58 protein-coding genes and 8 tRNA genes (2 of these 66 running past the window's edge) are annotated in these 55,857 nt (G+C 60.4%); 17 read left to right on the top strand and 49 right to left on the bottom strand.

Annotated features, from left to right (window positions below; genetic code table 11):
* The 6 genes from pheT to thrS form a co-directional block, all read right to left on the bottom strand.
* A protein-coding gene (gene pheT, locus TU79_RS10935) for a phenylalanine--tRNA ligase subunit beta (RefSeq protein WP_057007999.1) crosses the window boundary here: on the bottom strand, positions 1-1,412 show its 5' portion. 967 nt of this gene lie to the left of the window's left edge; only the first 1,412 of its 2,379 coding nucleotides appear in the window; it begins with the start codon at positions 1,410-1,412; the stop codon falls past the left edge of the window.
* A gap of 26 nt (positions 1,413-1,438) precedes the next feature.
* Positions 1,439-2,455, bottom strand: a complete 1,017-nt coding sequence (gene pheS / locus TU79_RS10940) for a phenylalanine--tRNA ligase subunit alpha (RefSeq protein WP_057008000.1) — start codon at positions 2,453-2,455, stop codon at positions 1,439-1,441.
* A gap of 109 nt (positions 2,456-2,564) precedes the next feature.
* Positions 2,565-2,921 (bottom strand): 50S ribosomal protein L20, encoded by a 357-nt coding sequence (gene rplT, locus TU79_RS10945; protein WP_003234252.1) that lies wholly within the window; start codon positions 2,919-2,921, stop codon positions 2,565-2,567.
* 29 nt (positions 2,922-2,950) lie between these two features.
* Complete coding sequence (gene rpmI / locus TU79_RS10950; RefSeq protein ID WP_002553160.1) at positions 2,951-3,145, bottom strand: 50S ribosomal protein L35; 195 nt, start codon at positions 3,143-3,145, stop codon at positions 2,951-2,953.
* Positions 3,146-3,205: 60 nt separating this feature from the next.
* The gene (gene infC / locus TU79_RS10955; RefSeq protein ID WP_015884933.1) at positions 3,206-3,757 is read right to left on the bottom strand and encodes a translation initiation factor IF-3; all 552 of its coding nucleotides are present in this window, start codon (positions 3,755-3,757) and stop codon (positions 3,206-3,208) included.
* Complete coding sequence (gene thrS, locus TU79_RS10960; protein WP_057008001.1) at positions 3,757-5,679, bottom strand: threonine--tRNA ligase; 1,923 nt, start codon at positions 5,677-5,679, stop codon at positions 3,757-3,759. The genes infC and thrS overlap by 1 nt, the downstream gene beginning before the upstream one ends.
* 365 nt (positions 5,680-6,044) lie before the next feature.
* Between thrS and TU79_RS10965 the strand changes: the two genes are divergently transcribed.
* The gene (locus tag TU79_RS10965; RefSeq protein ID WP_082638466.1) at positions 6,045-6,359 is read left to right on the top strand and encodes a hypothetical protein; all 315 of its coding nucleotides are present in this window, start codon (positions 6,045-6,047) and stop codon (positions 6,357-6,359) included.
* Between the two features lie 289 nt (positions 6,360-6,648).
* Positions 6,649-6,861, top strand: coding sequence for a cold-shock protein (locus TU79_RS10970; protein ID WP_003234260.1), 213 nt, complete (start codon positions 6,649-6,651; stop codon positions 6,859-6,861).
* A 73-nt stretch (positions 6,862-6,934) separates the two neighbouring features.
* On the opposite strand, the gene TU79_RS10975 is transcribed toward TU79_RS10970, so the two are convergent.
* A complete protein-coding gene (locus tag TU79_RS10975) occupies positions 6,935-7,255 on the bottom strand; it encodes an I78 family peptidase inhibitor (RefSeq protein ID WP_057008002.1) in 321 nt (106 codons plus the stop codon).
* A gap of 143 nt (positions 7,256-7,398) precedes the next feature.
* Positions 7,399-7,707: a hypothetical protein gene (locus TU79_RS10980; RefSeq protein WP_057008195.1), complete on the bottom strand. Its 309-nt coding sequence runs from the start codon at positions 7,705-7,707 to the stop codon at positions 7,399-7,401.
* Positions 7,708-7,878: 171 nt separating this feature from the next.
* Between TU79_RS10980 and TU79_RS10985 the strand changes: the two genes are divergently transcribed.
* On the top strand, positions 7,879-8,091 hold the full coding sequence (locus TU79_RS10985) for a hypothetical protein (protein ID WP_057008003.1): 213 nt from the start codon (positions 7,879-7,881) through the stop codon (positions 8,089-8,091).
* Positions 8,092-8,109: 18 nt separating this feature from the next.
* Here TU79_RS10985 and TU79_RS10990 read toward each other — a convergent pair whose 3' ends face one another.
* From TU79_RS10990 to TU79_RS11020, 7 genes are read right to left on the bottom strand one after another with little or no spacing between them, the layout of a single operon-like run.
* Positions 8,110-9,138 (bottom strand): nucleoside hydrolase, encoded by a 1,029-nt coding sequence (locus TU79_RS10990; RefSeq protein WP_057008004.1) that lies wholly within the window; start codon positions 9,136-9,138, stop codon positions 8,110-8,112.
* A 26-nt stretch (positions 9,139-9,164) separates the two neighbouring features.
* Positions 9,165-9,569: a D-ribose pyranase gene (rbsD, locus tag TU79_RS10995; protein WP_057008005.1), complete on the bottom strand. Its 405-nt coding sequence runs from the start codon at positions 9,567-9,569 to the stop codon at positions 9,165-9,167.
* The gene (gene rbsK, locus TU79_RS11000) at positions 9,566-10,483 is read right to left on the bottom strand and encodes a ribokinase (protein ID WP_057008006.1); all 918 of its coding nucleotides are present in this window, start codon (positions 10,481-10,483) and stop codon (positions 9,566-9,568) included. Before rbsK ends, rbsD begins: the two co-directional genes overlap by 4 nt.
* A 23-nt stretch (positions 10,484-10,506) precedes the next feature.
* Complete coding sequence (locus tag TU79_RS11005; protein WP_057008007.1) at positions 10,507-11,529, bottom strand: LacI family DNA-binding transcriptional regulator; 1,023 nt, start codon at positions 11,527-11,529, stop codon at positions 10,507-10,509.
* Between the two features lie 3 nt (positions 11,530-11,532).
* Positions 11,533-12,510 carry an ABC transporter permease gene (locus TU79_RS11010; protein ID WP_003234269.1) on the bottom strand — a complete coding sequence of 326 codons (978 nt, stop codon included), beginning with the start codon at positions 12,508-12,510 and terminating at the stop codon, positions 11,533-11,535.
* Positions 12,507-14,060: a sugar ABC transporter ATP-binding protein gene (locus tag TU79_RS11015; RefSeq protein ID WP_057008008.1), complete on the bottom strand. Its 1,554-nt coding sequence runs from the start codon at positions 14,058-14,060 to the stop codon at positions 12,507-12,509. The genes TU79_RS11010 and TU79_RS11015 overlap by 4 nt, the downstream gene beginning before the upstream one ends.
* Positions 14,061-14,116: 56 nt before the next feature.
* Complete coding sequence (locus TU79_RS11020; RefSeq protein ID WP_057008009.1) at positions 14,117-15,076, bottom strand: sugar ABC transporter substrate-binding protein; 960 nt, start codon at positions 15,074-15,076, stop codon at positions 14,117-14,119.
* 491 nt (positions 15,077-15,567) lie between these two features.
* Between TU79_RS11020 and TU79_RS11025 the strand changes: the two genes are divergently transcribed.
* The 3 genes from TU79_RS11025 to TU79_RS11035 all read left to right on the top strand — a co-directional run bounded on the left by TU79_RS11025 (position 15,568) and on the right by TU79_RS11035 (position 17,751).
* Positions 15,568-16,656 (top strand): asparaginase, encoded by a 1,089-nt coding sequence (locus tag TU79_RS11025; protein WP_057008010.1) that lies wholly within the window; start codon positions 15,568-15,570, stop codon positions 16,654-16,656.
* A gap of 149 nt (positions 16,657-16,805) precedes the next feature.
* Positions 16,806-17,057, top strand: a complete 252-nt coding sequence (locus TU79_RS11030; RefSeq protein ID WP_173670276.1) for a DUF1654 domain-containing protein — start codon at positions 16,806-16,808, stop codon at positions 17,055-17,057.
* Positions 17,058-17,061: 4 nt separating this feature from the next.
* Positions 17,062-17,751 (top strand): endonuclease, encoded by a 690-nt coding sequence (locus TU79_RS11035; protein WP_057008012.1) that lies wholly within the window; start codon positions 17,062-17,064, stop codon positions 17,749-17,751.
* A gap of 29 nt (positions 17,752-17,780) precedes the next feature.
* Here TU79_RS11035 and TU79_RS11040 read toward each other — a convergent pair whose 3' ends face one another.
* Entirely contained in the window at positions 17,781-18,161 is a 381-nt protein-coding gene (locus TU79_RS11040) for an SPOR domain-containing protein (protein ID WP_231986851.1), read from the bottom strand.
* A gap of 246 nt (positions 18,162-18,407) precedes the next feature.
* Between TU79_RS11040 and csrA the strand changes: the two genes are divergently transcribed.
* The 3 genes from csrA (at position 18,408) to TU79_RS11055 (ending at position 19,436) form a co-directional block, all read left to right on the top strand.
* Positions 18,408-18,602, top strand: a complete 195-nt coding sequence (gene csrA / locus TU79_RS11045; RefSeq protein WP_003192511.1) for a carbon storage regulator CsrA — start codon at positions 18,408-18,410, stop codon at positions 18,600-18,602.
* Positions 18,603-18,803: 201 nt separating this feature from the next.
* A complete protein-coding gene (locus TU79_RS11050; protein WP_057008014.1) occupies positions 18,804-19,058 on the top strand; it encodes a hypothetical protein in 255 nt (84 codons plus the stop codon).
* Between the two features lie 81 nt (positions 19,059-19,139).
* Positions 19,140-19,436, top strand: a complete 297-nt coding sequence (locus TU79_RS11055; protein ID WP_057008015.1) for a DUF1652 domain-containing protein — start codon at positions 19,140-19,142, stop codon at positions 19,434-19,436.
* 19 nt (positions 19,437-19,455) lie between these two features.
* Here TU79_RS11055 and TU79_RS11060 read toward each other — a convergent pair whose 3' ends face one another.
* On the bottom strand, positions 19,456-20,133 hold the full coding sequence (locus tag TU79_RS11060) for an HAD-IA family hydrolase (RefSeq protein WP_057008016.1): 678 nt from the start codon (positions 20,131-20,133) through the stop codon (positions 19,456-19,458).
* A 196-nt stretch (positions 20,134-20,329) separates the two neighbouring features.
* On the opposite strand from TU79_RS11060, the gene TU79_RS11065 reads away from it, so the two are divergent.
* From TU79_RS11065 to TU79_RS11080, 4 genes are all read left to right on the top strand, one after another.
* Positions 20,330-20,590: a DUF2790 domain-containing protein gene (locus TU79_RS11065; RefSeq protein ID WP_057008017.1), complete on the top strand. Its 261-nt coding sequence runs from the start codon at positions 20,330-20,332 to the stop codon at positions 20,588-20,590.
* A 42-nt stretch (positions 20,591-20,632) separates the two neighbouring features.
* Complete coding sequence (locus TU79_RS11070) at positions 20,633-21,304, top strand: heavy metal response regulator transcription factor (protein ID WP_057008018.1); 672 nt, start codon at positions 20,633-20,635, stop codon at positions 21,302-21,304.
* Positions 21,301-22,698, top strand: coding sequence for a heavy metal sensor histidine kinase (locus tag TU79_RS11075; protein ID WP_057008019.1), 1,398 nt, complete (start codon positions 21,301-21,303; stop codon positions 22,696-22,698). The genes TU79_RS11070 and TU79_RS11075 overlap by 4 nt, the downstream gene beginning before the upstream one ends.
* Before the next feature lie 120 nt (positions 22,699-22,818).
* Entirely contained in the window at positions 22,819-23,157 is a 339-nt protein-coding gene (locus TU79_RS11080; RefSeq protein WP_231986853.1) for a hypothetical protein, read from the top strand.
* Between the two features lie 62 nt (positions 23,158-23,219).
* Here TU79_RS11080 and TU79_RS11085 read toward each other — a convergent pair whose 3' ends face one another.
* Positions 23,220-23,645, bottom strand: a complete 426-nt coding sequence (locus tag TU79_RS11085; RefSeq protein WP_057008020.1) for a GNAT family N-acetyltransferase — start codon at positions 23,643-23,645, stop codon at positions 23,220-23,222.
* A 491-nt stretch (positions 23,646-24,136) separates the two neighbouring features.
* Here TU79_RS11085 and TU79_RS11090 point away from each other — a divergent pair, with 491 nt between their 5' ends.
* On the top strand, positions 24,137-24,559 hold the full coding sequence (locus tag TU79_RS11090) for a hypothetical protein (RefSeq protein ID WP_057008021.1): 423 nt from the start codon (positions 24,137-24,139) through the stop codon (positions 24,557-24,559).
* A gap of 161 nt (positions 24,560-24,720) precedes the next feature.
* Here the strand turns inward: TU79_RS11090 and TU79_RS11095 are convergent.
* Positions 24,721-24,797, bottom strand: a tRNA-Val gene (locus tag TU79_RS11095).
* A 184-nt stretch (positions 24,798-24,981) separates the two neighbouring features.
* On the opposite strand from TU79_RS11095, the gene TU79_RS11100 reads away from it, so the two are divergent.
* Positions 24,982-26,265 carry an NAD(P)/FAD-dependent oxidoreductase gene (locus TU79_RS11100; protein ID WP_057008022.1) on the top strand — a complete coding sequence of 428 codons (1,284 nt, stop codon included), beginning with the start codon at positions 24,982-24,984 and terminating at the stop codon, positions 26,263-26,265.
* A 188-nt stretch (positions 26,266-26,453) separates the two neighbouring features.
* Here TU79_RS11100 and TU79_RS11105 read toward each other — a convergent pair.
* From TU79_RS11105 to leuC, 19 genes are all read right to left on the bottom strand, one after another.
* Positions 26,454-26,530, bottom strand: a tRNA-Asp gene (locus tag TU79_RS11105).
* 106 nt (positions 26,531-26,636) lie between these two features.
* Positions 26,637-26,713, bottom strand: a tRNA-Asp gene (locus TU79_RS11110).
* Positions 26,714-26,768: 55 nt separating this feature from the next.
* Positions 26,769-26,844: transfer RNA gene (locus TU79_RS11115), tRNA-Val, on the bottom strand.
* A 106-nt stretch (positions 26,845-26,950) separates the two neighbouring features.
* Positions 26,951-27,730, bottom strand: coding sequence for an SDR family oxidoreductase (locus TU79_RS11120; protein ID WP_057008023.1), 780 nt, complete (start codon positions 27,728-27,730; stop codon positions 26,951-26,953).
* Entirely contained in the window at positions 27,727-28,938 is a 1,212-nt protein-coding gene (locus TU79_RS11125) for an O-succinylhomoserine sulfhydrylase (RefSeq protein ID WP_057008024.1), read from the bottom strand. The genes TU79_RS11120 and TU79_RS11125 overlap by 4 nt, the downstream gene beginning before the upstream one ends.
* Positions 28,939-29,007: 69 nt before the next feature.
* Entirely contained in the window at positions 29,008-30,513 is a 1,506-nt protein-coding gene (gene purF, locus TU79_RS11130; protein WP_003234313.1) for an amidophosphoribosyltransferase, read from the bottom strand.
* A 41-nt stretch (positions 30,514-30,554) separates the two neighbouring features.
* The gene (locus TU79_RS11135; protein ID WP_003234314.1) at positions 30,555-31,112 is read right to left on the bottom strand and encodes a CvpA family protein; all 558 of its coding nucleotides are present in this window, start codon (positions 31,110-31,112) and stop codon (positions 30,555-30,557) included.
* Between the two features lie 183 nt (positions 31,113-31,295).
* Positions 31,296-31,940 carry an SPOR domain-containing protein gene (locus TU79_RS11140; RefSeq protein ID WP_057008025.1) on the bottom strand — a complete coding sequence of 215 codons (645 nt, stop codon included), beginning with the start codon at positions 31,938-31,940 and terminating at the stop codon, positions 31,296-31,298.
* Entirely contained in the window at positions 31,924-33,231 is a 1,308-nt protein-coding gene (gene folC / locus TU79_RS11145) for a bifunctional tetrahydrofolate synthase/dihydrofolate synthase (RefSeq protein WP_057008026.1), read from the bottom strand. Before folC ends, TU79_RS11140 begins: the two co-directional genes overlap by 17 nt.
* Complete coding sequence (gene accD / locus TU79_RS11150) at positions 33,228-34,148, bottom strand: acetyl-CoA carboxylase, carboxyltransferase subunit beta (protein WP_003234319.1); 921 nt, start codon at positions 34,146-34,148, stop codon at positions 33,228-33,230. The genes folC and accD overlap by 4 nt, the downstream gene beginning before the upstream one ends.
* A gap of 245 nt (positions 34,149-34,393) precedes the next feature.
* Positions 34,394-35,014: a phosphoribosylanthranilate isomerase gene (locus tag TU79_RS11155; protein WP_057008027.1), complete on the bottom strand. Its 621-nt coding sequence runs from the start codon at positions 35,012-35,014 to the stop codon at positions 34,394-34,396.
* 64 nt (positions 35,015-35,078) lie between these two features.
* Positions 35,079-35,903, bottom strand: coding sequence for a tRNA pseudouridine(38-40) synthase TruA (truA, locus tag TU79_RS11160; RefSeq protein ID WP_057008028.1), 825 nt, complete (start codon positions 35,901-35,903; stop codon positions 35,079-35,081).
* A gap of 173 nt (positions 35,904-36,076) precedes the next feature.
* On the bottom strand, positions 36,077-38,644 hold the full coding sequence (locus TU79_RS11165; RefSeq protein ID WP_057008029.1) for a FimV/HubP family polar landmark protein: 2,568 nt from the start codon (positions 38,642-38,644) through the stop codon (positions 36,077-36,079).
* Between the two features lie 161 nt (positions 38,645-38,805).
* A complete protein-coding gene (locus TU79_RS11170) occupies positions 38,806-39,816 on the bottom strand; it encodes an aspartate-semialdehyde dehydrogenase (RefSeq protein ID WP_057008030.1) in 1,011 nt (336 codons plus the stop codon).
* Positions 39,817-40,055: 239 nt separating this feature from the next.
* Positions 40,056-41,168 carry an aspartate-semialdehyde dehydrogenase gene (gene asd, locus TU79_RS11175; RefSeq protein WP_003234328.1) on the bottom strand — a complete coding sequence of 371 codons (1,113 nt, stop codon included), beginning with the start codon at positions 41,166-41,168 and terminating at the stop codon, positions 40,056-40,058.
* Between the two features lie 64 nt (positions 41,169-41,232).
* Positions 41,233-42,315: a 3-isopropylmalate dehydrogenase gene (gene leuB, locus TU79_RS11180; RefSeq protein ID WP_057008031.1), complete on the bottom strand. Its 1,083-nt coding sequence runs from the start codon at positions 42,313-42,315 to the stop codon at positions 41,233-41,235.
* Positions 42,316-42,367: 52 nt separating this feature from the next.
* Positions 42,368-43,132: a class I SAM-dependent methyltransferase gene (locus TU79_RS11185; RefSeq protein WP_057008032.1), complete on the bottom strand. Its 765-nt coding sequence runs from the start codon at positions 43,130-43,132 to the stop codon at positions 42,368-42,370.
* A gap of 51 nt (positions 43,133-43,183) precedes the next feature.
* Positions 43,184-43,828 (bottom strand): 3-isopropylmalate dehydratase small subunit, encoded by a 645-nt coding sequence (gene leuD, locus TU79_RS11190; protein WP_057008033.1) that lies wholly within the window; start codon positions 43,826-43,828, stop codon positions 43,184-43,186.
* A 10-nt stretch (positions 43,829-43,838) separates the two neighbouring features.
* Positions 43,839-45,257 carry a 3-isopropylmalate dehydratase large subunit gene (gene leuC / locus TU79_RS11195; protein WP_057008034.1) on the bottom strand — a complete coding sequence of 473 codons (1,419 nt, stop codon included), beginning with the start codon at positions 45,255-45,257 and terminating at the stop codon, positions 43,839-43,841.
* Positions 45,258-45,398: 141 nt separating this feature from the next.
* Between leuC and TU79_RS11200 the strand changes: the two genes are divergently transcribed.
* Both TU79_RS11200 and TU79_RS11205 read left to right on the top strand, forming a co-directional pair.
* Entirely contained in the window at positions 45,399-46,289 is an 891-nt protein-coding gene (locus TU79_RS11200; RefSeq protein ID WP_057008035.1) for a LysR family transcriptional regulator, read from the top strand.
* A 66-nt stretch (positions 46,290-46,355) separates the two neighbouring features.
* Positions 46,356-48,473: a putative bifunctional diguanylate cyclase/phosphodiesterase gene (locus tag TU79_RS11205; protein WP_057008036.1), complete on the top strand. Its 2,118-nt coding sequence runs from the start codon at positions 46,356-46,358 to the stop codon at positions 48,471-48,473.
* Between the two features lie 10 nt (positions 48,474-48,483).
* On the opposite strand, the gene TU79_RS11210 is transcribed toward TU79_RS11205, so the two are convergent.
* From TU79_RS11210 to uvrB, 11 genes are all read right to left on the bottom strand, one after another.
* Complete coding sequence (locus tag TU79_RS11210; protein ID WP_231986855.1) at positions 48,484-49,332, bottom strand: hypothetical protein; 849 nt, start codon at positions 49,330-49,332, stop codon at positions 48,484-48,486.
* Between the two features lie 113 nt (positions 49,333-49,445).
* Positions 49,446-50,495 (bottom strand): hypothetical protein, encoded by a 1,050-nt coding sequence (locus TU79_RS11215; protein ID WP_169793794.1) that lies wholly within the window; start codon positions 50,493-50,495, stop codon positions 49,446-49,448.
* 436 nt (positions 50,496-50,931) lie between these two features.
* Positions 50,932-51,891: a tRNA dihydrouridine synthase gene (locus TU79_RS11220; RefSeq protein ID WP_057008037.1), complete on the bottom strand. Its 960-nt coding sequence runs from the start codon at positions 51,889-51,891 to the stop codon at positions 50,932-50,934.
* Between the two features lie 55 nt (positions 51,892-51,946).
* The gene (locus TU79_RS11225; protein ID WP_057008038.1) at positions 51,947-52,381 is read right to left on the bottom strand and encodes an acyl-CoA thioesterase; all 435 of its coding nucleotides are present in this window, start codon (positions 52,379-52,381) and stop codon (positions 51,947-51,949) included.
* A gap of 38 nt (positions 52,382-52,419) precedes the next feature.
* Positions 52,420-52,959: a TetR/AcrR family transcriptional regulator gene (locus TU79_RS11230; RefSeq protein WP_057008039.1), complete on the bottom strand. Its 540-nt coding sequence runs from the start codon at positions 52,957-52,959 to the stop codon at positions 52,420-52,422.
* Positions 52,960-53,141: 182 nt separating this feature from the next.
* Positions 53,142-53,217 (bottom strand) — tRNA-Glu (locus TU79_RS11235).
* A 79-nt stretch (positions 53,218-53,296) separates the two neighbouring features.
* Positions 53,297-53,372, bottom strand: a tRNA-Ala gene (locus TU79_RS11240).
* 49 nt (positions 53,373-53,421) lie between these two features.
* Positions 53,422-53,497 (bottom strand) — tRNA-Glu (locus TU79_RS11245).
* A gap of 78 nt (positions 53,498-53,575) precedes the next feature.
* A tRNA-Ala gene (locus tag TU79_RS11250) sits at positions 53,576-53,651 on the bottom strand.
* Positions 53,652-53,798: 147 nt separating this feature from the next.
* Positions 53,799-55,280, bottom strand: a complete 1,482-nt coding sequence (gltX, locus tag TU79_RS11255) for a glutamate--tRNA ligase (protein WP_057008040.1) — start codon at positions 55,278-55,280, stop codon at positions 53,799-53,801.
* A gap of 184 nt (positions 55,281-55,464) precedes the next feature.
* On the bottom strand, positions 55,465-55,857 hold the final stretch of the coding sequence (gene uvrB / locus TU79_RS11260) for an excinuclease ABC subunit UvrB (RefSeq protein ID WP_057008041.1). It continues 1,623 nt past the right edge of the window; the window shows 393 of its 2,016 coding nt (coding positions 1,624-2,016); its start codon lies beyond the right edge, outside the window; it ends in the stop codon at positions 55,465-55,467.

Raw genomic sequence — 55,857 nt, forward strand, 5'->3', positions numbered from 1 at the left:
TAACCGTACAGGCGAGCCAGCTCTTCGATCAAGTCGACTTCGAGACTGATATCGAAGCGATGGCTTGGCACATCAACGTGCCACTGCCCTTCCCCGCTGGTCGAAATGCCCAGCCCCAGGGCCGACAGCAATTGCTCGATTTCAGCAGGCGCGATGACCAGGCCAAGCATTTGCTCGACACTTTTGGCACGCAGGGTAACAGGCGCAATGGACGGCAGGTGCTGCTCGCTGACCACTTCGGTGATCGGGCCGGCTTCGCCGCCAGTGATTTCCAGCAGCAGGCCAGTGGCGCGCTCCATGGCTTCACGGGCCAGTTGCCAGTCCACGCCGCGCTCGTAACGGTGCGAAGCGTCGGTGTGCAGGCCGTAGGAACGGGCCTTGCCGGCGATGGCGATCTGATCGAAAAACGCGCTTTCGAGGAACACATCGCGAGTGGTTGCGGATACACCGCTGTGCTCACCACCCATCACACCGGCAATGGCCAGTGCTCGGGAATGGTCGGCGATCACCAGGGTATCGGCACGCAGGCTGACTTGCTGACCATCGAGCAACACCAGCTTCTCGCCTTCTTCGGCCATACGCACGCGGATGCCGCCGTTGATTTCGGCAAGATCGAAAGCGTGCAGCGGCTGGCCCAGTTCCAACATCACGTAGTTGGTGATGTCGACGGCGGCATCAATGCTGCGCACGTCGGCGCGACGCAGGCGTTCGACCATCCACAGCGGGGTAGGCCTGGACAGGTCGACGTTACGGATAACCCGGCCCAGGTAACGCGGGCAGGCAGTGGGGGCCAGCACTTCGACCGGGCGCACTTCGTCGTGCACTGCTGGCACGGCGGTGACTACCGGGCGGGTAACCGGTGCGTTGTACAGCGCGCCCACTTCACGGGCCAGGCCCGCCAGGGACAGGCAATCGCCACGGTTCGGGGTCAGGTCGACCTCGATGCTGGCGTCTTCCAATTCGAGATAAACGCGAACGTCCTGCCCCACGGGCGCATCCGCCGGCAGCTCCATCAGGCCGTCATTGCCCTCACCGATTTGCAGCTCGGCCTGGGAGCACAGCATGCCGTTGGATTCGACACCGCGCAGCTTGGCCTTCTTGATCTTGAAGTCGCCCGGCAGCTCGGCACCGATCATGGCAAACGGGATCTTCAGGCCCGGACGCACGTTGGGCGCTCCGCACACGACCTGAAAGGTCTCGGCGCCATTGCTGACCTGGCACACACGCAATTTGTCGGCATCCGGGTGCTGCTCGGTGCTCAGCACCTCGCCCACCACCACGCTGCTGAAAACACCGGCGGCCGGCGTTACGCTATCGACCTCAAGACCGGCCATCGACAGGCGAGCAACCAGCTCGTCGCGATCTACCTGCGGGCTTACCCAGCCACGCAGCCATTGTTCACTGAATTTCATCCTGCTCTCCTAAAGATTCGTTACGACTAGCGAAATTGCGCGAGGAACCGCAAGTCGTTGTCGAAGAACAGACGCAAGTCGTTCACGCCGTAACGCAGCATGGCCAGACGCTCAACGCCCATGCCGAAGGCAAAGCCCGAGAACTCTTCCGGGTCGATCCCGGACATGCGCAGCACATTGGGATGCACCATGCCGCAGCCCATCACTTCCAGCCAGCCGGTCTGCTTGCAGACACGGCAGCCTTTGCCGCTGCACATCACACATTCCATGTCGACTTCAGCGGAAGGTTCGGTGAACGGGAAGAACGATGGACGGAAACGCACGGCCAGTTCCTTCTCGAAGAACACCCGCAGGAATTCCTCGATCGTGCCCTTGAGGTCGGCGAAGTTGATATCGCGGTCAACCAGCAGGCCTTCGACCTGGTGGAACATCGGCGAGTGGGTGATATCGGAGTCGCTGCGGTACACGCGGCCGGGGCAGACGATGCGGATCGGCGGCTTGTTCGCTTCCATGGTGCGCACTTGTACCGGCGAGGTATGGGTGCGCAACAGCATGTTGGCATTGAAATAGAAGGTGTCGTGCATCGACCGGGCCGGGTGATGGCCTGGGATGTTGAGCGCCTCGAAGTTGTGATAGTCGTCTTCGACCTCAGGGCCTTCGGCGATGCCGTAGCCGATGTGGGTGAAGAACTGTTCGATACGTTCCAGAGTCCGGGTGATCGGGTGCAGACCGCCCGACGCCTGGCCACGGCCAGGCAAGGTCACGTCAATGGACTCGGCCGCGAGCCTGGCCGCTAGATCGGCCTCCTCGAGCGACGCCTTGCGCGCATTGAGAACCTCAGTGACGCGCTCCTTGGCAACGTTGATCAGCGCACCGACGTGCGGGCGCTCCTCTGCCGGCAAATTCCCCAGGGTCTTCATCACCTGAGTCAATTCACCCTTTTTGCCAAGGTAGTGAACCCGGATTTGCTCCAGGGCATTGATATCTTCAGCGCTATGCACAGCCTCAAGAGCTTGGGCAACGAGCGCGTCCAGGTTTTCCATGTACAGACTCCAGATACAAAATAGGGGAAGAGCTTGAAGGCTCTTCCCCTATTTATGACGTTTACCACCCTGGATTGCAGGAGCAACCCAGAGTGACTGTCGGGGGTACTTAAGCCAAGGTGGCTTTAGCTTTCTCGACAATCGCAGCAAACACCGCTTTTTCGTTCACGGCCAGTTCAGCCAGAACCTTACGGTCGATTTCGATGGACGCTTTTTTCAGGCCAGCGATGAAACGGCTGTAGGACAGACCGTTAACACGAGCACCAGCATTGATACGAGCGATCCACAGAGCGCGGAACTGACGTTTTTTCTGACGACGGTCGCGGTAGGCGTATTGGCCTGCCTTGATTACCGCTTGCTTGGCAACACGGAATACGCGTGAACGCGCGCCGTAGTAGCCTTTAGCAAGTTTCAGAATTTTTTTGTGACGCTTACGGGCCATGACGCCACGCTTAACACGAGCCATGAGTTACTTCCTCTATTCTTGATCCAAAATTAACGAAGGCGCAGCATGCGCTCGACTTTTGCCACGTCAGACGGATGCAGCAAGCTGCTACCGCGCAGTTGACGCTTACGCTTGGTCGACATTTTGGTCAGAATGTGGCTCTTGAAAGCGTGCTTGTGCTTGATACCGTTAGCAGTTTTCAGAAACCGCTTAGCAGCACCACTTTTAGTCTTCATCTTTGGCATGTTCGGATACTCCGCATTCAGTTGATAAACATAATCAGAAGGCCTGCCGTGCCCTGTTGATTACTTCTTCTTTTTCGGGGCGATGACCATGATCAGCTGGCGTCCTTCCATCTTAGGATGCTGTTCGACCGAACCGTACTCGAGCAGGTCAGCTTCAACCCGCTTGAGGAGTTCCATCCCCAGCTCCTGGTGGGCCATCTCACGGCCGCGGAATCGCAAGGATACCTTGGCCCTGTCCCCATCACTCAGGAAACGTACCAGGTTGCGCAGTTTTACCTGGTAATCCCCTTCCTCCGTCCCTGGACGAAACTTGATTTCTTTTACTTGAATCTGCTTCTGGTTCTTCTTCGCCGCGGCAACCTGCTTCTTCTTCTCGAAGATCGACTTGCCGTAGTCCATCACCCGGCATACGGGTGGGATTGCATCGGCGGAGATTTCCACCAGGTCCAATTTGGACTCTTCTGCAATACGAAGCGCTTCATCAATCGAGACGATGCCAATCTGCTCGCCGTCAGCGCCAATTAACCGAACCTCGCGTGCCGAGATATTCTCGTTGATCGGGGCTTTCGGTGCAGCTCGTTTATCTTGTCTCATTTCACGCTTAATAATAATTACTCCGAATCTGGGCGACCACGCCGGGAAACCGCTTGCGCGAGGAACTCAGCGAACTGGGCGACGGGCATCGAGCCCAGGTCAGCACCTTCGCGAGTACGCACAGCGACAGTCTGCATCTCGACTTCCCTATCTCCAATAACCAAAAGATAGGGAACCTTGAGCAAGGTATGCTCGCGGATTTTAAAGCCGATCTTTTCATTTCTCAAGTCGGACTTGGCACGAAATCCGCTTTCGTTGAGAGTTTTTTCAACCTCAGCGGCAAAATCTGCCTGTTTATCAGTGATATTCATGATCACTGCCTGAGTCGGAGCCAGCCACGCCGGGAATGCACCCTCGTAGTGCTCGATCAGGATACCGACGAACCGCTCGAACGAGCCGAGGATCGCCCGGTGCAGCATAACCGGGTGTTTACGGCTGTTGTCTTCGGAGACATATTCGGCTCCCAGACGGATCGGCAGGTTAAAATCGAGCTGCAGGGTACCACACTGCCAGACGCGACCAAGGCAATCTTTCAGCGAGAACTCGATCTTCGGACCGTAGAACGCGCCCTCCCCTGGCTGCAGGTCGTACGCAAGGCCCGCACTGTCGAGCGCTGCGGCGAGTGCAGATTCAGCGCGATCCCACAGCTCATCGGAGCCAACGCGCTTTTCCGGACGAGTGGACAGCTTCATTTCGACTTCGGTAAAGCCGAAATCGCGATACACGTCCATGGTCAGCTTGATAAAGGCGGCGGATTCGGCCTGCATCTGCTCTTCGGTGCAGAAAATATGCGCGTCGTCCTGGGTAAAGCCCCGAACACGCATGATGCCGTGCAGCGCACCCGATGGCTCGTTACGGTGACAGGCACCGAACTCGGCCAGGCGCAGCGGCAACTCGCGGTAGCTCTTCAGGCCCTGATTGAACACCTGCACGTGGCAAGGGCAGTTCATCGGCTTGATGGCGTAGTCGCGGTTTTCCGACTGCGTGGTGAACATGTTGTCGCCGTAATTGGCCCAGTGCCCGGACTTTTCCCACAGGCTGCGATCAACGACCTGCGGTGTCTTGATTTCCAGATAGCCGTTGTCGCGCTGAACCTTGCGCATGTACTGCTCGAGCACCTGGTACAGGGTCCAGCCGTTCGGATGCCAGAACACCATCCCCGGCGCTTCTTCCTGCAGGTGGAACAGGTTCAGGCGCTTGCCGATCTTGCGGTGATCGCGCTTCTCGGCCTCCTCGATGCGCTGGATGTAGGCGGCCAACTGCTTCTTGTCAGCCCAGGCCGTGCCGTAGATCCGTTGCAGTTGCTCGTTCTTCGCGTCGCCGCGCCAGTAGGCACCTGACAGCTTGGTCAACTTGAACGACTTGAGAAAGCGTGTGTTCGGCACATGCGGACCACGGCACATGTCGACGTATTCTTCGTGGTAATACAGGCCCATGGCCTGCTCGTCCGGCATGTCTTCCACCAGACGCAACTTGTAGTCTTCGCCGCGGGCGGTGAACACATCGATCACTTCAGCGCGCGGCGTGACCTTCTTGATCACGTCGTAGTCCTTCTCGATCAGCGCGTGCATGCGCTGCTCGATGGCCGCCAGGTCATCCGGCGTAAAAGGACGCTCGCAAGCGATATCGTAATAGAAGCCTTCGTCGATGACCGGTCCGATCACCATCTTCGCGGTTGGATACAGCTGCTTGACCGCATGGCCAATCAAATGCGCGCAGGAGTGCCGAATGATCTCCAGCCCCTCCTGGTCCTTGGGCGTGATGATCTGCAGGCTCGCGTCGCCAGTGATCAGGTCACTGGCGTCCACAAGTTTGCCGTCGACCTTGCCGGCCACGGTGGCCTTGGCCAGGCCCGCGCCGATGGATGCGGCGACCTCGGCCACGGAAACCGAATGATCGAATGAACGTTGACTGCCGTCGGGTAGAGTAATAGTTGGCATGGCGCCTCCTCTCCTAGTGGTGACCCCTACCAAAGGTCACGTGGGTTGGGATGAGCCAGTACAAGATCCAATACCAGGCCGTTCAGTGATGAACGCCTGCCTTACAGCGGCAGGAGCCTTTCGGCCAACCGATAATCGAACCAGAGTGACTGGATTGAGCTGAAAAGAAACATGGCAAGGCGGCCAGTGGCGCGCCGAAAATAGCCAGGCGGCCGATGCTAGCACAGATGAACGGTCATCGCGCCGGCGGCGTGTCTGTTAAGGCGATTTCCAGCGTTTATAGTCGTCAAAGTGAACTTGGGCTGTACGACGGGCCTCAAACCCACCGAGAATCGCCGTTCGTCCTCGACCCAAAGGAGCATCCCATGATGCGTTTTACTTCGACCCTCGCTATCGCCGCCACCCTGAGCCTGCTGTCCCTCGGCGCTCAAGCTGCCGCCCCTTCAAACTGGCCAGCCGGTGCTCGCGAAGCCTTCGTTCAAGACTGCAGCGCTGCCGCCAGCCAGAACGTGGACGCCAAGACCGCCAAAGCTCACTGCGATTGCGGCGCCGACAAGATCAACGCCGAGTTGAGCACTGCCGAAATCAAAGAGCTCATGACCAACCAGAACGCCAGCCCGGAGCTTAAAAACAAAGCCGTGGCCGCTATTTCGTCCTGCAAAGTCGTGAAGAAAAAGTAACAACGAGACGCCTTCAGACGCCTGTTTTGCTGGAAAAACAGCCTGAAAACTGCCTTTTCTCACAAATTATGCAGCTTTTACGGCTTTTTTTACCAGTTGATATTTCTGGCGCAAGCCCCGTAGATCGGGGCTTTCAGCCGATCATTGCGCTAAACGCAACGCTATTGATTAGCAAACAATGCCCTGGGGGGGCTCCCAAGCCGAACATTTCGACTATGATACCCCGGTGTGCCCAGTTGGCCTGAGCAGCACAGCACTACTGAAAATATAAGTTTCTTGGAGATACACCATGTCTAATCGCCAAACCGGCACCGTTAAATGGTTCAACGATGAAAAAGGCTTCGGCTTCATCACTCCTCAAGGTGGCGGTGACGACCTGTTCGTACACTTCAAAGCTATCGAAAGCGACGGTTTCAAGAGCCTGAAAGAAGGCCAAACCGTTTCCTTCGTGGCTGAGAAAGGCCAAAAGGGTATGCAAGCTGCACAGGTTCGCGGCGAGTAATTCTCCGCTGAACTAAAAAAACCCCGTCCATGTGACGGGGTTTTTTATGGATGCTGCAAAAGCCTGGTGAACCTCAGCCGCAATTGACGCGCGTGATGACAAGATTGTCGTCGGTATTCAGGTTCAGGCGGTCGGAGCGGTATTCCAGCGTGATCATATCGCTGGGCTTGAGGATTCGAGCGTTCTGCGCACCGGCGCGGGTGCGGGCCTGATCCAGCAACTGCGGCGAGGCTTTCTGGCCAATTGCAAATTCAGCAGCCTTCGACTCACAGCGGGTATGGCCTGAATCGGCTACGGCGGCGTCTTTGCCTGGCTCAAAGGCACCCGGGGTGCTGCAACCCGCCAACGCGAGTGCCGCCAACAAAGAACCGAATGATGCGAGCTTCCAAGGCATGAAGCCTCCTATGAAAAAAGTGGACAGAGATTGTGCGACAGCCGTCAGACCGATTGGTTTCAAGACGTAAAACGTGCGCAGACAAGTCTGCCTGACTCAGCACCGGCATTCGCCCCGTCAATCGTCACCAGATATGAATGCGCTCAGTAGATGTCGATGTAGTCAAACGCCGGCACCGGCCAGTTCTGTTTCAACGCGTTGAAAATCTGCATGACCCAGACCTCATCACTGGCGGCCACGTTGCCGACATAACCAGAGCCTTTGGCCCAGGTTTCCAGGCGAAACAGCAGGCCGTCGATCTCGACACCGCCCACGGCCTTGCCGGACGAAATGTACGCCATCCCTTCTTTGGTTACGCGCAATTGCGTGTGTTCGTCATCGCTGGCACTGGCGAGCAGTTGGCGCACCGCCGCCGGCGTCAGGTTATCGGGACTGTTCAAGTCGATCTGCACGCAGTGTTCCCCGCTCATTCAAAGGGAGAACAGTGTCGCACAGCCTTACCTTTTGCCAAGCGCTTCATGCCTAAGTCGCAGTGCCAAATGCTGCGCAAAATGGTTAACTGAGTCCGCAAGAGCCGCGTTCCAGCGCACTGCCCCCGTTTTTCCGACCCGTGAGCCCCGACCATGAGCACCGTTATTCTCCAAGCCGACATCAAAGCCAAATGGCCTCAGGGACAAAGCTCCTACAGCCCCGGAAGCCCGGAAGAGTTGGCGATCATTGGTATCGACCTGCTGGTCAAGGAGCTGGGCACACAAGCCGCGCAAGCCTTTATCAGCCAGGTATTCGAAAAATACCCGGCTGATCACACAGGGGCGTACGACCCCGAGCGCGAATAAGACCCGACCGGCAAACCCTTATTTCAGACGGGACAGACGTTCAGTCAGTAAGTCGAAAAAGCCCTGGGCGTCGCCGTTTTCAACCCAGAATGCATTTTTCGGTTGTTTCAGGCCGTCATACCAATCGACGACTGTCTGGCCGAAGGTCGGACCCTCGCGGCTGTCCACGACCACATTCACCTCACGGCCACTGAACAACGAAGGCTTGAGCAGGTAGGCAACGACAGTGGCGTCGTGCACCGGACCACCCGGAATACCGTAGTGCTCCATATCGCCCTTGACGTATTCATTGAGAATGTCGCTCACGATTTTGCTGGCATTGTTGTTGATGTCGGCAATCTTTTTCAGGCGAGCCTCACTGGTCAGCACCTTGTGGGTCACGTCCAGGGGCAGATAGGTCAGCTTGACACCACTTTTGAGCACGATTTCTGCCGCCATAGGGTCGGCAAACAGGTTGAATTCGGCCACCGGCGTGATGTTGCCACCATTGAAGTGCGCACCGCCCATTACCACCACTTCCTTGATGCCCTGGGTGATTTCCGGGTCCTGGGTCAATGCCAGCGCCAGGTTGGTTTGCGGGCCGAGCATGGCGATCGTGATGCTGTGTGGCTTGGCGGCACGCAGGGTCTTGATCAGGTAGTCAACGGCGTCGCCTTCTCCGAGGCCCTTTTTCGGCTCATGCACGGTGACGCCGGAAATACCTTCCTTGCCATGGATGTTCTCGGCATAGATCGGCGTGCGCAGCAGTGGCTTTGGTGCACCGGCATACACCGGGATATCCTCACGCCCTGCCCACTCACGCGCCAGGCGCGCGTTGCGGGAAGTCTTGTCCAGACGCACGTTGCCGGCCACGGTAGTCAGCGCACGAATACTCAACTCATCCGGCGACGCCATGGCGAACAGCAAGGCCACGACGTCGTCGGCACCCGGGTCGGTGTCGATGATCAGGTCGATTTTTTCCGCCGCCTGGGCGCTTGCAGCAGTGAGCGCGGACAAAAGCAGAACACTCCGGAACAGGTTTTTCAGGGTCGGGAGACTACGTTGCATAAAACACTCCTTGTCGTTGGGAAACTCTAGAAGGTGACGCCGGACACCAGCGCGATATTGCAATAAGGCTGGCATTCACCCGTGCGCACCACCGCGCGTGCCGAGCGGCTCAGTTGCTTGAACTGATCGTGGCTGAGCAGGCGTCGCTCACCCAGCGCGGCCTGCCCGGTCAGGCTGTCGAGGTCAGCCAGCGCAGCCGGCTGCTTGAGCAGGATTTCTTCGGCCAGCACATGGCTCTCCACCTGCATCTCGCTCAGCACGATGCGCAAGGTACTGATGAAATCGGGGATGCCCTGGGTCAGCGCGAGGTCGATCAGCTCGACGCCCGGTGGCACCGGCAAACCCGCGTCACCGATGACCAGAATGTCACCGTGGCCAAGGGAAGCAATCACACGGGACAGCGCAATATTGAGCAAAGGGGTCTTTTTCATGAGGGCACAAAACCTTGAACGTCGTTTAGCGTGGGAATGGAAGGTTGCGCACCGTCACGCGTGACCGACAACGCCGCAGCCACCTGGCCAAAGCGAATGGCTTCGGCTTCGCTTCTGCCATTGACCAGAGCCGCCGCAAAACCACCGACAAAGGTGTCGCCGGCCGCAGTGGTGTCGACCGCCTTGACCTTCGGCGCCGCCAAGTGCTCGAAGCGCTCGCCATCGGCGAACAATGCGCCCTCGGCGCCCAAGGTAATGATGACCTTGCCTGCACCGGCCTTGATCAGTTGCGTCGCCGCCAGTCTGGCGCTGTCGAGGGAATCGACTGTCACGCCACTCAGTGCGCTGGCTTCGCTTTCATTGGGGATGAGGTAATCGATCGAGGCGTACCACTCGGTCGGCAGCGGGCCGCTGGCCGGCGCCGGGTTGAGAATCACTGTCTTGCCCAGCTCGCGGCCACGTTTGAGCGTGTAGCCCACCGTGTCCATCGGCACTTCAAGCTGGCAGACAATCACTTCGCCAGCCTGTAACACGGCATCCACCGCCAGCATCGCTGCAGGCGTCAACTCACCGTTGCTCCCGGCGACAATGACGATCGCGTTCTGGCTGCTGTCGTCCACCACGATCAACGCCACCCCGCTGGAGCCGTCCACCGTACTGACGGCCTGGCAGTCGATACCCTCGACCAGCAGCGCATCGCGCAATTGATCACCATAGGCGTCAGTGCCCACGCAGCCGATCATGGCCACCTCCGCCCCAAGGCGCGCGGACGCGACGGCCTGGTTGGCGCCCTTGCCGCCCGGCACGGTCGAGAACGATTGACCGATCAGGGTTTCGCCGGCACGCGGCAAGCGACTGGCACGGGTGACCAGGTCCATGTTCAAACTGCCTACTACCACTACTTTTGCTGGCATACATCAGTACTCATCAATTCGGTTCAGCGGTATTGCGCGAACGCACCAGCGACCGGCGCCGTCGACTCACGCAGCACAATGCTCGGCGTCACGATACGTTGATCGATCGGCAGTTGGGGGGTAGCAATTCGTCGCAATAACAGTTCGGCCGCCGTTTCGCCCAGTTGCACGATCGATTGCCCGACCGTGGTCAATGCCGGGTAGACGTAGCGGCCCATTTGTATGTCATCAAAACCGATCACCGAGAGCTCGGCCGGCACCCGAATATTGCGTTCCGCAGCTGCACGCAACACGCCGAAACCAATCATGTCGTTGCTGGCGAAAATCGCGCTGGGCGGGTTCCCGGACAACAACTTCACGGCGGCGGCGTAACCGCCCGTGCTGGTGAAATCGCTTTCCTCCGTGCGACCGGGTGCAACGTCCACTCCTGCCTCGTCGAGCGCACGGTGATAGCCCGCCAGGCGCATTTGCGCGACGCGGGTGTGGCTCGGCCCGCCGATGCAGGCGATGTCGCGATGGCCCAATTCAAGCAGGTGCCGGGTCGCGAGGTAAGCGCCCTCTTCGTGGTCAATGCGCACCAGGTCGACATCGATGCCGTCCAGCGCGCGGTCGACGATGACCATGGGGGTGCGCACCGCGCTCAGGCCGGCCGCCAAACCGCTGTCGTCGCCGCCTACCGAGGTGACGATCAAGCCGTCGATGCGTTTTTCCAGCAGTACCCGCAGGTAACTGCGTTGTTTGGCGGCGTCGTCATCGGAGTTGCACAGGATCACGCAATAACCGTTACGTTCGCAGTAATCCTCTATACCGCGGGCCAGCTCGGCAAAATACGGATTGAGGCTATTGGGTACCAGCAAACCGATGGTGGCGGTGGTCTTGGCCTTGAGCGAGCGCGCGACGGCGCTGGGAACGTAGTCGAGCTGCTTGATCGCGGCTTCGACCTTGATGCGCACAGGCTCGCTGACCGGGCGTGTCTTGTTCACCACATGAGACACCGTGGTGTAGGAAATACCCGCAAGCGCTGCCACATCCTTGATCGTTGCCATGGTTCAGCCTCGCCGACTGGCGCGCTGGCTGCGGTAAGTATCGAGGACCACCGCAATCACGATCACGGCGCCGGTGATGATGCGTTTGGTGGGTTCCGTGGCACCGATCTGCGCCAGGCCTGCGGCCAGCACCGAAATAATCAACACGCCAAAGAACGTACTGATCACCGAACCGCGCCCGCCCATCAGGCTGGTGCCGCCGATCACCACCGCCGCGATCACTTGCAACTCCAGCCCGGAACCGGCGTTCGGGTCGGCCGCTTCCAGGCGCGATATCTGAAACAACGCCGCCACACCGGCGAGCAGGCCCATCAGGCTGAACACCAGGATTTTATAAGGCTTGGGATTGATACCGGCCAGCCGCACGGCTTCTTCGTTGGTGCCAATGCCGATCAGGTAGCGACCGAAGACCGTGCGGGTCAGCACCAGTTGGGCGACGATGATCACCAGCAAGGCAATGATGAACGACGGCGAAATACCGAAGGCAATCGGGTTCGACAGCCAGGCGAACGAGTCGCCAATATAGGCCGTACGCGAACCGGTCATCTGGTACGCCACGCCGCGTGCCATTTCCAGCACACCGAGCGACACAATGAAGGACGGAATGCGCCAGGCCACGGTGATCGAACCGGTGATGGTGCCGGCCAGTGCGGCGCAGCCCATGCCCAGCACAGCAGCCGGCAACACGCTCCAGCCCCAGCTCAGGATGGCCACGCTGACCGCCGACGCGGCCAATGCCAGCACCGAGCCGACCGACAGGTCGATGCCGCCGATGATCAGGATGAAGGTCATGCCCACCGCCAGCACCATCAGGTCCGGGATCTGGTTGGCCAGGGTGCTGAAGGTGTCGTAGGACAGGAAGTGATCGCTGAGTACCGAGAACAGCGCGATCATCGCCAGCAAGGCGCCTGCCAGCCCGAGGTAAGTGCCCAGGCCGTAGAAGTTGCCGCCAGTCTTGCCAGGGGAAGTTGTGGTTTTCATGGGGTATCCCTAAGCACTGCATCGTTGAGCAGCGCATCACGTTTCTGATAGCCGGCAAACGCGGCGGCGAGCAATTCGTCCTGGGTCCAGCTGTCGCGCTCGAAGGTCTCGATCAGGCGACCGGCGGACAGTACGCCGATCCGATCGCAGATCAGCATCAGCTCGCGCAGGTCACTGGACACCACCACCAGCGCTTTGCCCTGGCGGGTCAATTCGCCGAGCAAGGCATAAATGTCGAACTTGGCACCGACGTCGATACCGCGCGTGGGCTCATCGAACAGCATCACCTGGCAGTCGCGCTCCAGCCAGCGGCCGATCACAACCTTCTGCTGGTTGCCGCCGGACAGTTCCGAAACCAGTTGCGCCGGGCTGGAACTGCGGATCCGCATGGCGTCGATCTGGCGTTTGGCCAGGGCCGTTTCATCGCGGCTGTTGACCACCCCGCCGCCGGAAATCTCCGGCATGTTGCCCAAGGCGATATTCGCGCTGATCGACTGGGTCAGCAGCAGGCCCTCGCCTTTGCGGTCTTCGGTGATCAGGGCAATGCCGTGCCCCACGGCGTCGACCGGCGAGCGAATGCTCACCACTTTTGCCGGCGAACCCAGGGCGACGGTACCGCTGTCGGCCAGGTCTGCACCGAAGATAAGGCGCAGCAGTTCGGTGCGGCCGGCGCCGATCAGGCCGGAAATGCCATAGATCTCGCCGGCGCGTACCTCGAAGGACACATTGCGAACCTTGTCCGAACGTGTCAGGCCTTTGACCGTCAAGGCCGGGCCGCCGATGGTGCGCGGGCCCAGGTCAATCTGTTCGCCCAGTTCACGGCCGACCATCAAGGTGACCAGTTGCTCGCTGTTGTAATTGGCCATCGGTTCGGCACAGACCAGCTTGCCATCACGCAGTACCGCAATGCGCTGGGCGACGCGGGCCAGTTCTTCGAGCCGGTGTGAAATATAAATGATCGCCACGCCCCGGGCCTGCAGGCGGGTGATCTGTTCAAACAGCATCTCGACTTCACGGGCCGTGAGCATGGCCGTCGGCTCGTCGAGAATCAGTACGTGGCAGTCGCCGATCAGGTTGCGGGCAATCTCGACCATCTGCTGATGGCCAATGCCCAGACTGCCGACCAGCGTGTCCGGGTCGATCGCGTCCAGGCCGACCTGCGCCATGGCCTCGATTGCGGCTTTACGCAGTTGCTTGCGGTTGATCCAGCCACCGTGGCTGGGCAGGTTATGCAGGAACAGGTTCTCGGCCACGGTCAGGGTCGGCAGCAGGTTGAGCTCCTGCATGACCATCCGCACACCCAGCGCTTCGGCCTGGGTACGGCTGCCTGGTTGGTAATCCTGGCCGTTGAACTGCATGTGCCCGGTGGTGGGCGTGACCAGCCCGCCAATGATCTTGGACAAGGTGCTTTTGCCTGCGCCGTTCTCGCCGGTAAGCGCCAGCACTTCCCCGCGATTGAGCGTCAGCGTGATGTCGGACAGCACCGGTTGGGCATAGGTCTTGCCGATACCGCTGACCGAAAGGACAGCCGCCTGGGCGGAAGGTGACATAGGAAAATCTCCAGGCGCCCGCTCAGGACGAGCGGGCGCTGTTGGTGCTGCCAGGATTACTTCTTGAGGACGAGTTCGACCGGGGTTTCGATCACGCCGTCTTTGGCATCGACTGTTTCACCCTTGACCAGCTTGAGCGCGTTCTGCAGACCGAAAACGGCTTGCTGGGCGGCAGCCTGGTCGGCCGTTGCGAGGACGCGGCCATCCTGCAGCATCGGCTTGATGGCTTCGATATTGTCATAGCCCACCACCAGCACCTTGCCGGCCTTGCCTGCCGCACGAACTGCGGACACAGCACCGAGGGCCATGTTGTCGTTACCGGCGAGCAGTGCCTTGAGGTCCGGGTATTCGCTCAACATGGCCGATGCCACTTTCTGGCCCTGGTCGATTTCCCAGTTGCCCGATTGTGTGGAAACGATCTTCATGCCGGCGGCGTCCATCGCATCCTTGAAGCCTGCGGTGCGCTGCTGGGCGTTGGTGGTGGTCGGCACACCTTCGATAATGCCGACCTTGTCACCCGAGGCCAGTTGCTTGGCCAGGTAATCACCCACCAGCTTGGCGCCTTTGCGGTTGTCCGGGCCCACGAACGGGATGGTCAGGTTTTTGCTTTTCAGCACATCAGGATCAAGACGGTTGTCGATGTTGACGACCTTGATGCCCGCATCCGAAGCTTTCTTCAGCACGGTGACCAGCGCCTTGGAATCGGCGGGGGCGATAACGATGGCGTTGACCTTGGCCAGGATCATCTGGTTGACGATATCGATCTGGGCGCTGGTGTCGGTTTCGTTCTTGATACCGTTGGTGATCATGTCGAAGTCGGCGGCATGGTCTTTTTGGTAGGCCTTGGCGCCATCCTGCATGGTCACAAAAAATTCGTTGGCAAGGGACTTCATCACCAGGCCGACCTTGGGTTTGGCGGCGGCGTCAGCGGCGAAAGCAGAGGAGAGAGGCAGAGCAGCGGATGCGGCAGCAAGCACAGCGACAGCGAGAAGACGTCCAGCGAATGGCAGCTTCATGGGTTCACTCCGATCTTATGATTATTGTGAGCAACGCCTGCATCGAAATATCTCGCAAACGTTTGCGTTAATCGAACTATGAGAACCTTGTCGAGATTTGTCAACGCCGGAAAAGTGCCTTTCATTCAACCCTCCAGCACGCGACGTTACGCTTCGTATGCACTGCCCTTTAAACCTCGCCTGCGCCAGCTCGTTCTTTAAAACGACAGGCTGCGCTTGCCCGTACCTCATCACCTGGCAGCAGGTCGCGGTTATTGTCGGACAACCGAACGCAGTACCGCCCAATTGTTCGGAAAGCCGGACACGGGCTCTGCTTCACAACCTAAAAAATCATGAATAATTGTTTTAAATCAAAAAGTTAATTTATATCACCTGACAAAATCAGGCTGGTACAAATCCTGCTCCTCACCTGCACCTCGGTGCGTTCAGATACGTCCGAGGGTTCTAGATGAACCTGCAACAGCACTCATCAAAAACCAGAGAGAAAAATAATGAAATCTGCATTGAAAACTTTTGTACCGGGCGCTTTGGCCCTCCTGCTGCTGTTCCCCGTTGCCGCCCAGGCAAAGGAAGTCGAGACCAACACCAAACTCTCCAACGTAGTGATTCTCGCCACTGGCGGCACCATCGCTGGCGCCGGCGCCAGTGCGGCCAACAGTGCCACCTACCAGGCGGCTAAAGTCGGCATCGAACAACTGATCGCCGGCGTTCCTGAGCTTAGTCAAATTGCCAATGTTCGCGGCGAACAAGTGATGCAAATTGCGTCCGAGAGCATCAACAACGACAACCTGTTGCAACTGGGCCGACGCGTCGCGGAGCTGGCCGACAGCAAAGACGTCGACGGCATTGTTATCACCCATGGCACCGACACGCTGGAAGAGACCGCCTATTTCCTCAACCTGGTGGAAAAGACCGACAAGCCTATAGTGGTGGTCGGCTCAATGCGTCCAGGCACCGCCATGTCGGCTGATGGCATGCTCAATCTGTACAACGCCGTTGCCGTTGCAAGCAGCAAAGAGGCGCGCGGCAAAGGCGTGCTGGTGACGATGAACGACGAAATCCAGTCGGGTCGCGATGTCAGCAAGATGATCAACATCAAGACTGAAGCGTTCAAGAGCCCATGGGGCCCGCTGGGCATGGTGGTTGAAGGCAAATCCTACTGGTTCCGCCTGCCTGCCAAGCGCCACACCATGGATTCGGAGTTCGATATCAAGACCATCAAGAGCCTGCCGGACGTGGAAATTGCCTACGGCTACGGCAACGTGAGCGATACCGCCTACAAGGCCCTGGCGCAGGCTGGCGCCAAAGCCATCATCCACGCCGGCACCGGCAATGGCTCGGTATCGTCCAAAGTGGTTCCCGCCCTGGTGGAACTGCGCAAGCAGGGTGTGCAGATCATCCGCTCCTCCCATGTCAACGCAGGCGGCATGGTGCTGCGCAACGCCGAACAACCTGACGACAAATACGACTGGGTTGCCGCCCTGGACCTGAACCCACAGAAAGCGCGGATTCTGGCGATGGTTGCGCTGACCCGGACCCAGGACAGCAAGGAACTGCAACGGATATTCTGGGAATACTGATTCCTGACACAGCCCTGTAGGAGCGAGCTTGCTCGCTCCTACATCAACCACCTCAATTACCGTCAGACGGACCTCTCGGATTTTAAGCAGTTGCGAAATTGCCTACAGTTAAATACTGTATGTGCGTACAGCTTATCAAGGAATATTCCGTGGCAAAGTCCTCCCCCGCCGTTGCAACCGCGCCTGATGCTTATCAGCAACTGGCTATTCGCGTGCAAAAAATCATCAACTCTACCCATGCGCAAAAAGCCAAGGCAGCCCTGATCTTCCGCTTGCCGGAAGAACCTGAGGACGAGTGGGCACGTTTGCTGGAGGAGATCGCGGAAAACGACAACGTCACTCTCGCCTATCGGGACGATGGCGGCGTGCAGATTTTCTGGGTTGTGCCGAAGGAAGATTGATTCAATGAGTGTCCGTTTTATTGCTGTGTTTTGCCTGCTTTTTGCCATCACCGCCCACGCTCAGGCGCCCCGAACGTTCAGTGAAGCCAAGAAGGTCGCCTGGAAACTGTACGCCCCGCAATCCACCGAGTTCTATTGCGGCTGCAAATACACTGGCAACCGTGTCGACCTGAAAGCCTGCGGTTACATCCCGCGAAAAAATGCCAGTCGTGCAGCCCGTATCGAGTGGGAACACATTGTTCCTGCGTGGCAGATTGGCCATCAGCGTCAGTGCTGGCAAAACGGCGGGCGCAAGAATTGCACGCGCCATGACCCTGTGTTCAAGCGCGCCGAGGCGGACCTGCACAACCTGGTGCCGAGTATCGGTGAGGTCAATGGTGATCGTAATAACTTCAGTTTTGGCTGGCTGCCGGTGCAAAACGGGCAATACGGCTCATGCCTGACCCAGGTCGACTTCAAGGCGAAGAAGGTCATGCCACGACCGTCGATTCGCGGCATGATTGCGCGAACGTATTTTTACATGAGTAAGCAATACGGGCTGCGCCTGTCGAAGCAGGACCGTCAGCTGTATGAAGCCTGGAACAAGACATATCCCGTACAAACCTGGGAGCGCCAACGTAACCAGACCGTTGCCTGCGTCATGGGGCGCGGCAATGACTTTGTCGGCCCGGTGAACCTGAAAGCGTGCGGCTGAAAGTGGACGGGATCCCGCGCCAATGGTCGCTACTGCGCCGCCTTGTGCTCGATGACTTCTGACACGGTATCGGTCTTCTTGGCGCGGGCCATTTTTTCCGCGAGCAATGCTTGTTTGGCTTCGGCTTCAGCCTTGCTGGAGAAAGGCCCCAGTAGCACTTCATCCTTGCCGTCCACTTTGACGATATAAAAATTGAAACCATGCTCCAGCAGCCAGGCCGTCAGGTCGGTGATCGCCTGTAACTTGTGATCTGGCGGGCCCACGCGCAGGTCCCACTCCTGGGCGGCAATCGCACCGCTCTGCGGGAGGCTCTGGCTCGCAACAGCCCTGGCCTTGGGCGCCTCGACAGGTTTGCCTTCACCGCAACCGGCCAATGCCACCACCGCCATTACCATCGCTACTTTACGCACTGCCCTGCTCCTTAAAGGAAAAGAAGCAACTTTATCATCCACTGTCTATTCTGGCCTTCATAAACCTTGGCTTAAACAATGCGAATGATGTATCGCAGACCTGTATGATGCCGCCATGGGAATTAATGTCGCCTCTATGCGTCCTAAAAGAGGCAGTCACAGGGACGCGCTTCGCAGTAAGCTACACACATCCGACACCTGCCCTGTCTGAAACATGTGTCCTTAAAAGTAATCAAGGAGAAGTCCATGCTGATACTCACCCGCAAAGTTGGTGAAAGCATAAACATCGGTGATGACATTACGATCACCATTCTGGGCGTCAGCGGCCAGCAAGTAAGAATCGGCATCAATGCTCCAAAAGACGTTGCCGTGCATCGTGAAGAGATCTACCAGCGCATCCAGGCCGGCCTTACCGCTCCGGATAAAAACCAGACACCTTGACGTGCCCTCAGTAGCCAGCCTTTTCGTTCACTGTCACGGCTGGCGAAGACCCTGTTGATTCAACCGCGCCTTTTTCATGCCCCGGCATCTCCCCGTCGCCGAAGATGAAACTGTTCCGCTACCCGGAACTTGTTGCGCAATCCCCGGCCCAATTTCCTGACCCCACTCCACTACCGCCCAAGCAAACTCGGGAGCCTGTCGATGAGGTACTCCTCAACGAAACGCTTTGCCCTCCACTCCTGGATGATTGTCCTGCTGATCGGGCTGGTCTTCGTGGGTGTAGAGTTTGGCTTGAGGTTCGAAGTGGCTGGCGCCGAGGCCCCTTCGTGGCTGGATCTGGCGCTGCTGCTTGGAGCCTATCTGTTCGTGTTTTGCCTCAAGCCGCTTCAGAGGACGGTGCAACGAAAGTTGTGCCAGCACGCCATTGATCGCGCGCGGCAAAAATCCGCACGTTGACGGCTATCTGATCGCCGGTATTTACAGGCATGCAGTAGCGCCTATGCTTGGCTTGCACGGTCAGTAAAGGGTGCTGAAAAGATGGAAACGCTCAACAAATCCCAAATCGAAGCCGCACTGGCAGCTCGCCTGCCCAGCTACGTCGTCACCTGCACGCTGCATGCCGATGGCACACTTTCAGCCATGCTCAGCGGTCCGGAGACCGACCACTTCGCAATTACGGGCATCGTCCGTTCCCACTACAATGGCGCAGAAGCCATTGCCCGCCTTGCCAATGAAATACTCAGAGAAATGGTGCTTTCGCGTCAGGGCATGAAAAACAGCCGGCTGCACGCGCCACTCGATCATTCCCACAAGGTGAAAGGCCGAGACCGGTAACGGGCTCGGCCTTTTCGTATCAGCTCGCCAGACGCTGCAGGTACAGCAAACCATCACTGTCACGTTGCACGTGAATATGCTCGTAGCCATCGATGCAAGCGTGCGCCGTCACCATCGGCGTGAGGTGCGTCGACGTCACGACCATGACATCTGCCCCCGCCGCCTCCCCGGCTCGAATCCCCACCGTTGCGTCTTCGAAAATCAGGCAATCCTGAACCGGTACACCCAGGCGCAGGGCTCCCAATACATAGCAGGCGGGGTCAGGTTTGCCCCTGGCGACATCCTCGGCCGTCACCAGCACCGCCGGCGGCTTAATGCCAGCAGCCTGCAGGCGCCGCAAAGCCAATGCCTTGGGTGCGGACGTTACCAGTGCCCATTGATCACCCGGCAGGCCATTGAGGAACTCAACCGCGCCAGGTATCGCCACCACGCCGTCGACATCATCGAGTTCAGCCTCGGTTATCCATTGCGCCTCCTTCTCGGGATCCACACCGGGCAGCGCCTGGCGGGTAATCGTATCGATTGCGCGCGCGCCATGGATCGTCTTCAGGAACGCCGCCACATCCAGACCGTGGCGCTCGGCCCAGGTGCTCCACACCCGCTCCGCAGCGGCAATGGAATTGAGCAAGGTCCCGTCCATATCGAACAGAAAGGCGCGGTACGGTCGTGCAGGTAAAGCTGAACCTTGGATGGACACTGCGTGGCTTCCTCTTGAGCTGTAGGCGTAATCGGCCCGATGCAATCTACGGCGCGGCCTGACGCTTGTAAACGTCATCTGCACCACGGGCCTTTCATTACGAACTTGTCATTGTCCTGTTGGCCATCTGTTCGGATCGCCTGGTTACTGTGAACTCACTGCCAGGCCCGGCAGCCGACTTCTGAGAGGAACCAACATGAAACGATTTGCCGCATGTTTTGCCGCCTTGCTCGTCAGCGCTTCGGCGCTCGCTGCCGAGCCCGCCTCGGATCCAAACGTTATCCACGATAAAACAGGCCTCTTCGTGCATTTGGATATCGCCAGGCAACTGTCGAGCACCGATACTTACGGTCAATGCGGAATCGTCCCGGCGCAATTGCGCTACCTCGACCACCAGAATCGCGAACACGTGCTGGACTACAACGTGCAAGCCATCGGTTGCCCCAGTGAGAATTGATCACGCTAAACTGGCGCCACCCACGCAAACAGGGCACCTCTCATGAATATCCTTGTCGTCGAAGACGAACCCAAGGCAGGTAATTACCTGCTCAACGGCTTGCAGGAACTGGGTTATTGCGTGAGCCTCGCGCGCGACGGTGTGGACGGTTTGCACCAGGCGTTGGAAACGCCGTTCGACGTGATCGTGCTGGATGTGATGATGCCGAAAATGGACGGCTGGGAGGTGCTGCGGCGCCTGCGCAAGGAAGCGGACACGCCCGTGCTGTTCCTTACCGCCCGCGACGACATCGCAGATCGCATCAAGGGCCTGGAGCTGGGCGCCGATGATTACCTGATCAAGCCTTTCTCGTTCGCCGAGCTGGTCGCACGTCTGCGTACACTGACGCGGCGAGGCCCGATCCGCGAAGATGAACAGTTACAAATTGCCGACCTGCAAATCGACGTGCTCAAGCGACGTGTCACCCGCGCCACCACGCGAATCACCTTGACCAATAAGGAATTTGCCCTGCTGCACCTGTTTGCCACCCATCCTGGCCAGGTGCTGTCCCGCTCACTGATCGCCTCGCGGGTGTGGGACATGAATTTCGACAGCGACACCAATGTGGTCGACGTGGCCGTGCGGCGCCTGCGCCTGAAAATCGACGACCCGTTCCAGCTCAAACTGATTCACAGCGTGCGCGGCATTGGCTACCGCTTCGATACCCAGCCATGAGTTCGCGCCCCTACTCCCTGACGCTACGCCTGGCATTGATCTTTGCCCTGCTCGCCTTCGCGCTGCTGACCACCCTTGGCGTGGCCCTCTACCGCGAACTGGAGCACGAACTGGTGCGCCGCGACGATGCCGCGCTGATATCACGCGTTGATCAACTGCGCAATCTGCTCAACGACGGCAACACCCTGGACCTGATCCGCACCAAACCGGAGTTATTCCAGAATATGCTGGGCAATCGCGAATCGGTGCTGAGCATTGCCGCGCCAGGGCAAAAACCGCTGTTGCTGGTAAACCCGGCGAACATCGAGCTGCCAACCGTCAAGCCGGTGCCCAAAGACCATATCCTCGCGTTAAGCGACGTGCAGCACCTGCCTGGACTCAACGGCGTGCCTTTTGCAACCGTTGCCGCGTCCATCGATTCCGGGGACCTGGGCAGCCTGCAAGTGACCAGCGGACGCCTGATGACCGAACGCACCGCCGTGCTCGCCAGCTACCGGTTGAGCGTGTACATCCTGGCCAGTATCGCGGCGCTCATCCTCGCCGTGGTGGGCTACCTGCTCGTGTATCGTGGGCTGCTGCCCTTGCGGCATCTAGCCCGGCACGCTCAGGGGATCGGCGTCAGCAACCTGGCCGAACGCCTCGATGTTCGCGGCGCGCCCAAGGAACTGCTGCCGATGATCGAGTCGTTCAATACCATGCTGGAGCGCCTGGCCAAGGGTTTCGTGCAACTGGGCCAGGTGTCAACCGACATGGCCCATGAGCTGCGCACACCGATCAACAACCTGCTGGGCGAAACCCAGGTCGCCCTGCAACAGGACCGTAGCATCGAAGGCTACCAGCAACTGCTTGCGTCAAACGTGGAAGAGCTCGAGCGCCTGGCGCGAATGCTCGACAACATGCTGTTCCTGGCCCGCACCGACCCCACCGGCGCGCTGCACCAGCGGCAGGCACTGAGCGCAGCCGATGAAGTGCAGCGCATCGCCGATTACTTCGAGGGCTTGGCCGGCGATGTGGGCATGCGCATTCTGGCCGAGGGCGAAGGCGTGATCTGGGCAGAACCGATGCTGCTGCGGCGTGCGCTGGCCAACCTGTGCGCCAATGCCATCAAATATGGCGCGCCCGGCTCCGACCTGCTGATCCAGGCGGTGCCGGACGCCGAGGGCGTTCATCTGAACGTCAGCAACCAGGGCGAGACTATTCCAGCCGAGCACTTGCCACGCTTGTTCGAACGGTTTTACCGAGCGGACGAATCTCGAGAACGTTCGGCCCAGTCCAACGGGCTCGGGCTGTCGATTGTGGCGACCATCATGCGGTTGCATAACGGCCGATACAGCGTAAGCAGCGAAGCCGGAGTGACGTCTTTCGAGTTGGTGTTCCCTCGGCGGGAAGCCTGAGCGCCACACCGAAACCTCGGTGGTATTTTGCAAAACACTTGCGGTCACCGACCGATCAAACACCCACTATTCTGATCTCCCAAACGCTATCTCACATTGTTAAAACACAGGTGTCCGGCTTTGGAGAAGAAACAGTATCAATTCGCAGCAGTAAACACGTTGAACATCCCGGCTCAAGGCGGAGACGGCGGAGGTCATGACGGAGGCTCGGGCATGGAAAAGCGCTTGGGCCTGCTGGAAAAAGGGCTGACTGAGATGAAAGAGAAATTATTCGCTGTTTCGAGCAGGACTGACGCCATGGAGCAACACTCCACCGGCATCGAAAAGCACTTCGCGACCAAGGCGGACCTGGCAACCACAGAGCTGAATCTCATCAAATGGTACGTCGCGACGGCGTTCGCGATGACGTCACTGGCATGCGCCATCACCTTCGGCCTAGGCCGGCTTTTGATCAACTGACGCAATCGGGGGCCACTCAGCTGATTTCAAGCGCATGGCGCCGCACGAAGCGGCGCCGCATTTCAGCGCAGGCGCTTCTGGAAAAAGTGGCGCTGGTGACCGGGCGGGTAATCAATGATGTGGCCCACCTCAGTGAACCCCAACTTGCGATAAAACCCGGGCGCCTGAAAGCTGAACGTGTCCAGCCAGATCCCGGTACAGCCTTTCTGCCGGGCCAGGTCTTCGGCAGTACGCATCAAACGCGTGCCGGTGCCCTGGGTGCGCATCTGATCGGGGATGCTCAGCAGCTCGATGAACAGCCACCCGTAGGAAATTTTTCCGTAGAGTCCGCCCACCACCTCATCAGTAGCGGGATCGCGTAGCAGGATGCCCACGGTTTCAAATGGCATGCTGCCAGTATGGCTAAGATTATAAGCCCTCAGCGGCTTGAGAATCGCCTCACGCTCCTGCTCCGTTACGTCGAACGACACCTCCATCGCCAGCTCCATTGCTCTCTCCTGCATTCAGTGCAAACACCATTAGTATGACCTTGATTTCAAGGCCTATACTCAGCGCAGTAACGACGCGTTCCCACGCCGGGCTCACGGTGATTCAGCCAAAAAGGTAGCGATCATGTATGCCGGACAAATGAGCAGCATGGCAACAACAAATGGCGAAATACGTTGCCAATTGGTTGCGCAAATTATCTGCCTGTTAGCGGTGGCTTCGCTTTTCTGCTGATTGGGATTGCCACCTCTACACAGCAATCCAGGCGGCCTGGCGACGCATAGCCCGGTTCATGGGCCATACGCGAGCTTGCGCCTTCAGTTCGGTCCCTTGTCGACGCGGTAAAAGCATCAACCCCCCCTCCTCCGCCATCAGGCGCGACACCAAGACTGTCACTTTAATGCAGGACCATCTTGGGGCGGGACAGGAGTCGCGCTGAAGTAAGTCGCCCACGGGTCGACTTAATCGGACAACTCATAACCGGGTACCTTTCATGCTGATCAATCTTAATATTCCAGCCTCAGCCCCCACCCCTCAGGCGCCCAAAGACACGGCTGATGCCGCGAAAGCTGACAGCCCAGGCAGCCTGACAGTCAGCCTTGACCATGACGCAAAAAGCTCGGATGGCGTGGGCGGTAGCGAGGCACCACCGGCCAAGCAGGAGTCGGAGACGGTCAAGGAACTGAAAAAGCAAATCGAGCAGTTGCAAAAACAGCTCCTACAACAACAGCAGGCGCTGCAAAAGGCGCAGTCCAGTACCGAAAACGCAGACGCAAAGGCAGTGACGATCGCAGCGGCGCAAGTGCAGGTGGCAAGTACATCAGCGGCTTTGCAGACGGTGAGCGCAGCCTTGTTGCAGGCCGTGACCAGTGAGGGCAAGAGCAGTTCGGGCTCGTTGGTCAGCACCACCGCATGACTGGCCGGCAGCCAGGCCCTGTTCGAACAGAGCCTTGGTGTGAGGCTGATTGTTTATTTCCCTTCATCGAGTCGTGGTTCGGATAACTGAATAACAGAAAGCAAAAAGGGGTCACCGTTTCCGGTGACCCCTCTAGACCGCCCAGCAGAGCGGATTTTGTTTGGTAGGCGCGATTGGACTCGAACCAACGACCCCCACCATGTCAAGGTGGTGCTCTAACCAACTGAGCTACGTGCCTGCTGTGAGGCGGCATTCTACGGAATTCCGAAGGTGTGTCAACCTCTTTTTCGCAGCTAACCCCATGAATATGCGAATTTTTTATTTTCGTAACGCACGTCCGTGTTTTCCCGGTGGCTGGCGGGCAATTTTCAACTCAGGTAGGATCGCGGCACTCGTAAAAAATATAAAACAGAGGTTTCAGGATGGCGAACACCCCCTATCCCCAGTCATATTACGCCGCATCCGCCAGTGCGGTCCCACCTCGTCCGAAGCTGCAAGGTGAGGTCGAAACCGATGTCTGTGTGATCGGCGCCGGCTATACCGGTCTTTCCAGCGCGCTGTTTCTGCTGGAGAACGGTTTTCGCGTCACGGTGCTGGAGGCCGCCAGGGTGGGATTCGGTGCATCGGGCCGCAATGGTGGGCAGATCGTCAACAGCTACAGCCGCGATATCGACGTGATCGAGCGCAGCGTCGGGCCTAAACAGGCGCAGTTGCTGGGTGAGATGGCATTCGAGGGCGGCAGGATCATTCGTGAGCGCGTGGCCAGGTATCAGATCCCGTGCGACCTGAAGAACGGCGGCGTGTTCGCTGCACTCAACAGCAAGCACATGGGCCACCTCGAGTCGCAGAAACACCTGTGGGAGCGCTATGGTCACACGCAGCTGGAACTGTTGGACGAGCGCCGCATCCGCGAAGTGGTGGCCTGCGACAACTATATTGGTGGTCTGCTGGACATGAGCGGTGGGCATATTCATCCACTCAACCTGGCCCTCGGTGAAGCGGCCGCCGTCGAGTCGCTGGGCGGCACGATCCACGAACAATCTGCTGCCCTGCGTATCGAGCGCGGCGCCAATCCGGTGGTGCATACCGCCGAAGGCAAGGTCAGGGCCAAGTTCATTATCGTCGCGGGCAACGCCTATCTGGGCAACCTCGTGCCGGAGCTGGCCGCCAAATCCATGCCCTGCGGTACACAAGTGATTACCACTGCCCCCTTGGGCGATGAACTGGCCAAAACCCTGCTGCCACAGGACTACTGCGTCGAAGACTGCAACTACCTGCTCGACTACTACCGCCTCACCAGTGACAAGCGTCTGATCTTCGGCGGTGGCGTGGTCTATGGCGCGCGCGACCCGGCGAATATCGAAGCGATCATTCGTCCGAAGATGCTCAAGGCATTCCCGCAACTCAAGGACGTAAAGATCGACTACGCCTGGACCGGCAATTTTCTGCTGACGCTGTCACGCTTGCCTCAAGTGGGCCGCCTGGGCGACAACATCTATTACTCCCAGGGCTGCAGCGGCCACGGCGTGACTTACACGCACCTGGCAGGCAAGGTACTGGCCGAAGCCCTGCGCGGCCAGGCAGAACGTTTTGATGCGTTTGCGGACCTGCCGCACTACCCGTTTCCGGGCGGGCAACTGCTGCGTACACCCTTTGCGGCTCTGGGGGCGTGGTACTACGGGCTGCGGGACAAGCTGGGGTTCTGATGAGGGAGGGGGCCGGTTTTCCGGTTCCCTCGGCTGACCTGGCGTTACGCTGTGGGCCAAGGTCCCCCTCACAACCAAATCACAGACACAAAAAACCCCGGTCTTTCGACCAGGGTCTTTGCTATCGGATCAAATCAGCCAGTGGCTTCTTTGTGCTCCAAGGCGTTCAGCGGGCCTTGAAGCAGATATGGCGCAGCGGACGGGACTCGAACCCGCGACCCCCGGCGTGACAGGCCGGTATTCTAACCGACTGAACTACCGCTGCGTATCGCTTGACCGGTTGAGCGTGAAACCCTCAACCGTCTTTAAACATCTGACTGATCAGCCTTGGCTGTTCAATCTCAAGTCCGACAACTCGAACCCGGAAAATATGGCGCAGCGGACGGGACTCGAACCCGCGACCCCCGGCGTGACAGGCCGGTATTCTAACCGACTGAACTACCGCTGCGCGTCGGTGCAACCTTTAACGTTGCGTTTTGCCCGTAAGCAAAACTCTCAAGAAGTGGTGGGTGATGACGGGATCGAACCGCCGACCCTCTGCTTGTAAGGCAGATGCTCTCCCAGCTGAGCTAATCACCCTTTGCTTCGTTGAGGCCGCGAAATTTACGCAGGTAGCAGACCTAAGTCAATAGCCCGCTTGAAGTTTTCCCGAAAAAGACAAAATTGCTTCAAGCCCCTGCTCGCCTTACTCGCTGTAAATCATCTTCTTGCTCATGCCGCCGTCGACCACGAACTCCTGCCCGGTCACGAACCCGGCCTGACGTGACAGCAACCACGCCACCATTGCCGCCACATCCTCCACGGTACCCACCCTGCCCCCCGGATGCTGGGCATGATCAGCATCGCTCAGCGGCTCGGCACGCCGCGCCGAGGGATCCCGCGCATCGATCCAGCCGGGGCTCACCGCATTGACCCGCACCTCCGGCCCCAGGCTAATCGCCAGGGCGTGGGTCAGGGCCAGCAGGCCGCCCTTGCTCGCCGCATAGGCTTCGGTGTCCGGCTCCGATTGACGGGCGCGCGTAGACGCCAGATTGACGATGGCGCCCCCATGGGCGCGCAGGTAAGGCGCGCAGTGCTTGGCCAGCAGCATCGGCCCGCTGAGGTTCACCGCCAGCACGCGGTTCCAGTAGGCCAGGTCGAGGCTTTCCAGGGTGATATTGTGCGGATCGGCCACCGCCGCGTTGCACACCAGCGCATCCAGGCGCCCGAATTGCCCGAGCACTTCGGCGACACCCTGGGCGACCTGCTTCTCGTCAGCCACATCCATCGTGATAAACCAGGCATTGTCGCCGAGTACCCTGGACACCTTCGAGCCACGCTCGCGATCCAGGTCGGCCAACACCACCTGCCAGCCTTCGCTGATCAGCCATGCGGCGATGCCCAGGCCAATCCCGCGAGCAGCACCGGTTACCAGCGCGACACGCCCATTACTGGCCACTGCGGCCTCGGTGGACCACTCGATCACAAGGCCGCCAACCCGCGGGCCAGGTCTGCCTGCAGATCAGCCACGTCTTCCAGGCCCACCGCAATGCGGATCAGGCTGTCACGAATGCCCGCCGCTGCACGCTCCTGCGGCGCCAGGCGGCCGTGGGATGTGGTGCCCGGGTGGGTGATGGTGGTCTTGCTGTCACCCAGGTTGGCGGTGATGGAGATCAGACGCGTTGCATCGATAAAGCGCCAGGCGCCGTCTTTGCCGCCCCTCACTTCAAAACTCACCACCGCCCCGAAACCGCGCTGCTGGCGCTGGGCCAATGCGTGTTGCGGGTGACTCTTGAGGCCGGCGTAGTGAACCTTCTCGATCCCGTCCTGCTGCTCCAGCCATTCGGCCAGGGCCTGGGCATTGGCACAATGGGCCTTCATGCGCAGGCTGAGGGTTTCCAGGCCCTTGAGGAAGATCCACGCATTGAACGGGCTGAGGGTCGGCCCGGCAGTGCGCAGGAAGCCGACGACTTCCTTCATCTGCTCGCCACGACCGGCCACCACCCCGCCCATGCAACGGCCCTGGCCGTCGATGAATTTGGTCGCCGAGTGCACGACGATATCGGCACCCAGCTTCAGCGGCTGTTGCAGCGCCGGCGTGCAGAAGCAGTTGTCGACCACCAGCATCGTCCCCCTGGCGTGAGCGACTTCGGCCAACGCGGCGATATCCACCAGTTCGGCGAGGGGGTTGGACGGCGACTCGACAAACAGCAACCGGGTATTGGCCTTGATCGCCCCATCCCAGCCGGCCACGTCCGCCAGCGGCACGTAGTCCACTTCGATGCCGAAGCGCTTGAAATACTTCTCGAACAGGCTAATGGTCGAGCCGAATACACTGCGCGACACCAGCACATGGTCGCCAGCGCTGCACAGGCTCATTACCACCGCCATGATCGCCGCCATGCCAGTGGCAGTGGCCACGGCCTGCTCGGCGCCTTCCAAGGCGGCAATACGCTCTTCGAATGCGCGCACGGTCGGGTTGGTGTAGCGCGAGTAGACGTTACCCGGCACTTCGCCGGCAAAGCGCGCGGCAGCGTCGGCAGCCGTGCGGAACACGTAGCTGGAGGTGAAGAACATCGGATCACCGTGCTCACCTTCCGGGGTACGGTGCTGGCCGGCGCGCACAGCCAGGGTATCGAAAGCTACGCCGTCGAGGTCGCTGTCCAGCCGACCGGCATCCCATTCCTCACTCATGCTGCGACTCCTTACTCTCGAAATTCTTTATTTAAGATACAAAACCGGCCCCTCAGGGCCGGTGTTTACTCAGTTGTTATACAGATCGATGATCGCGCTGACCGCCTGGGTCTTGACCTTCGACGAGTCGTTACGCGCCTGCTCGATCTTGTTCAAGTAGGCATCGTCGACGTCGCCGGTCACGTACTTGCCGTCGAACACGGCACAGTCGAACTGATCGATCTTGATCTTGCCACCGCCGACGGCTTCGATCAGGTCCGGCAGGTCCTGGTAGATCAGCCAATCGGCGCCGATCAGGTCGGCCACGTCCTGGGTCGAGCGGTTGTGTGCGATCAGCTCATGGGCACTCGGCATGTCGATACCATACACGTTCGGGTAGCGCACGGCAGGCGCAGCGGAGCAGAAATACACGTTCTTCGCACCGGCTTCGCGGGCCATCTGGATGATCTGCTTGCACGTGGTGCCGCGCACGATGGAATCGTCCACCAGCATTACGTTCTTGCCGCGAAATTCCAGCTCGATGGCGTTGAGCTTCTGGCGCACCGATTTCTTGCGTGCAGCCTGGCCGGGCATGATGAACGTACGGCCGATGTAACGGTTCTTCACGAAACCTTCGCGAAACTTGACGCCCAGGTGGTTGGCCAGCTCAAGGGCGGCGGTACGGCTGGTGTCCGGAATCGGGATCACCACGTCGATATCGTGCTCGGGACGCTCGCGCAGGATCTTGTCGGCCAGCTTCTCGCCCATGCGCAGGCGCGCCTTGTAGACCGAGACGCCGTCGATGATCGAGTCCGGACGCGCCAGGTAGACGTGTTCGAAGATGCAGGGGGTCAGCTTCGGCGCCACTGCGCACTGGCGGGTGTGCAGCTTGCCATCTTCGGTGATGTACACCGCTTCGCCCGGCGCGAGGTCGCGGATCAGGGTGAAGCCCAGCACGTCCAGCGACACGCTTTCGGATGCGATCATGTACTCGACGCCTTCGTCGGTGTGACGCTGACCGAACACGATCGGACGGATGCCGTGCGGGTCGCGGAAACCGACGATGCCGTACCCGGTGATCATCGCCACCACGGCGTAACCGCCGACGCAACGGTTGTGCACGTCGATCACGGCGGCAAACACGTCTTCTTCGGTGGGCTGCAGCTTGCCGCGCTGGGCCAGCTCATGGGCGAACACGTTGAGCAGCACTTCCGAATCGGAGCTGGTATTGACGTGGCGCAGATCGGATTCGTAAATCTCCTTGGCCAACTGTTCAACGTTGGTCAGGTTGCCGTTGTGCGCCAGGGTGATGCCGTAAGGCGAGTTGACGTAGAACGGCTGAGCTTCGGCCGACGTCGAGCTGCCGGCAGTCGGGTAACGCACATGGCCAATGCCCATGTGCCCGACGAGGCGCTGCATGTGACGCTGATGGAAAACGTCACGCACCAGGCCATTGTCCTTGCGCAGGAATAACCGGCCGTCGTGGCTGGTCACAATACCGGCAGCGTCCTGGCCGCGGTGCTGGAGGACGGTTAGCGCGTCATACAGCGCCTGATTCACGTTCGACTTACCGACGATACCGACGATGCCACACATGCGACGCAACCCCTACTTAATGAATCTTGACTGAACCCTGCTTACTGAGGCGTTTTGGCCGGTAAGAGGTGTTCCTTGAACGGAAGATCAGCGGGTACGCTGATTCCGCTGGCCAGCCACTGACTGCTCCACCCCAATATGAGGTTCTTGGACCAGTCTGCAACCAAAAGAAATTTTGGCACGAGCACCGACTCCTGCCACCACGCATCCTGCTGTACCGGCCCCAGGCTCAATAGCCCGACCGCCACCACCACCAGCAAGGCGCCACGCGCCGCGCCAAAGGCCATGCCGAGAAATCGATCGGTCCCGGACAGGCCGGTGACGCGTATCAATTCGCCAATAAGGTAATTGACCATTGCCCCCACCAGCAGCGTGGCGATGAACATGATGGCGCAGCCCGCGATGACGCGGGCCGAAGGTGTCTCGATATAGCCGGCCAGGTAAACCGACAGTGAACCCCCGAACATCCAGGCTACGACGCCTGCGATGATCCAGGTCAGCAACGACAGTGCTTCTTTTACGAAGCCGCGGCTCAGACTGATCAACGCGGAGATGGCGACGATGGCAACGATCGCCCAATCAACCCAGGTAAATGGCACGTTAGAGCCTACGGACGGATAAGGCGGCGCATTTTAGCAGAGCGTCGGGCTGTCGGTAAGCTGTGTTTGCGGGTGCTTTGCAAATCAATGATGTGCAGCGGGCAAAGCTTCTTTCAAGGCCACCGCAAAAAAACAATGTGGGAGGGGGCTTGCTCCCACAGTTGATTGCACTCCAGGCTGAAATCAGCCGCGCTCAGGCTGGAAGCGGGTCACGAACCCCTTCAGGTTCTGCTGACGATCCAGCAAGTCCCGCAGGCGATCCGCTTCGGCGCGCTCGATCAGCGGCCCGATAAACACGCGGTTCTTGCCATCGGCACTGCGGATATAGGCGTTGTAACCCTGGCTGCGCAGTTTTTTCTGCAAAGCATCGGCACCCTCGCGATTGCCAAGGCTGGCCACCTGGATCGACCAACTGATCGGCAGGCCATTGGGGTCGATACGACTCTGCCCCACATCCGGCTTGCCCGGCGCTGCCGGTTGCGGTGCGACCGGCTTGGGCGCAGGTGTCGGTGTGGCCGGTTTGGCCGCCACCGCTGGCGCCGGCTTGACCACCGGAACGCTCTGCTGCACAGGCGCTGACGGCGCAGCAGCAGGCTCCTCGACGGGCACCGGCTCGTCTTCGGGCAATGCCTGCGGCTCGGGCACCACCACCGGTTCGACCTGCACCTGAGGCACGGCGGGTGCCTGGGGCGCTGCCGGAGCTTCGACGACTACCTGTCGCTGTTCGTCCTGGCGGGAAAACAGCATCGGCAGGAAAATCACCGCCAACGCCACCAGCACCAGCGCTCCGACCATTCGCTGCTTGTATGCGCTATCCAGTAATGCCATGTGCAGCTTCCTCCGTGGGGCGCCGGGCCAACCACTCAAGCGCCTCGGCAACACAATAAAATGATCCGAACAACAGAATCTCGTCGTCGGTCGTTGCCACCGCACAGTGCGCCTCGAGGGCAGCGGTCAGGCTTGCATACGACGCCACGCGCGCACCAAGGTTCTGCAAGGCCAGCTCCAACTCCGCCGCCGGTCGACTGCGCGGCGTCTCCAGCGGCGCCACCGCCCACGCCTGGACACTGTCGAGCAACGGCGCAACCACGCCATCCAGATCCTTGTCAGCCAACAGACCGAATACGGCGAGTCGTCGCCCCTGCGGCGGCGTGCGCGCCAGGCGCTGCGCCAGGTACTGCGCCGCATGGGGGTTGTGCCCTACATCCAGCAGCAGGTTCAGACGCTTGCCCTGCCACTCGACTGCACGACGATCCAGACGGCCCACGACCCTGGTCGCCAGCAACGTCGCGGCAATCTTCGCAGCATCCCATGGCAGGTCCAGCAACAGATAGGCCTGCAGCGCAAGCGCGGCATTTTCCATCGGCAGGTTCAACAGCGGTAAATCGTGCAATTCAACCGTTTGACCGCGCGCATCGCGACCACGCCACTGCCAGTACTGCTCGCCGATATCGAGGCTGAACTCGCGACCGCGCAGAAAAAACGGGCATTCCAGCTCACTCACCTTGTCGAGCAAGGGCTGCGGCGGATCCAGGTCGCCGCACAGCGCAGGCTTTCCCGCACGGAAGATACCGGCTTTTTCATAGGCCACCGATTCGCGGGAATCACCCAGGTATTCGACATGGTCGACGCCAATGCTGGTCACCAGCGCCAGGTCGGCATCCACCACGTTCACCGTGTCCAGGCGCCCGCCCAGGCCCACCTCCAGCACAACCACATCCAGTTGCGCACGCTCGAACAGCCAGAACGCCGCCAGGGTGCCCATCTCGAAGTAGGTCAGGGAGATTTCGCCACGTCCGGCATCAAGTGCGGCGAACGCTTCACAGAGTTGCTCATCGGTCGCTTCGACCCCGTTGAACTGCACCCGCTCGTTGTAACGCAGCAGGTGCGGCGAACTGTAGACACCGACGTTCAGGCCTTGAGCCTGCAGCAGCGCCGCGACAAAGGCGCAGGTCGAGCCTTTGCCGTTGGTGCCGGTCACCGTGATCACGCGCGGTGCCGGCCGGCCCAACCCGAGGCGGGTCGCTACCTGTTGCGAGCGCTCCAGACCCATGTCGATGGCGGACGGATGCAACTGCTCAAGGTAGGCGAGCCATTCGCCCAGGGTACGTTGGGTCATAGGTTTGCAGGCACCGGCGGCACGACGATCGGTTCGATTTTGGGCGCGACGTACACCGGTGTCGGCAGTCCCATCATTTGTGCCAGCAGGTTGCCCAGGCGTGGACGCAGCTCGCCGCGCGGGATGATCAGATCGATTGCGCCGTGCTCCAGCAGGAACTCGCTGCGCTGGAAGCCTTCCGGCAGTTTTTCGCGCACGGTCTGCTCGATCACGCGCGGGCCGGCAAAGCCGATCAGCGCCTTGGGCTCGCCGACAATCACGTCGCCCAGCATGGCCAGGCTGGCGGAAACGCCGCCGTAGACCGGGTCGGTCAGCACGGAGATAAACGGGATGCCTTCTTCACGCAGACGCGCCAGCACCGCCGAGGTCTTGGCCATTTGCATCAGGGAAATCAGGGCTTCCTGCATGCGCGCGCCCCCGGAGGCGGCGAAGCAGATCATCGGGCAACGGTTTTCCAGGGCGTAATTGGCGGCGCGCACAAAACGCTCACCGACGATGGCGCCCATGGAGCCGCCCATGAAGGAAAACTCAAAGGCCGAGACCACCACGGGCATGCCCAGCAGCTTGCCACTGACGGAAATCAGCGCGTCCTTCTCGCCAGTCTGTTTCTGAGCAGCGGTGAGGCGGTCCTTGTACTTCTTGCCGTCGCGGAACTTGAGACGGTCGACCGGCTCCAGATCAGCACCCAGTTCGTTACGACCATCGGCGTCAAGGAAGATGTCGATGCGTGCGCGCGCGCCGATGCGCATGTGGTGATTGCACTTGGGGCAAACGTCCAGGGTCTTTTCCAGCTCCGGGCGGTACAGCACCGCGTCGCAGGACGGGCACTTGTGCCACAGACCTTCAGGAACCGAGCTTTTCTTCACCTCGGAACGCATGATCGAAGGGATCAGTTTGTCTACTAACCAGTTGCTCATGCTTTCTTTCTCCAGTACCGGTGGCTTGAACACAGCCCCGCGTATGCCCTTGAGCTAAATTCATGTGTGGCGATGACGCGGGCGGGACGGGGTCAGACGTTCGACCTGCCATTTCCCAACCGCATCCTCAGCCTTCCAGACAACCCGCCAGTGCAGGGTTGCCACTTCGTTCCCGGCCCTCCCCGCGGGGGCGCCGATGCTGCATTACACAGTGGTAGTTACTGACGGCGGCAGACTGCCAGCCGTCACATCGCGCGCACGGCCTGCATGAATGCGCGAATCTTGTGGTGATCCTTGATGCCCTTGCTCTGTTCTACTCCGCCGCTCACATCCACGGCGTATGGCCGAACCTGTTCGATGGCCGCCGCGACATTGGCGCAGTTCAGGCCGCCGGCAAGAATAATCGGCTTGCTCAACCCTTCCGGGATCAGCGACCAGTCGAACGCTTCGCCCGTGCCGCCCGGGACGCCTTCGACGTAGGTGTCCAGCAGGATCCCGCGAGCGCCCGCATAAGCGGCACAGGCGGCGGCAATGTCATCACCGGCCTTGACCCGCAGCGCCTTGATATACGGGCGTTGATAGCTTTCGCATTCGTCGGGGCTTTCGTCGCCATGAAACTGCAGCATATCCAGAGGCACGGCATCGAGGGTCTCGTTAAGCTCGCAGCGGCTGGCATTCACGAACAGCCCGACGGTGGTGACGAACGGTGGCAGCGCGGCAATGATTGCCCGTGCCTGCAATACGCTCACCGAACGCGGACTTTTGGCATAGAACACCAGACCAATGGCATCCGCCCCCGCCTCGACTGCCGCCAGCGCGTCTTCCATGCGGGTAATCCCGCAAATCTTGCTGCGAACGGCTGACATGTCTTGGAAACCTCAGGGATTGCACCGAGAAAGTCCCGGATGGTAACAAAAGCTTTTCCGGGCGTCAGCCGCCAAGTTCGCTGAAACCTGTGAGGAAGTGTGGCCCGAGGAAACGCTCCGGCAGCTCGAACTCGTCGCGGTACTCCACGCCCACCAGATACAGGCCGAAGGGATGAGCCGTCACACCCCCCGTGCGGCGAACCCGGCTTTCCAGCACCTCCCTGGCCCACTCCACCGGACGCTCGCCGGTGCCAATGGTCATCAGAACGCCCGCAATGTTGCGCACCATATGGTGCAGGAACGCCCCGGCGCGAATGTCCAGCACGATCATCTTGCCGTGCCGGGTGACGCGCAGGTGGTGGACTTCCTTGATCGGTGACTTGGCCTGGCACTGGCCGGCGCGGAATGCGCTGAAATCATGCACGCCCACCAGGTGCTGCGCGGCTTCGGCCATGCGCTCGGCATCCAGAGGACGATGGTTCCAGGTGATTTCCTGATTGAAGTGCGCCGGGCGGATCTGGTCGTTATAGATCACATAGCGGTAACGCCGGGCGATGGCCTTGAAACGCGCATGAAAATGCGCCGGCATGACCTTGGCCCAGGTCACACTGACGTCGTGGGGCAGATTGATATTGGCGCCCATCACCCAAGCCTTCAGGGTGCGCTCGGCCTGGGTATCGAAGTGCACCACCTGACCACAGGCGTGCACACCGGCGTCGGTACGCCCGGCGCACATCAGCGACACCGGCGAGTCGGCGACCTTGGACAGCGCATTTTCCAGGGTTTCCTGCACTGTCAGCACACCCGACGCCTGGCGCTGCCAGCCGCGGTAGCGCGAGCCCTTGTATTCGACGCCCAGAGCGATGCGGTAAAAGCCTGCGGCCGCCATTTCGGCGGCCGCGTTATCTATGTTTGCCAAGAACTGAGAGCCCGATGAGTTGCGCAAAGGCGCGCATTATAAAGGCGACGGACGAAGCAGGGGCGCTTTTGTTCGCAATGGACGCTGATACAAATGTGGGACGGGGCAAGCCCCCCCCTCCCACACTTCCCCTGCATCGAGCTTCAGATTCTACCGAGCATTTCCTTGGCCTCGCTGCGCTGCTCTTCGCTGCCTTCGGTCAGCACTTCGGACAGGATGTCACGTGCGCCATCGGCATCGCCCATGTCGATGTAGGCCTGGGCTAGGTCCAACTTGGTGGAGACTTCATCAGTGCCCGAGAGGAAGTCGAACTCCGGCTCGTCATCGCCCAGCGCCGCGTCTTCAGCAGTGAAGGTGGGCTCGATCGGCGGATGCTCCAGGCTCTGGGACAGGCGATCAAGCTCAGCGTTGACATCGTCCAGCTCCGAGGCAAATGCATCAGGCTTGGCCGCCGTTGGCGCTTCAGGCTCATCGGCCAGGGACAGATCGAAGTCTTCCGGCAGCTCAAAGTCATCCACGGCAGTGGGTTTGAGGGCCGGCGGCTCAACGTTCATCTGGTCTTCAAGGCCAGAAAGAAAGTCGTCATCGGCCTGCGAGGACGGCGGATCCAGTTGCAGATCGAAGTCCGAGGCTTCATTCGACGCGGCCTGGTCGTTGGTCTGTTGCTTCAACAGCGATTCGAACGTCGGCTGATCGGCGGCAACTACCGCCGGTGAAGCGGCTTCCAGCTCATCCAGGCTAAGGTCGAAATCGTCGGCCAACGCCTCGGGCGCGGGCGCGGGCTTTTCTTCGAGCAGGTCCTTGACGTATTGGGCATCGAGCGCCGCAGCCGCCACCGCGGCACTGACGCCCGCCGCCAGAACGGCCATGGCCGGGAAGCGCAATTTGAGCTGCTCGACCTGGGCGTGGTTTTCACCCGTGGCCACCAGTTGACGTTCCTGCGTCACGAACCCGTCCTTGTCGTTCTGCAGGCCGTAGACTTCCATCAGTTTCAGGCGCAGGTCGCTGCGCTTGGGATCGCGTTTGATCGCCTGCTCCAGCACATCGGCCGCCTGGTTCAAGTGACCACGATCGACGTGGGATTGCGCTTGCGCCAACGCACCACTGGCGTTGGTCGGATTGACGGCGGCGGCCAACGGCGAAAGCACCGAAGCCACCGTTGGCACGGCTACCGGTTCGACAACGGGTGCAGGCGCGGGGGCCAGCTTGACGCTCGGCGGTGCGACTTCCAGGCCTTCGAAACTGTCCGAGGGCAGGTCACGGTCGATGCTCGACGTGAACTCCGCCTCCTCGGCCAGGGCGCGGGCCATGCGCAGGTGCTTTTCTTCTTCAAGCCGGGCATTGCGATGGCGCGCCCACAGCAGCAGTAACAACAGCACCAGCAAGCCGGCCGCACCGCCAATAACGCCGAGTACGATGGGATTGGTGAGCAGGTCGTTGAACTTGCCTTCGGTGCTGGCAGGTGTCGCATCCGGCGTGATCACTTCCGGCGCAGGTGTTGCAGCCGCGGGTGCCGCTGGCGTCGCAGTGGACTCGGGCGCAGCCGCTTCAGCCGATTCGGCCGCTGGATCCACAGCCGCCGGGTCGGGAGCAGCAGGATCAGCCGCCAACTGGGCCGGCATCGCGGCCGTCGCCGTGGCCGGCTGGCCTTTTTCAGCCTGCAGCCTGGCCAGTTGATCATTCTTCAGTTGAATCAGTTTTTGCAGCTTGTCGAGCTGGCTTTGCAGGTCGGCCGCACGGCTCTTGAGTTCTTCGTTGTCGCGACGGGTAGTGTCCAGCTGTTCCTGGGTCACGGCCAGTTTTTCGCCCAGGGCCTGGCTGTCGCCGGCGTTGCCCTTGGCGCCCTTGCGCGCGGCTTCGGCGGAGACCAGGCTCAAGGTGTCCTTGGCGTCGGTGGTCGCGGCGGCAGTGCCTGCCTGGGTGCGGCGGGTGGCGTCCAGTTGCTGCCGGCCGGCGGGCTGATTGGTCGCACTGCGGCGGCCCTGGCGCCAGGCTTCGTTCTGCGCGCGCACCTCGGCAATCGCCTTGGGTTGCGGCAGCGCGGTACTTTGGGTGGCATCGGGCAGGCGCAGGACCTGGCCGGTCTTCAGGCGGTTGATGTTGCCATCGATGAACGCGTCAGGATTCAACGCCTGAATGGCCAGCATGGTCTGCTGCACCGAGCCGCCGTTGCGGTTCTTCTGCGCGATTTCCCACAGGGTGTCGCGGGATGTGGTGGTGTGCTGGGCCGACGCGCGCGCGGCAGCCGGAGCGCTGCCGGCGGGCGCCGACAGACGCGGTGCGGGCGCAGCGCCCGGCGTTGCCTGATCGAACTTGGCCGGGTCGAGCAATACGCTGTAGTCACGCATCAAGCGGCCATTGGGCCACTGCACCTGCAACAGGAAACGTACGTAGGAATCGGGCAACGGCTTGCTGGAGGTGACCCGCACTACGCTGCGACCATTGGGGTTGATCACCGGGGTGAACGTCAGGTCATCGAGAAACGCCTGCCGATCCACGCCCGCATCGACGAAGGCCTGGGAGGACGCCAGGCTTGGCGTGATCTCGGAAGCGGTGAGGCCACCGACATCAAGCAATTCGATGTCCACCGACAGCGGCTGGTTCAGCTTGGACTTGAGGGTCATCTCCCCCAGCTGCAGCGCTTGCGCCATACCGGAAGACAGCGCCGAGGCGGCCGCTATTGCTAACACCAGTTTGCGAACTTGAACCATAGCCTCATCCTTTGTCTGAACACTCCCCGGCTTGCGAGAAGGTTGGTAACCGCTGCCATTAGGCATGGCGAGCCGATAGGTTACCGACGCGCTTCTGTGCCGCTTCCGACCAAGCATAGCGCCTGGTTAGAATCAATCTACAAATTGCCGCCAAGTATCTTTTACACAAGGCGTTTTATCAACAACTGCGCCAACTGCACCGCATTCAGGGCTGCGCCCTTGCGTACGTTATCTGACGTCAGCCACATATTTAGTTCCGCAGGGTCGTCCACGCCTGCGCGAATGCGCCCTGCATAGACCACGTCCTGCCCCACCGCATCGCCCACAGCGGTGGGGTAATCCCCCTCCTCCACAAGCTCGATACCCGGCGCGGCTTCGAGGGCACGGTTGACGGCGGCGAGGTCCACCGGCGCCGCCAGTTGCAACGAGACCGTGAGGCTGTCGCCAAAGAACACCGGAGCTTGAACGCAGGTGGCGGAAACTTTCAGCGCCGGAGTGTCCAGTACTGCGCGCAGTTCATGTATCAGACGTTTCTCAAGGTCTGTATGACCTTTCGCATCTGGCTTACCGACTTGTGCCAGCAGGTTAAAGGCCATTTGCCGGTCAAAGAAAGCCGGCTCCAGTGGACGCACATTCAACAATTCGGCGGTTTGCCGGGCGAGTTCGCTGACGGCTTCACGGCCCAGGGCAGACACCGCCAGGTTGGCAGTGACGCTGACGCGCTGGATATCCACCAGACCACGCAACGGCGCCAGCACCACGGCGAGGTTAGTCGCGGATGGGCTGGGACTGCTGACCTGAAAGGGCTTCTGCAAGCCTTCCAGCACGTGGGCATTGGCTTCCGGCACCACGGGCGGTGCCTGTTCGGCCGGCAACGCGCCGGACAAATCGATCACCGCACACCCGGCTGCGGTGGCGCGTGGGGCGAAACCCAGGGTTACCGCCGGACCGGCGGCGAAGAACGCCAGCTGCGCCTTGCTGAAATCGAACTCATCGACTTCCCGCACGCGCACGTTCTTGCCACGAAACGGTACCGACGCACCGGCAGAGTTGCTGCCCGCCAGCAGATACAAGGTGCCGACCGGGAATGCCAGCTCTTCGAGAATCTGCACCAGGGTCTCGCCAACGGTGCCGGTGGCGCCGATCACGGCGATTTCAAAGGTCTGGGTCATGGAAGCTGCCTCGGGCATTGCGGGGGGAGCGGCACTTTACCGGGTGGCTGGGGGTGAGGCAATTGGGCTGGGTCCTGTGGTGAAGCTGATGGCCCTATCGGGAGCAATCTCCCTCCCACATGTCGATGTGTGAACACTGTTAAATGTGGAAGGGGGCTTGCTCCCGATGAGGCCCGCAAAGCCAATAAAAAACCCCGCGCCTGTCACCAGGGCACGGGGTTTTCAACATCCGACAGCAATCAACGCTCCAGCAGAATCCGCAACATCCGACGCAGCGGCTCTGCCGCGCCCCACAGCAACTGGTCGCCCACGGTGAACGCGCCAAGGAACTGGCTGCCCATGTTCAGCTTGCGCAGACGGCCCACTGGTACATTCAGGGTGCCGGTGACCTTGGTCGGACTCAGCTCCTGCATGCTGATATCGCGGTTGTTCGGCACCAGCTTGACCCACGGGTTGTGCTGGCTGATCAGCCCTTCGATATCGGCAATCGGCACGTCCTTGTTCAGCTTGATGGTCAGCGCCTGGCTGTGGCAGCGCATGGCGCCGATCCGCACGCAGATGCCATCCACCGGGATCGGGCTTTTGAAGCGACCGAGGATCTTGTTGGTCTCGGCCTGGGCCTTCCACTCTTCGCGGCTCTGGCCGTTCGGCAGTTCCTTGTCGATCCACGGGATCAGGCTGCCGGCCAATGGCACACCGAAGTTCTCGGTCGGGTAAGCCTCGCTGCGCATGGCGTCGGCCACACGGCGGTCGATATCGAGGATCGCGCTGGCCGGGTCAGCCAGTTGATCGGCGACAGCAGCGTGGGTCGCGCCCATCTGCTTGATCAGCTCACGCATGTTCTGCGCGCCGGCGCCGGACGCCGCCTGATAGGTCATGGCACTCATCCACTCGACCAGACCGGCTTCGAACAGGCCACCCAGGCCCATCAGCATCAGGCTGACGGTGCAGTTGCCACCGACGTAGTTCTTGGTGCCGGCGTCCAGTTGCTGGTCGATGACCTTGCGGTTGACCGGGTCGAGGATGATCACGGCGTCGTCCTGCATGCGCAGGCTCGATGCCGCGTCGATCCAGTAGCCCTGCCAGCCTGCTTCACGCAGCTTGGGGAAGACTTCGCTGGTGTAGTCGCCGCCCTGACAGGTCAGAATCACGTCGAGGGTTTTCAGCTCTTCAATGCTGTAGGCGTCCTTGAGCGGGGCAATATCCTTGCCCACGGACGGGCCTTGGCCACCCACATTCGAAGTGGTGAAAAACACCGGCTCAATAAGATCGAAATCCTGCTCTTCCAGCATCCGCTGCATGAGCACGGAACCGACCATACCGCGCCAACCGATCAGACCTACACGTTTCATCGCAACTACACCTTGTTAAAAAGTGGGCCGCCTGGCAGCAACAACTGCAAGCGGGCCCGAGAGATTACAGATTCCGCAGCGCGGCGACTACTGCGTCGCCCATTTCTTGCGTCCCGACCCGGGTGCAACCCTGGGACCAGATGTCACCGGTGCGCAACCCCTGGTCCAGCACCAGGCTGACGGCTTTCTCGATAGCGTCCGCCGCGTCACTCAGGTTGAAGCTGTAACGCAACATCATCGACACCGACAGAATGGTCGCCAGCGGGTTGGCAATGCCCTGCCCCGCAATGTCCGGCGCCGAACCGTGGCACGGCTCGTACATGCCTTTGTTATCAGTGTCCAGGGACGCTGACGGCAGCATGCCGATGGAACCGGTGAGCATCGACGCCTGGTCGGACAGGATGTCGCCGAACAGATTGTCGGTGACAATCACGTCAAACTGCTTGGGCGCGCGTACCAGCTGCATGGCCGCGTTATCGACGTACATGTGGCTCAGTTCGACGTCCGGGTAATCCTTGGCCACTTCTTCGACGATTTCACGCCACAGCTGGCTGGAAGCCAGCACGTTGGCCTTGTCCACCGAGCAGACCTTCTTGCCACGCACGCGGGCCATGTCGAAACCGACACGGGCGATACGACGGATTTCGCTCTCGCTGTAAGGCAGCGTGTCGTAGGCCTGGCGCTCTCCGTTCTCCAACTCACGCACGCCCCGTGGCGAGCCAAAGTAAATACCGCCGGTCAACTCACGCACGATAAGGATGTCCAGACCCGCCACCACTTCCGGCTTGAGACTGGAAGCGTCGGCCAGTTGCGGGTAAAGAATCGCTGGGCGCAGGTTGCCGAACAGGCCCAGTTGCGCGCGGATCTTCAGCAGGCCGCGCTCGGGGCGGATGTCGCGCTCGATCTTGTCCCACTTGGGCCCACCCACGGCGCCGAGCAGCACGGCGTCGGCCGCGCGGGCGCGGTCCAGGGTTTCGTCGGCCAGGGGCACACCGTGCTTGTCGATGGCCGCGCCGCCGATCACGTCGTGGCTCAGTTCGAAGCCCAGGCTGTACTTGCTGTTGGCCAACTCCAGCACCTTGACCGCTTCGGCCATGATTTCCGGACCAATACCGTCGCCAGGGAGAATCAGAATCTGCTTGCTCATGGGTTCCTCGTTTCATCATGCGACCCGCCCGCAGGCAAGCCGGGAAAATGGATCAGCGTTCGGCCCACACCACCAGCACATCGGTGCTGAAGGTGCCGTCGGCTTGAATCTCGTAGTAATCGCGCACTTCCTGGCCCATCGCCTGTTGCAGCTCAAGGATGGCCGCACGCAAGGCCGGCGGCGTGCGCATGCGCTCAACCCACGAGGTGTATTCCAGACGCAGGCGCTGACGGCTGCTGCTGCGCACGTGCAAACCGGCTTCGCTGAGCTGGCGCATCCACTCGGCGGCCGAGTAATCCCGCACGTGGCTGGTGTCGCGCAGCACTTCGACGGTTTGCAGGTAAGTGTCCAGCAATGGGCTGCCCGGCGACAACACATCGACGAACGCCGCCACCCCGCCCGGCTTGAGGACGCGACGCACCTCGCGCAGGGCCAGGCCAAGGTCGCTCCAGTGGTGCGCCGAATAGCGGCTGAACACGAAGTCGAACTCGCCATCGGCGAACGGCAGGCGTTCGGCGGCGCCGTGGACGGTGCTGATATTGGTAAAACCACGATCCTTTGCGGCGCCAGCCACCACATCAAGCATCTGCTGGGACAGGTCGTAAGCCACTACGTCTTTAACCAGCGGCGCGACATGAAAGCTGACATGACCGGCGCCGCAGCCCAGGTCCAGCAGGCGTGCATGGCCCTGCCCGGCCAGCTCGGCCTGCAGCAGCGCGAATTCGGTGCCTTGGGCGTGCACGGCACTGCTCAGGTAGGCCGAGGCTTGCTCGCCGAATTGTTTTTGCACGACTTGGGTGTGGGCGGTCTGGGTCATGGGAACTGTCCTTGGGTGTTGTGGTATTACACTGGCCCTGCCTACATCAATTCACGCATCACGAAACAGCCACGGCTGGCTCGCCCGGTGCTTGCTCTCGAACGCGGCAATCGCATCGCCGTCCTGCAACGTCAGGCCGATATCGTCCAGGCCATTGATCAGGCAATGCTTGCGGAACGCGTCCACCTCAAAGTGATACACCTTGCCATCCGGACGAGTCACCGTCTGTGCCGCCAGGTCGACGGTCAACTGATAACCCACCTCGGCCTCCACCTGCTTGAACAGCTCGTCCACTTCGGCATCGGTGAGGATGATCGGCAGCAGCCCGTTCTTGAAGCTGTTGTTGAAGAAGATGTCGGCGTAGCTCGGCGCGATGATGCTGCGAAAGCCATATTCTTCCAGGGCCCACGGCGCGTGTTCACGGCTGGAGCCGCAACCGAAGTTTTCCCGCGCCAGCAATACGCTGGCGCCCTGATAACGCTCGGCGTTGAGCACGAAATCCTTGTTCAACGGGCGCTTGGAGTTGTCCTGGTAGGCGTAGCCCACATCCAGGTAGCGCCACTCGTCGAACAGGTTGGGGCCGAACCCCGTGCGCTTGATCGACTTCAGAAACTGCTTGGGAATGATCTGGTCGGTGTCCACGTTGGCACGGTCCAACGGCGCGACCAGACCTGTGTGTTGGGTAAAAGCTCTCATCAGGAATTCCTCAGATCAATTCGCGAACATCGATGAAACGACCGTTGACGGCGGCCGCAGCGGCCATGGCCGGACTGACCAGGTGGGTGCGCCCACCGGCGCCCTGACGGCCTTCGAAGTTACGGTTGGAGGTGGACGCGCAGTGCTCGCCCGACTCCAGGCGGTCCGGGTTCATCGCCAGGCACATCGAGCAGCCCGGCTCACGCCATTCAAAACCGGCTTCGAGGAAAATCTTGTCCAGACCTTCGGCTTCGGCTTGCGCCTTGACCAGGCCCGAGCCCGGCACCACGATCGCCTGCTTGATGGTCGAAGCCACCTTGCGGCCCTTGGCGATCACCGCCGCCGCGCGCAGGTCTTCGATGCGCGAGTTGGTGCAGGAGCCGATGAACACGCGATCCAACTGAATGTCGGTAATCGCCTGGTTGGCCTTCAAACCCATGTACTTCAAGGCGCGCTCGATGGAACCGCGCTTGACCAGGTCGGCTTCCTGCGCCGGGTCCGGCACGTTCTGGTCGACGGCCAGGACCATTTCCGGCGAAGTGCCCCAGCTCACTTGCGGCTTGATCTGCGTGGCGTCCAGCTCGACCACGGTGTCGAACACCGCGTCGGCGTCGGAGACCAGGTCTTTCCAGGCTTCCACGGCGGCATCCCAATCGGCGCCGGCAGGCGCGAACGGACGCCCCTTGACGTACTCGACGGTTTTCTCATCCGCCGCCACCATGCCCACCCGGGCACCGGCTTCGATGGACATGTTGCAGATGGTCATGCGGCCTTCGATGGACAGGTCGCGAATCGCGCTGCCGGCGAACTCGATGGCATGGCCGTTACCGCCGGCGGTGCCGATCTTGCCGATCACGGCAAGCACGATGTCCTTGGCCGTCACGCCGAACGGCAATGTGCCTTCGACGCGCACCAGCATGTTCTTCATTTTTTTGGCGACCAGGCACTGAGTGGCGAACACGTGCTCCACCTCGGACGTGCCGATGCCATGGGCCAGGGCGCCGAACGCGCCGTGGGTGGACGTGTGGGAGTCACCGCAGACCACGGTCATGCCCGGCAAGGTCGCGCCCTGCTCCGGGCCGATCACGTGGACGATGCCCTGGCGCACGTCATTCATCTTGAATTCGGTGATGCCGTATTCGTCGCAATAGTCGTCGAGGGTCTGCACCTGCAGACGCGACACAGTGTCGGCAATTGCGTCGATGCCGCCCTTGCGTTCCGGGGTGGTCGGCACGTTGTGATCGGGGGTGGCGATGATCGAGTCGACGCGCCAGGGCTTGCGCCCGGCCAGCCGCAGGCCTTCGAACGCTTGGGGCGAGGTCACTTCATGGATGATGTGACGGTCGATGTAGATCAGCGACGATCCATCATCGCGACGTTTCACTTCATGGGAATCCCAAAGCTTGTCGTACAGCGTTTTGCCGGCCATCAGTCGGTCCTCATCAGCGGTGCTTCTCTATGCCAGGCTTTTTCAATAACCCTTTGGCTTGTGAGGCTGATGGTATGGCGCTACATTAAATAACTCAAATTCATAATTTTTATGCTTTAGATTACCAACTGGAATACCACCATGGACTTGGCCAACCTCAATGCCTTTATCGCCATCGCCGAGAGCGGCAGCTTTTCCGGTGCCGGTGAACGCCTGCACCTGACCCAGCCGGCCATCAGCAAACGCATCGCCGGCCTGGAACAACAATTGAACGTACGACTGTTCGACCGCCTGGGCCGTGAAGTGGGCCTCACCGAGGCGGGCCGGGCCTTGCTGCCGCGCGCCTATCAGATCCTCAATGTGCTGGACGACACCCGCCGCGCCCTCACCAATCTTACCGGCGAAGTCAGCGGGCGCCTCACCCTTGCCACCAGTCACCACATCGGCCTGCATCGCCTGCCGCCGATCCTGCGCGCCTTTACCCGTGAATACCCCCACGTTGCGCTGGATATCCAGTTCCTCGATTCGGAAGTGGCTTACGAGGAAATCCTCCACGGCCGCGCCGAAGTGGCCGTGATCACCCTGGCGCCCGCGCCTCATCATCTGGTACGCGCCACGCCGGTGTGGGATGACCCGCTGGACTTTGTGGTGGCACCGGAACACAGCCTCACCGGCAACACCAGTGTGAGCCTGGCCGATATCGCACGGCACCCGGCGGTTTTCCCCGGCGGCAACACCTTTACCCATCATATTGTCAGCAAGTTGTTCGGCGCCCAGGGCCTCACGCCCAACATCGCGATGAGCACCAACTACCTGGAAACCATCAAGATGATGGTCTCCATCGGCCTGGCCTGGAGCGTGCTGCCGCGCACCATGCTCGATGATCAGGTGACGAGCATCGCTTTGCCGGGCATACAGCTCAGTCGCCAGCTAGGCTACATCGTGCACACCGAAAGGACGCTGTCGAACGCTGCACGAGCCTTCATGAGCCTGCTGGATGCACAGGTCGATCTGCCAGGGATACCGGCATGACACCGTGCGGCCTTGGGTCTTGAAAAAAACCGCGCTGTCTGCCCATCGAGCCAAGGCCCTTTGATAATGCATAACCCTGTCGACCCGGAGCACAACACTGCCGAGCAGGCGCTCAAGGACAGCCAGGAGCGTCTCGACCTGGCGCTGGAGTCGGCGCAACTGGGCACCTGGGACTGGCACATTCCCACCGGCATGCTCTATGGCTCGGCCCGCGCCGCTCAACTGCATGGCTTGCCGCCCGAACCGTTCCACGAGCCCTTCGAGGCATTTTTCGAGGGCATGCCCGATTCCGATCGCGACAACATGCGCAGCGCTTACCGAACTCTGCGCAAGGGCCCGGCCGGCAACTACCAACTGATCTACCGCGTCCCCCTCGAAGACGGCAGCGCGCGCTACCTGGAAAGCCGTGCCCGGCTGTATCGCGACGAACACGGCGCGCCGTTGCGCATGGCCGGCACCTTGCTGGACATCACCGACCAGGTCGAACGCGAACAACGGCTCATTGCCTCCGAAGAAAAATTCGCTAGCGTATTCCATGCCAGCCCCAACGCAATCTCCATCACCGAACGCGACACCGGCCGGTATGTCGAGGTCAATGACGGCTTTTGCCGCCTGACCGGTTACCGCGCCGAGGAGGCCATCGGCCTCACGCTGTACCAAATCGGCATCTGGGCCGATGAAAACCAGCGCTCGGCGTTATTGGCGGAGCTCGCGATCAAGGGCCGCATTCATCATCTGGAAATGCTCTGGCACAACCGGCGCGGCGACGTGCTGTCGGTGGAAGTCTCGGTGGAGCCGATCACCCTCAATGAAACGCCCTGCCTGCTGCTGACCGCGCGGGATGTGAGCCTGCTGAAGAACGCCCAGGCGCAGATTCGCCACCTGGCCTACCACGACCCCCTCACCAACCTGCCCAACCGCGCGCTGCTGATGGACCGTCTGAGCCAGCAGATTGCCTTGCTCAAGCGCCACGACCTGCGCGGCGCTCTGCTGTTTCTCGACCTCGACCATTTCAAGCATATCAACGACTCCCTCGGACACCCGGTGGGCGACACCGTGCTGAAAATGATCACCGCACGCCTGGAAGCCAGCGTGCGCATGGAGGACACCGTCGCGCGCCTGGGTGGCGACGAATTCGTGGTGCTGCTCAGTGGCCTTGAAGGTTCGCGCACGCAGGTCAGCCGGCAGGTACAGGATCTCGCCGAGACATTGCGCCGTTTGCTCTCGGAGCCGATGTTCCTCGACGGCCACCGCCTGCAGGTCACACCGAGCATTGGTGTGGCGTTGATTCCCGACCATGGCTCGACCCCGGCCGACCTGCTCAAGCGCGCCGACATTGCGCTTTACCGCGCCAAGGACTCGGGGCGCAACATTACGCAGATGTTTCACACCAGCATGCAAAAAGCCGCCAGCGAACGCCTGCGCATGGAAACCGACCTGCGCCTGGCGCTCGCGCGCGGCGAGTTCAGCGTGCATTACCAGCCCCAGGTGGATGCGCGCGGCAGCCGCATCGTCGGGGCCGAAGCCCTGGTGCGCTGGCAGCATCCGCAACTGGGCGCGCAGTCGCCGGCCGAATTTATCAAGGTACTGGAAGACAGCGGCCTGATCCTCGAGGTGGGCACCTGGATTCTCGATGAGGCCTGCGCAGATTTTGCGCAATTGATCGCTGACGGCCTGGTGGACCCGCTGAGTTTCAGCCTGTGCGTGAATATCAGCCCACGGCAGTTTCGCCAGAACGACTTTGTGGAACGGGTGGAGCACAGCCTCAAGCAGCATGAATTGCCGTTCAGCCTGCTGAAACTGGAAATCACCGAAGGCATCGTGATCCAGAACCTGGATGAAACGGTGCTGAAAATGCGCCGCCTGAAAAAGCTCGGCGTGAGCTTTGCCATGGATGACTTCGGCACCGGTTACTCATCCCTGACCTACCTCAAGCGCCTGCCGGTGGACGCACTGAAAATCGACCAATCATTCGTGCGCGATGCAACCCACGACCCCAACGACGCTGAAATCATCCGCGCGATTGTGGCGATGGCGCGCAGCCTGAACCTGGAGGTGATCGCCGAGGGCGTGGAAACCCTGGAACAATTGGCGTTCCTGCAAGGGCTGGGCTGCCACCTGTATCAGGGTTACCTGCACAGCCGACCGTTGCCGATCGAGCGGTTCAGGACGCTGTTGATGTAGCGCACGCCTCTCACACCAGTGCGACCGCTTCGCCAGTCCTTGGCCAGCCCCCCCTGCGGCCCCACAGTTCTTCATGTCCGCCAATCACCGCAACCGAATGGGTGCGGGTGTTGATCATGCCTAACTGGCCGGCGGCCAAGGCCTCGACTGAGGTTTTTCTCACATAGCGGCTCAAACCCAGGCGCTTGAGCGCTTCGCCGGTTTCCAGCTCGTCCTCACCCTCGTTGAGGCTGTTGATGGCCGCGCTGAAGCTGGCGCCCGCCGTGCCGTCGTTGTTTTGCTGCTGCGCGCGCTTGGCGCTGACGGCAAACAGAAAGTTGGCATCCTTGAGCATTCCGGCATCCACGCCTTTGAAGCGGGATTCGCGGGCGGCTTGTGACAACTCCCGATTGGACACACTGAGCGTATAGCCGTCCCGCAGCGTCACGTCATAGCCGCGCGCCGTTCTCTGAACCCTTTCGAAAATACTTCTGGGGCTCTGGCCGAACCGAACCATGGCCACCTTGATTGCTGCCACCGTGACGCAGTTGCCCTGATTGCCCTGGCGAAAACCGCGCCAGATATCATCGGGCTGTTCGCCAACGGCTTTTGTGGACAAGTGCGGGGACAGTTCCACGCTTGCGCTGACACCCAGCCATTGGTTCACCACCGTCCCGAAGAAGCTCCCCAGGTGCAAGCCGTTCCCGGCAAGCCGGCAACACTCGCGGCTGCGCTGTACGAATAGCCACGAAGGCCCAGGATAAACGTAACGCTGATAAACGTGCTCAGGCGCGTGGCGGACAACGCTGCACACGTCCGGAACCGCACGGTAATACTCATCGCTGAAGCCTGCTGCGCGCGTATTGAAGATTGAATACATGGACCCTGCCTTGAACGCGTCTCCCCAACTGCATGGGCAGTCGGGGAGTCTTGGTCAGCCATTAGCTAGTAAAGACATCTATGAGGCTGTATCGACATAGCGTGCCGAGGGTCTCAGCCAAAACGTCCAAAGATCGGACGTCCAGCGGCTGGAGCAGGCGACGTGATACCTGGACGAGCCTTGATCTCGCTGTCAGCCTTTGCGGTGGTCTCAAGTTCAACATCCTTGTGCGCAGCCGTTGCGTGCTCATGCTCATGCTCATGCTCATGCTTTGCCTCTGTTGCGGTCGTCGTTTGCGCCCCCGCGTCCAGCACGGTATCGACCTTCCCTTCTGCGTCCGCCTTCATCTCCGCCTCTGTTTTGAACGCACTCGGCGTCGCTGCAAGGGTTTTCGCCTCGGCGCGCAACTGGCTCGCGGTCCTGGTTTCAGTGATCAAGGCTGCGCCACTGGGCTCATCGACCTTTGCCTCGTCGATAATCAATCGTGGCTTGATCGACGAGGCTGTAGTCGACCCATCATGGGAAGTCACCTTGACCTGAACGCCGGCAGCCAGGCTGATTCTGTACTGTTTGCCGCTCTCGGGCGTCAAGTTCACCTGGGTGCTGCCATCCGGCATGACCATCACCTGCGCATCGCCATCGGCGGAAGCGTTCAGCAGCGCGTCTTTTTCAGTGCCTTGTGCTGCGAGTACCGAGCTGTCAGTGGAGGGCGGTATCTGCATCCCAAGCTTGCCTTTTGCAACCGGTTCATCATTCGCAGGCGGCGTTTGGCTGTCAGCGTCTTTAACGTCCACCAGCACACGACCTTCAGCGCCAGCTCTCATCTGGACATCCGGTTTCACCGACGTTACCGGTGGACTCTTCACATCAACCGGCAACTTTGAACTGCCGCCCCAGCCGGACAGGAAGTTGCGCATTGCTTTCAGAACCAGCTCGAACATTTCCAGCATTTTGTCCAAGGCATCGGCACTAACGGTAACTTGCCTGTCGCCGCTCTCGGCATTATCGAAACTCTGCGAGGTGTTGCTTTTTGGAACAAACCCGAGGTTATTGACCGGCTTTTCCAACTCTTTCGGACTCTGCGCTGCCGCCTCGTTGTTCGCATTAAGATCCGACTTGAAACCCGCAACATTATTCATGGATATAGTGGACATCTGATTCATCTCATTCCTGGGGGTTGCGCCGCCGGCTCAATAACCATTTAAACCGGCAACGATAGACTGGGACTGGAAGTGACCATCATCACTTCGCAGTCCCTACTTTCGTGGAGCGCAGCGGCATTGGGTTCCAGAAATCCGCGATCACATAAGGAAATCAAGATCAACAATCAGACTTTGCCGCGTCCTGCTCCCAGCAAAATCAAAGCGTTTGCGCCTGCAAACAGCCCTGGCGCAGATATATAAAGTAATAAGCAGGTCACACTTTAAACTCATGTAATCATTAAGCCCTGCCACCGAACGTCGCGCATGTTAGTGCGCGCGCGAACCCAGCCGCCGAACCCACGGCAAACAACTGCAGGAGCCTAGTTATAGACGCTCAAAAAAAAGGAGCGCCAATAGCGCCCCTGATTTAGTGTTTTAAAACGTTATCAATATGAACTTAATCTTTCAGTGCAGGCTGTACACCGATCAACTCCGCCACCTTGTCCAATGCGGTCTCGCGGCGCAGGGCGTGGAACAACTCAACCGCCTGCGGATAGTTGCGCGTCAGCATCGCCAACCACTGCTTCAAGCGACCGGGCGCCTGCTTTTCCGTCAACTGCGCCACCGACTGGCGCCAGAAGTCATGGAGCATCGGCTGCATCTGCGTCCAGGACATCTCCACCACGTCCTCACCGGCACGCGCGGCGGCAATCTGCCGCGCCAGGTCCGGGCGCGCGACCAGGCCACGACCCAGCATGATGTGTTCGGCGCCACTGATTTCGCGGCAACGCTTCCAGTCTTCGACGCTCCAGATATCGCCATTGGCAAACACCGGCACGCTGACCACGTCCTGCACCCGCGGGATCCATTCCCAATGAGCCGGCGGCTTGTAGCCATCGGTCTTGGTGCGCGCATGCACCACGATATGCGCCGCGCCGCCCTCGGCCAGCGCGGTGGCACACACCAGCGCGCCATCCGGGCTGTCGAAGCCCAGGCGCATCTTGGCGGTCACCGGGATGTGCGCCGGGACGGCGCGGCGCACGTGCTCGACAATCCGGTTGAGCAGCTCCGGTTCCTTGAGCAGCACCGCACCGCCGCGCGACTTGTTGACCGTCTTGGCCGGGCAGCCGAAGTTCAGGTCGATCACCTGCGAGCCCAGCTCACAGGCCAAAGCAGCGTTTTCCGCCAGGCACACAGGGTCCGAACCGAGCAACTGCACGCGCAGCGGCACGCCTGCAGCCGTTTGGGCACCTTGCAGCAGTTCCGGGGCAAGTTTGTGGAAATAGGCCGGGGTGAGCAGGCGGTCGTTGACGCGAATGAACTCGGTCACGCACCAGTCGATCCCGCCGACACGGGTCAGCACGTCACGCAGGATGTTGTCGACCAACCCCTCCATGGGCGCCAGGGCAATTTGCATGGAAAACACTCAACAAAAATCGTGGCGCAGTTTACTGGGTTTCCTGCAGGAAACGTTAACCCCCGGTCAGCGCGGGGCCGTAACCGTCGAGAAACTCACTGGGCATGCGCTTGGGCTTGCCGCTGGACAGCTCGATACAGACGAAGGTGGTTTGCGCGCGCAACAGCGTCGCACCGTCACGCGGGCGCACCAGTTGGAAGCGGCGGGTCATCTTCAGGCGCTGGTCCCAGTCGACGATCCAGGTGGCCAGTTGCAGTTCATCGCCTTCGTAGCCGGCCGCCAGGTAGTCGATCTCATGACGCACCACGGCCATGGCGCGGTCCAGGCGGCGATACTGGGTGAGGTCCAGCCCCAGGCGCTGGGAGTGACGCCAGGCGCTGCGCTCCAGCCAGGCTACGTACACCGCGTTATTGGCGTGCCCCAGGCCGTCGATGTCCTCGGGACCGACCTGCAGATCGATGATGAACGGCGTTGCCAGATCCCAGCCCATGCCTTGCTCCTGTCGGTTGATGTCGGCGCAGCAGTGTATCAACGCACCGCCGACTTCGCTGCGCGCAACACCCGATCCGACAATTCGCCAGGTCCAAGGGCGCGTGCAAGTGACAGGCCACCGATCATCAAGGCCATGCCCGCCAGGGCCTTGTCGGTGTCTTCGGGGCTGGCGGCCAGTTGAGCGGCCATCAGCTCCGTGTGCTCATTGAGCGCCTGGCGGAATTCATCCGGCAGGCGGCCCATTTCGCCCACGGTGGCCGGCAGCGGGCAGGCTTGCGTGGTGGAGTCGCGATGCTTGCGCGACAGGTAGAACGCCGCCGCCAGGCCGCGACGCTCTTCGCCGCTGAGTTGGCCATCGATATCCTCAATTGCCGCGCGACGCCTGGCCAGCAACGCAGTAAAGGCCTCCAGCATCAACGCGTCCTTGCTTTCAAAGTGCGCGTAGAAACCGCCGACGGTCAGCCCCGCCGCGCCCATGACTTCGCCCACACTCGGCTCGGCCGGGCCGCGCTGGATCAACGCAGCACTGGCGGCTTGCAGAATACGTTCACGGGTTTGCGCTTTTTTATCGCTCATCAAAGGCTCCGTCACTCATGGGCTGGATATTATTACCATAATAATACCTGGCCAGGCGAGAAGCGCGACAACAGGTCAGAGCAGGAAAAGGAATGAACAGCAGATTTGACCAAACGCCAGACAAACAAAAGGGCCATTCAATAATTGAATGACCCTTAAAAATCCCGCAGAGCGGGTAATCGTGGCGTCCCCTAGGGGACTCGAACCCCTGTTACCGCCGTGAAAGGGCGGTGTCCTAGGCCACTAGACGAAGGGGACACAAACCTTCTGTACAACAGACCAGCGCTGAGTGCTGATCGATTCAAGGCCGGTGTGGCCAGACCTTGAACCTGTAGATTGGTGGAGCTAAACGGGATCGAACCGTTGACCTCTTGCATGCCATGCAAGCGCTCTCCCAGCTGAGCTATAGCCCCGATTTTTCGCCTGGCGGCGCAGCAGACCTTGCGAACTGCTTGTTGAAACTGGCGTCCCCTAGGGGACTCGAACCCCTGTTACCGCCGTGAAAGGGCGGTGTCCTAGGCCACTAGACGAAGGGGACAAAACCTTCTGTACAACAGATCAGCGCTGAGTGCTGATCGATTCAAGACCGGTGTGGCCAAGCCTTGAACCTGTAAATTGGTGGAGCTAAACGGGATCGAACCGTTGACCTCTTGCATGCCATGCAAGCGCTCTCCCAGCTGAGCTATAGCCCCTCATCGGTGAGGACGGGGCGAATCTTAATGGCGGTTTGGAAGTGTGTCAAATTTATTTTCAACAATTTCCAAAGTTTTTTGCCGGGATAACAATCACTTACCAACGAAACCCCGAAAAGCCGGGGTTTCGTCGCTGCCACAGAGGACTTAGCCGATAGCGCCCAGCAGCTTTTCCCATTCCTTGTTTTCTTTCTTGGAAACACCCCCCAGCAAATCAAGGGCCTGGCGCAGGCGGAAACGCGTAAGGTCCGGTCCGAGAATTTCCATCGCATCAAGCACCGACACCGAACTGGCCTGCCCGGTGATCGCGGCGAACATCAGCGGCATGGCGTCACGCAGCTTCAGTTCCAGGGACTCGACCACTGCCTGAATCGTCGCAGTGATCGCGTCCTTCTCCCACTGGCGCAGGCTTTCGAGCTTCCACAGAATCAGCTGCATCAACTGGCGCACCTGGTCGCCCGACAGTTTTTTCGACTCGAACAGTTTTACATCCGGGTTCACGCCGCCGGCAAAGAAGAAGCTGGCCAGCGGAGCGACCTGGCTGAAGGTCTCCACCCTGCCCTGCACCAGCGGCGCGATCTTCATCATGTACTCAGGATTCAACGCCCACTGCTGCACGCGGCTGGCGAATTCTTCCACCGGCAAGTCACGCAGCCACTGGCCGTTGAGCCACGACAGTTTTTCGATATCGAAGATCGGCCCGCCCAGCGATACGCGGGACAGGTCAAAGTTGTCGACCATTTCCTGCAACGAGAATTTCTCGCGCTCGTCCGGCATCGACCAGCCCATGCGGCCCAGGTAGTTGAGCATCGCTTCGGGCATGAAGCCCATCCGCTCGTAGAACGTCACCGAGGTCGGATTCTTGCGCTTGGACAATTTGCTCTTGTCCGGATTGCGCAACAGCGGCATGTAGCACAACTGCGGCTGCTCCCAGCCGAAGTACTCATAAAGCAGGATCAGTTTCGGCGCCGATGGCAGCCATTCTTCGCCACGCAGCACGTGGGTGATGCCCATCAGGTGGTCATCGACCACGTTGGCCAGGAAGTACGTCGGCAGACCGTCGGTCTTCATCAGCACCTGCATGTCCATGCGGTCCCACGGGATCTCGACGTCGCCGCGCAGCATGTCCGGCACCACGCACACGCCTTCGCCCGGCACCTTCATGCGGATCACATGGGGCTCGCCGGCGGCCAGGCGGCGGGCCACTTCTTCTTTCGATAGCAACAGGGCGCGGCCATCGTAGCGCGGGGTCTCGCCACGGGCCTGTTGCTCGGCGCGCATCTGGTCCAGCTCTTCAGCGGTGCAGAAACACGGGAACGCATGGCCCATGTCGACCAGTTGCTGGGTGTACTGTTTGTAGATGTCGCTGCGCTCGCTCTGGCGATACGGGCCGTGCGGGCCACCGACGTCCGGACCTTCGGCCCAGGTGATGCCGAGCCAGCGCAGGGCATCGAAAATCTGCTGTTCCGACTCGCGGGTAGAGCGCAACTGGTCGGTGTCTTCGATCCGCAGAATGAATTCACCGCCGTGCTGCTTGGCAAAGCAGTAGTTGAACAAGGCGATGTAAGCAGTGCCGACGTGGGGATCGCCGGTAGGCGATGGCGCGATGCGCGTGCGGACGGTGGTCATGGCAGGTCTCGAATGGGCGATATAACTGAAAATTGAAACAAGGGGCGAATGGTAACAGCCTGGGTGATATCTGGAAAACCGAGGCGCGGCTATCGGGGGCAAGCCCCCTCCCACATTTGACCGTGTTCACACATCAAGGTGAGAGGGGGTTTGCCCCCGATGAGGCCGGCACAACCACTACCAATCAAACAGCCAGCAACCGCTCGCGCAACTTGCCAATCTCATCGCGCGTCTGCGCCGCCGCCTCGAATTCAAGATCGCGCGCCAACTGGTACATCTTCTCTTCCAACTGGCGAATCCGCTTGGTGATCTCACTCGGCGAGCGCAATTCGTTCTCGTACTTGGCGCTTTCCTCGGCGGCCTTGGCCATGCCCTTGCGCTTCTTGCTGCGCGAGCCCGGCACGGTGGCGCCTTCCATGATGTCGGCGACGTCCTTGAACACACCTTTGGGGGTGATGCCGTGCTTGAGGTTAAAGGCAATCTGCTTTTCACGGCGCCGCTCGGTCTCGCCGATCGCGCGCTCCATGGAACCGGTGATGCGGTCCGCATACAGGATCGCCCGGCCATTGAGGTTACG

It is taken from the genome of Pseudomonas trivialis, from assembly GCF_001439805.1.
Lineage (GTDB): Bacteria > Pseudomonadota > Gammaproteobacteria > Pseudomonadales > Pseudomonadaceae > Aquipseudomonas > Aquipseudomonas trivialis.

Bases quoted from the DNA above. Each gene is read 5' to 3' on its own strand.
- pheS (WP_057008000.1), bottom strand. From the start codon at position 2,455: ATGGAAAACCTGGACGCGCTCGTTGCCCAAGCTCTTGAGGCTGTGCAT.
- rplT (WP_003234252.1), bottom strand. From the start codon at position 2,921: ATGGCTCGTGTTAAGCGTGGCGTCATGGCCCGTAAGCGTCACAAAAAA.
- rpmI (WP_002553160.1), bottom strand. From the start codon at position 3,145: ATGCCAAAGATGAAGACTAAAAGTGGTGCTGCTAAGCGGTTTCTGAAA.
- thrS (WP_057008001.1), bottom strand. From the start codon at position 5,679: ATGCCAACTATTACTCTACCCGACGGCAGTCAACGTTCATTCGATCAT.
- TU79_RS10965 (WP_082638466.1), top strand. From the start codon at position 6,045: ATGATGCGTTTTACTTCGACCCTCGCTATCGCCGCCACCCTGAGCCTG.
- TU79_RS10970 (WP_003234260.1), top strand. From the start codon at position 6,649: ATGTCTAATCGCCAAACCGGCACCGTTAAATGGTTCAACGATGAAAAA.
- TU79_RS10975 (WP_057008002.1), bottom strand. From the start codon at position 7,255: ATGCCTTGGAAGCTCGCATCATTCGGTTCTTTGTTGGCGGCACTCGCG.
- TU79_RS10985 (WP_057008003.1), top strand. From the start codon at position 7,879: ATGAGCACCGTTATTCTCCAAGCCGACATCAAAGCCAAATGGCCTCAG.
- TU79_RS10990 (WP_057008004.1), bottom strand. From the start codon at position 9,138: ATGCAACGTAGTCTCCCGACCCTGAAAAACCTGTTCCGGAGTGTTCTG.
- rbsD (WP_057008005.1), bottom strand. From the start codon at position 9,569: ATGAAAAAGACCCCTTTGCTCAATATTGCGCTGTCCCGTGTGATTGCT.
- rbsK (WP_057008006.1), bottom strand. From the start codon at position 10,483: ATGCCAGCAAAAGTAGTGGTAGTAGGCAGTTTGAACATGGACCTGGTC.
- TU79_RS11005 (WP_057008007.1), bottom strand. From the start codon at position 11,529: ATGGCAACGATCAAGGATGTGGCAGCGCTTGCGGGTATTTCCTACACC.
- TU79_RS11010 (WP_003234269.1), bottom strand. From the start codon at position 12,510: ATGAAAACCACAACTTCCCCTGGCAAGACTGGCGGCAACTTCTACGGC.
- TU79_RS11015 (WP_057008008.1), bottom strand. From the start codon at position 14,060: ATGTCACCTTCCGCCCAGGCGGCTGTCCTTTCGGTCAGCGGTATCGGC.
- TU79_RS11020 (WP_057008009.1), bottom strand. From the start codon at position 15,076: ATGAAGCTGCCATTCGCTGGACGTCTTCTCGCTGTCGCTGTGCTTGCT.
- TU79_RS11025 (WP_057008010.1), top strand. From the start codon at position 15,568: ATGAAATCTGCATTGAAAACTTTTGTACCGGGCGCTTTGGCCCTCCTG.
- TU79_RS11035 (WP_057008012.1), top strand. From the start codon at position 17,062: ATGAGTGTCCGTTTTATTGCTGTGTTTTGCCTGCTTTTTGCCATCACC.
- csrA (WP_003192511.1), top strand. From the start codon at position 18,408: ATGCTGATACTCACCCGCAAAGTTGGTGAAAGCATAAACATCGGTGAT.
- TU79_RS11050 (WP_057008014.1), top strand. From the start codon at position 18,804: ATGAGGTACTCCTCAACGAAACGCTTTGCCCTCCACTCCTGGATGATT.
- TU79_RS11055 (WP_057008015.1), top strand. From the start codon at position 19,140: ATGGAAACGCTCAACAAATCCCAAATCGAAGCCGCACTGGCAGCTCGC.
- TU79_RS11065 (WP_057008017.1), top strand. From the start codon at position 20,330: ATGAAACGATTTGCCGCATGTTTTGCCGCCTTGCTCGTCAGCGCTTCG.
- TU79_RS11070 (WP_057008018.1), top strand. From the start codon at position 20,633: ATGAATATCCTTGTCGTCGAAGACGAACCCAAGGCAGGTAATTACCTG.
- TU79_RS11075 (WP_057008019.1), top strand. From the start codon at position 21,301: ATGAGTTCGCGCCCCTACTCCCTGACGCTACGCCTGGCATTGATCTTT.
- TU79_RS11085 (WP_057008020.1), bottom strand. From the start codon at position 23,645: ATGGAGCTGGCGATGGAGGTGTCGTTCGACGTAACGGAGCAGGAGCGT.
- TU79_RS11090 (WP_057008021.1), top strand. From the start codon at position 24,137: ATGCTGATCAATCTTAATATTCCAGCCTCAGCCCCCACCCCTCAGGCG.
- TU79_RS11100 (WP_057008022.1), top strand. From the start codon at position 24,982: ATGGCGAACACCCCCTATCCCCAGTCATATTACGCCGCATCCGCCAGT.
- TU79_RS11125 (WP_057008024.1), bottom strand. From the start codon at position 28,938: ATGAGTGAGGAATGGGATGCCGGTCGGCTGGACAGCGACCTCGACGGC.
- purF (WP_003234313.1), bottom strand. From the start codon at position 30,513: ATGTGTGGCATCGTCGGTATCGTCGGTAAGTCGAACGTGAATCAGGCG.
- TU79_RS11140 (WP_057008025.1), bottom strand. From the start codon at position 31,940: ATGGCATTACTGGATAGCGCATACAAGCAGCGAATGGTCGGAGCGCTG.
- folC (WP_057008026.1), bottom strand. From the start codon at position 33,231: ATGACCCAACGTACCCTGGGCGAATGGCTCGCCTACCTTGAGCAGTTG.
- accD (WP_003234319.1), bottom strand. From the start codon at position 34,148: ATGAGCAACTGGTTAGTAGACAAACTGATCCCTTCGATCATGCGTTCC.
- TU79_RS11155 (WP_057008027.1), bottom strand. From the start codon at position 35,014: ATGTCAGCCGTTCGCAGCAAGATTTGCGGGATTACCCGCATGGAAGAC.
- truA (WP_057008028.1), bottom strand. From the start codon at position 35,903: ATGGCGGCCGCAGGCTTTTACCGCATCGCTCTGGGCGTCGAATACAAG.
- TU79_RS11165 (WP_057008029.1), bottom strand. From the start codon at position 38,644: ATGGTTCAAGTTCGCAAACTGGTGTTAGCAATAGCGGCCGCCTCGGCG.
- TU79_RS11170 (WP_057008030.1), bottom strand. From the start codon at position 39,816: ATGACCCAGACCTTTGAAATCGCCGTGATCGGCGCCACCGGCACCGTT.
- asd (WP_003234328.1), bottom strand. From the start codon at position 41,168: ATGAAACGTGTAGGTCTGATCGGTTGGCGCGGTATGGTCGGTTCCGTG.
- leuB (WP_057008031.1), bottom strand. From the start codon at position 42,315: ATGAGCAAGCAGATTCTGATTCTCCCTGGCGACGGTATTGGTCCGGAA.
- TU79_RS11185 (WP_057008032.1), bottom strand. From the start codon at position 43,132: ATGACCCAGACCGCCCACACCCAAGTCGTGCAAAAACAATTCGGCGAG.
- leuD (WP_057008033.1), bottom strand. From the start codon at position 43,828: ATGAGAGCTTTTACCCAACACACAGGTCTGGTCGCGCCGTTGGACCGT.
- leuC (WP_057008034.1), bottom strand. From the start codon at position 45,257: ATGGCCGGCAAAACGCTGTACGACAAGCTTTGGGATTCCCATGAAGTG.
- TU79_RS11200 (WP_057008035.1), top strand. From the start codon at position 45,399: ATGGACTTGGCCAACCTCAATGCCTTTATCGCCATCGCCGAGAGCGGC.
- TU79_RS11205 (WP_057008036.1), top strand. From the start codon at position 46,356: ATGCATAACCCTGTCGACCCGGAGCACAACACTGCCGAGCAGGCGCTC.
- TU79_RS11210 (WP_231986855.1), bottom strand. From the start codon at position 49,332: ATGTATTCAATCTTCAATACGCGCGCAGCAGGCTTCAGCGATGAGTAT.
- TU79_RS11215 (WP_169793794.1), bottom strand. From the start codon at position 50,495: ATGAATCAGATGTCCACTATATCCATGAATAATGTTGCGGGTTTCAAG.
- TU79_RS11220 (WP_057008037.1), bottom strand. From the start codon at position 51,891: ATGCAAATTGCCCTGGCGCCCATGGAGGGGTTGGTCGACAACATCCTG.
- TU79_RS11225 (WP_057008038.1), bottom strand. From the start codon at position 52,381: ATGGGCTGGGATCTGGCAACGCCGTTCATCATCGATCTGCAGGTCGGT.
- TU79_RS11230 (WP_057008039.1), bottom strand. From the start codon at position 52,959: ATGAGCGATAAAAAAGCGCAAACCCGTGAACGTATTCTGCAAGCCGCC.
- gltX (WP_057008040.1), bottom strand. From the start codon at position 55,280: ATGACCACCGTCCGCACGCGCATCGCGCCATCGCCTACCGGCGATCCC.